This is a genomic window from Streptomyces sp. CNS606 (assembly GCF_000426325.1).
Map to the genome: position 1 here is coordinate 111,158 of NZ_AUFD01000011.1, position 56,846 is coordinate 168,003.

General features: G+C 72.9%; 49 protein-coding genes and 3 tRNA genes (2 of these 52 running past the window's edge). 15 read left to right on the plus strand and 37 right to left on the minus strand.

Annotation, left to right across the window (positions count from 1 at the left end; translation table 11 throughout):
- The 4 genes from lanKC to K304_RS0109260 all read right to left on the minus strand — a co-directional run.
- On the minus strand, positions 1-8 hold the 5' portion of the coding sequence (lanKC, locus tag K304_RS0109245; protein ID WP_027763514.1) for a class III lanthionine synthetase LanKC. The gene continues 2,689 nt to the left of window position 1, outside the view; only the first 8 of its 2,697 coding nucleotides appear in the window; the start codon lies at positions 6-8; the stop codon falls past the left edge of the window.
- 176 nt (positions 9-184) lie between these two features.
- Positions 185-418, minus strand: coding sequence for a hypothetical protein (locus tag K304_RS0109250; protein ID WP_027763515.1), 234 nt, complete (start codon positions 416-418; stop codon positions 185-187).
- Positions 405-680, minus strand: a complete 276-nt coding sequence (locus tag K304_RS0109255) for a DUF6400 family protein (RefSeq protein WP_051308170.1) — start codon at positions 678-680, stop codon at positions 405-407. The genes K304_RS0109250 and K304_RS0109255 overlap by 14 nt, the downstream gene beginning before the upstream one ends.
- A 133-nt stretch (positions 681-813) precedes the next feature.
- The gene (locus K304_RS0109260) at positions 814-1,239 is read right to left on the minus strand and encodes an ATP-binding protein (RefSeq protein ID WP_051308172.1); all 426 of its coding nucleotides are present in this window, start codon (positions 1,237-1,239) and stop codon (positions 814-816) included.
- An 82-nt stretch (positions 1,240-1,321) separates the two neighbouring features.
- Between K304_RS0109260 and K304_RS0109265 the strand changes: the two genes are divergently transcribed.
- The 4 genes from K304_RS0109265 (at position 1,322) to K304_RS0109280 (ending at position 4,987) form a co-directional block, all read left to right on the plus strand.
- Positions 1,322-2,146: a Scr1 family TA system antitoxin-like transcriptional regulator gene (locus K304_RS0109265; protein ID WP_027763518.1), complete on the plus strand. Its 825-nt coding sequence runs from the start codon at positions 1,322-1,324 to the stop codon at positions 2,144-2,146.
- Positions 2,130-2,399, plus strand: a complete 270-nt coding sequence (locus K304_RS0109270; protein ID WP_027763519.1) for a DUF397 domain-containing protein — start codon at positions 2,130-2,132, stop codon at positions 2,397-2,399. Before K304_RS0109265 ends, K304_RS0109270 begins: the two co-directional genes overlap by 17 nt.
- 315 nt (positions 2,400-2,714) lie before the next feature.
- Positions 2,715-3,551, plus strand: a complete 837-nt coding sequence (locus K304_RS0109275; RefSeq protein ID WP_027763520.1) for a hypothetical protein — start codon at positions 2,715-2,717, stop codon at positions 3,549-3,551.
- Positions 3,552-3,667: 116 nt separating this feature from the next.
- On the plus strand, positions 3,668-4,987 hold the full coding sequence (locus K304_RS0109280; RefSeq protein WP_027763521.1) for an ATP-binding protein: 1,320 nt from the start codon (positions 3,668-3,670) through the stop codon (positions 4,985-4,987).
- 137 nt (positions 4,988-5,124) lie between these two features.
- Here the strand turns inward: K304_RS0109280 and K304_RS28130 are convergent, their stop codons facing one another.
- Both K304_RS28130 and K304_RS28135 read right to left on the minus strand, forming a co-directional pair.
- Complete coding sequence (locus tag K304_RS28130; RefSeq protein ID WP_051308173.1) at positions 5,125-6,471, minus strand: VanZ family protein; 1,347 nt, start codon at positions 6,469-6,471, stop codon at positions 5,125-5,127.
- 107 nt (positions 6,472-6,578) lie between these two features.
- A complete protein-coding gene (locus K304_RS28135; RefSeq protein WP_037789713.1) occupies positions 6,579-6,890 on the minus strand; it encodes a hypothetical protein in 312 nt (103 codons plus the stop codon).
- A gap of 511 nt (positions 6,891-7,401) precedes the next feature.
- On the opposite strand from K304_RS28135, the gene K304_RS0109295 reads away from it, so the two are divergent.
- Entirely contained in the window at positions 7,402-8,409 is a 1,008-nt protein-coding gene (locus tag K304_RS0109295) for a helix-turn-helix domain-containing protein (RefSeq protein WP_027763522.1), read from the plus strand.
- A gap of 81 nt (positions 8,410-8,490) precedes the next feature.
- On the opposite strand, the gene K304_RS0109300 is transcribed toward K304_RS0109295, so the two are convergent.
- The 9 genes from K304_RS0109300 to ehuB form a co-directional block, all read right to left on the minus strand.
- Positions 8,491-9,867: an N-acetylmuramoyl-L-alanine amidase gene (locus K304_RS0109300; protein ID WP_027763523.1), complete on the minus strand. Its 1,377-nt coding sequence runs from the start codon at positions 9,865-9,867 to the stop codon at positions 8,491-8,493.
- 217 nt (positions 9,868-10,084) lie between these two features.
- Complete coding sequence (locus tag K304_RS28140; protein ID WP_106965558.1) at positions 10,085-10,543, minus strand: ANTAR domain-containing protein; 459 nt, start codon at positions 10,541-10,543, stop codon at positions 10,085-10,087.
- Between the two features lie 797 nt (positions 10,544-11,340).
- A complete protein-coding gene (locus K304_RS0109310) occupies positions 11,341-12,045 on the minus strand; it encodes a GAF and ANTAR domain-containing protein (RefSeq protein WP_027763524.1) in 705 nt (234 codons plus the stop codon).
- 220 nt (positions 12,046-12,265) lie between these two features.
- A tRNA-Lys gene (locus tag K304_RS0109315) sits at positions 12,266-12,339 on the minus strand.
- An 80-nt stretch (positions 12,340-12,419) separates the two neighbouring features.
- Entirely contained in the window at positions 12,420-13,178 is a 759-nt protein-coding gene (locus K304_RS0109320; protein WP_027763525.1) for an IclR family transcriptional regulator domain-containing protein, read from the minus strand.
- Positions 13,179-13,409: 231 nt separating this feature from the next.
- On the minus strand, positions 13,410-14,180 hold the full coding sequence (gene ehuA / locus K304_RS0109325) for an ectoine/hydroxyectoine ABC transporter ATP-binding protein EhuA (RefSeq protein ID WP_394813501.1): 771 nt from the start codon (positions 14,178-14,180) through the stop codon (positions 13,410-13,412).
- A gap of 34 nt (positions 14,181-14,214) precedes the next feature.
- Positions 14,215-14,868, minus strand: a complete 654-nt coding sequence (gene ehuD / locus K304_RS0109330; RefSeq protein WP_027763527.1) for an ectoine/hydroxyectoine ABC transporter permease subunit EhuD — start codon at positions 14,866-14,868, stop codon at positions 14,215-14,217.
- Positions 14,865-15,608 (minus strand): ectoine/hydroxyectoine ABC transporter permease subunit EhuC, encoded by a 744-nt coding sequence (gene ehuC, locus K304_RS0109335; protein WP_027763528.1) that lies wholly within the window; start codon positions 15,606-15,608, stop codon positions 14,865-14,867. The genes ehuD and ehuC overlap by 4 nt, the downstream gene beginning before the upstream one ends.
- A 2-nt stretch (positions 15,609-15,610) precedes the next feature.
- On the minus strand, positions 15,611-16,525 hold the full coding sequence (ehuB, locus tag K304_RS0109340) for an ectoine/hydroxyectoine ABC transporter substrate-binding protein EhuB (protein WP_027763529.1): 915 nt from the start codon (positions 16,523-16,525) through the stop codon (positions 15,611-15,613).
- Between the two features lie 209 nt (positions 16,526-16,734).
- On the opposite strand from ehuB, the gene K304_RS0109345 reads away from it, so the two are divergent.
- On the plus strand, positions 16,735-17,235 hold the full coding sequence (locus K304_RS0109345) for a DUF3830 family protein (RefSeq protein ID WP_027763530.1): 501 nt from the start codon (positions 16,735-16,737) through the stop codon (positions 17,233-17,235).
- 158 nt (positions 17,236-17,393) lie between these two features.
- Here the strand turns inward: K304_RS0109345 and K304_RS0109350 are convergent, their stop codons facing one another.
- Together K304_RS0109350 and K304_RS0109355 are read right to left on the minus strand one after the other, a co-directional pair.
- Positions 17,394-18,800 (minus strand): amidase, encoded by a 1,407-nt coding sequence (locus K304_RS0109350; RefSeq protein ID WP_027763531.1) that lies wholly within the window; start codon positions 18,798-18,800, stop codon positions 17,394-17,396.
- Positions 18,801-18,843: 43 nt separating this feature from the next.
- Complete coding sequence (locus K304_RS0109355) at positions 18,844-19,806, minus strand: D-2-hydroxyacid dehydrogenase (protein WP_027763532.1); 963 nt, start codon at positions 19,804-19,806, stop codon at positions 18,844-18,846.
- A 250-nt stretch (positions 19,807-20,056) separates the two neighbouring features.
- Here K304_RS0109355 and K304_RS0109360 point away from each other — a divergent pair, with 250 nt between their 5' ends.
- The 3 genes from K304_RS0109360 to K304_RS0109370 all read left to right on the plus strand — a co-directional run bounded on the left by K304_RS0109360 (position 20,057) and on the right by K304_RS0109370 (position 23,234).
- Positions 20,057-21,061: an aspartate racemase/maleate isomerase family protein gene (locus tag K304_RS0109360; RefSeq protein ID WP_027763533.1), complete on the plus strand. Its 1,005-nt coding sequence runs from the start codon at positions 20,057-20,059 to the stop codon at positions 21,059-21,061.
- A 185-nt stretch (positions 21,062-21,246) separates the two neighbouring features.
- Positions 21,247-21,972: an aspartate racemase/maleate isomerase family protein gene (locus K304_RS0109365; RefSeq protein WP_027763534.1), complete on the plus strand. Its 726-nt coding sequence runs from the start codon at positions 21,247-21,249 to the stop codon at positions 21,970-21,972.
- Positions 21,973-22,145: 173 nt separating this feature from the next.
- Positions 22,146-23,234 carry an LLM class flavin-dependent oxidoreductase gene (locus K304_RS0109370; RefSeq protein ID WP_027763535.1) on the plus strand — a complete coding sequence of 363 codons (1,089 nt, stop codon included), beginning with the start codon at positions 22,146-22,148 and terminating at the stop codon, positions 23,232-23,234.
- A 37-nt stretch (positions 23,235-23,271) separates the two neighbouring features.
- Here K304_RS0109370 and K304_RS0109375 read toward each other — a convergent pair whose 3' ends face one another.
- Complete coding sequence (locus K304_RS0109375; protein ID WP_027763536.1) at positions 23,272-24,132, minus strand: pentapeptide repeat-containing protein; 861 nt, start codon at positions 24,130-24,132, stop codon at positions 23,272-23,274.
- Positions 24,133-24,258: 126 nt separating this feature from the next.
- Entirely contained in the window at positions 24,259-26,145 is a 1,887-nt protein-coding gene (locus K304_RS0109380) for an EAL domain-containing protein (RefSeq protein ID WP_078528825.1), read from the minus strand.
- Positions 26,146-26,407: 262 nt separating this feature from the next.
- On the opposite strand from K304_RS0109380, the gene K304_RS0109385 reads away from it, so the two are divergent.
- The gene (locus K304_RS0109385) at positions 26,408-27,682 is read left to right on the plus strand and encodes a M6 family metalloprotease domain-containing protein (protein WP_027763538.1); all 1,275 of its coding nucleotides are present in this window, start codon (positions 26,408-26,410) and stop codon (positions 27,680-27,682) included.
- Between the two features lie 94 nt (positions 27,683-27,776).
- On the opposite strand, the gene K304_RS0109395 is transcribed toward K304_RS0109385, so the two are convergent.
- From K304_RS0109395 to K304_RS0109420, 6 genes are all read right to left on the minus strand, one after another.
- A tRNA-Lys gene (locus tag K304_RS0109395) sits at positions 27,777-27,850 on the minus strand.
- A complete protein-coding gene (locus K304_RS32040; RefSeq protein ID WP_027763539.1) occupies positions 27,841-28,497 on the minus strand; it encodes a bifunctional DNA primase/polymerase in 657 nt (218 codons plus the stop codon). Before K304_RS32040 ends, K304_RS0109395 begins: the two co-directional genes overlap by 10 nt.
- Positions 28,498-28,688: 191 nt before the next feature.
- Entirely contained in the window at positions 28,689-29,057 is a 369-nt protein-coding gene (locus K304_RS0109405) for a hypothetical protein (RefSeq protein ID WP_027763540.1), read from the minus strand.
- A 141-nt stretch (positions 29,058-29,198) separates the two neighbouring features.
- Complete coding sequence (locus K304_RS0109410; protein ID WP_027763541.1) at positions 29,199-30,542, minus strand: DEAD/DEAH box helicase; 1,344 nt, start codon at positions 30,540-30,542, stop codon at positions 29,199-29,201.
- Positions 30,543-30,583: 41 nt separating this feature from the next.
- Positions 30,584-32,197, minus strand: coding sequence for a hypothetical protein (locus K304_RS28145; protein WP_078528859.1), 1,614 nt, complete (start codon positions 32,195-32,197; stop codon positions 30,584-30,586).
- Positions 32,198-32,312: 115 nt separating this feature from the next.
- Positions 32,313-33,506, minus strand: coding sequence for a hypothetical protein (locus K304_RS0109420; protein ID WP_106965559.1), 1,194 nt, complete (start codon positions 33,504-33,506; stop codon positions 32,313-32,315).
- Positions 33,507-33,677: 171 nt separating this feature from the next.
- On the opposite strand from K304_RS0109420, the gene K304_RS0109425 reads away from it, so the two are divergent.
- Positions 33,678-34,277 (plus strand): histidine phosphatase family protein, encoded by a 600-nt coding sequence (locus K304_RS0109425; RefSeq protein WP_027763543.1) that lies wholly within the window; start codon positions 33,678-33,680, stop codon positions 34,275-34,277.
- A gap of 396 nt (positions 34,278-34,673) precedes the next feature.
- Here the strand turns inward: K304_RS0109425 and K304_RS0109435 are convergent, their stop codons facing one another.
- Positions 34,674-36,146, minus strand: a complete 1,473-nt coding sequence (locus K304_RS0109435; protein ID WP_027763545.1) for an NsdA family TPR-like regulatory protein — start codon at positions 36,144-36,146, stop codon at positions 34,674-34,676.
- 169 nt (positions 36,147-36,315) lie between these two features.
- On the opposite strand from K304_RS0109435, the gene K304_RS28150 reads away from it, so the two are divergent.
- Together K304_RS28150 and K304_RS0109445 are read left to right on the plus strand one after the other, a co-directional pair.
- Entirely contained in the window at positions 36,316-36,717 is a 402-nt protein-coding gene (locus K304_RS28150; RefSeq protein ID WP_078528829.1) for a hypothetical protein, read from the plus strand.
- 125 nt (positions 36,718-36,842) lie between these two features.
- The gene (locus K304_RS0109445; protein WP_027763546.1) at positions 36,843-37,721 is read left to right on the plus strand and encodes a fused MFS/spermidine synthase; all 879 of its coding nucleotides are present in this window, start codon (positions 36,843-36,845) and stop codon (positions 37,719-37,721) included.
- Here the strand turns inward: K304_RS0109445 and K304_RS0109450 are convergent.
- From K304_RS0109450 to K304_RS0109465, 4 genes are all read right to left on the minus strand, one after another.
- Positions 37,718-39,172: a GH1 family beta-glucosidase gene (locus tag K304_RS0109450; RefSeq protein ID WP_027763547.1), complete on the minus strand. Its 1,455-nt coding sequence runs from the start codon at positions 39,170-39,172 to the stop codon at positions 37,718-37,720. The genes K304_RS0109445 and K304_RS0109450 overlap by 4 nt on opposite strands.
- Before the next feature lie 92 nt (positions 39,173-39,264).
- On the minus strand, positions 39,265-40,137 hold the full coding sequence (locus tag K304_RS0109455; RefSeq protein ID WP_027763548.1) for a carbohydrate ABC transporter permease: 873 nt from the start codon (positions 40,135-40,137) through the stop codon (positions 39,265-39,267).
- A gap of 11 nt (positions 40,138-40,148) precedes the next feature.
- The gene (locus K304_RS0109460) at positions 40,149-41,210 is read right to left on the minus strand and encodes a carbohydrate ABC transporter permease (protein WP_027763549.1); all 1,062 of its coding nucleotides are present in this window, start codon (positions 41,208-41,210) and stop codon (positions 40,149-40,151) included.
- A 14-nt stretch (positions 41,211-41,224) separates the two neighbouring features.
- Positions 41,225-42,550 (minus strand): extracellular solute-binding protein, encoded by a 1,326-nt coding sequence (locus K304_RS0109465; protein WP_027763550.1) that lies wholly within the window; start codon positions 42,548-42,550, stop codon positions 41,225-41,227.
- 302 nt (positions 42,551-42,852) lie between these two features.
- On the opposite strand from K304_RS0109465, the gene K304_RS28155 reads away from it, so the two are divergent.
- The gene (locus K304_RS28155; RefSeq protein WP_486591611.1) at positions 42,853-43,488 is read left to right on the plus strand and encodes a M23 family metallopeptidase; all 636 of its coding nucleotides are present in this window, start codon (positions 42,853-42,855) and stop codon (positions 43,486-43,488) included.
- A gap of 163 nt (positions 43,489-43,651) precedes the next feature.
- Here K304_RS28155 and K304_RS0109475 read toward each other — a convergent pair whose 3' ends face one another.
- The 6 genes from K304_RS0109475 to K304_RS0109500 form a co-directional block, all read right to left on the minus strand.
- A complete protein-coding gene (locus K304_RS0109475; RefSeq protein WP_051308175.1) occupies positions 43,652-48,571 on the minus strand; it encodes a DNA repair ATPase in 4,920 nt (1,639 codons plus the stop codon).
- Positions 48,572-48,662: 91 nt separating this feature from the next.
- Positions 48,663-50,672 carry an SPFH domain-containing protein gene (locus K304_RS28160; protein ID WP_037789719.1) on the minus strand — a complete coding sequence of 670 codons (2,010 nt, stop codon included), beginning with the start codon at positions 50,670-50,672 and terminating at the stop codon, positions 48,663-48,665.
- A gap of 26 nt (positions 50,673-50,698) precedes the next feature.
- The gene (locus K304_RS0109485) at positions 50,699-51,310 is read right to left on the minus strand and encodes a hypothetical protein (RefSeq protein ID WP_027763552.1); all 612 of its coding nucleotides are present in this window, start codon (positions 51,308-51,310) and stop codon (positions 50,699-50,701) included.
- A 672-nt stretch (positions 51,311-51,982) separates the two neighbouring features.
- A tRNA-His gene (locus K304_RS0109490) sits at positions 51,983-52,058 on the minus strand.
- A 108-nt stretch (positions 52,059-52,166) separates the two neighbouring features.
- Positions 52,167-52,772, minus strand: coding sequence for an oligoribonuclease (orn, locus tag K304_RS0109495; RefSeq protein WP_027763553.1), 606 nt, complete (start codon positions 52,770-52,772; stop codon positions 52,167-52,169).
- A gap of 10 nt (positions 52,773-52,782) precedes the next feature.
- Positions 52,783-54,063, minus strand: coding sequence for a helix-turn-helix domain-containing protein (locus K304_RS0109500; RefSeq protein ID WP_027763554.1), 1,281 nt, complete (start codon positions 54,061-54,063; stop codon positions 52,783-52,785).
- Between the two features lie 612 nt (positions 54,064-54,675).
- On the opposite strand from K304_RS0109500, the gene K304_RS0109505 reads away from it, so the two are divergent.
- Positions 54,676-55,218, plus strand: a complete 543-nt coding sequence (locus K304_RS0109505) for a universal stress protein (RefSeq protein ID WP_027763555.1) — start codon at positions 54,676-54,678, stop codon at positions 55,216-55,218.
- A 345-nt stretch (positions 55,219-55,563) separates the two neighbouring features.
- Here the strand turns inward: K304_RS0109505 and glmS are convergent, their stop codons facing one another.
- Positions 55,564-56,846, minus strand: partial view of a glutamine--fructose-6-phosphate transaminase (isomerizing) gene (gene glmS, locus K304_RS0109510; protein ID WP_027763556.1) — the 3' portion only. 532 nt of this gene lie beyond the right edge of the window; 1,283 of the gene's 1,815 nt are visible here — the last part of the coding sequence; its start codon lies off the right edge, out of view; it ends in the stop codon at positions 55,564-55,566.

Genomic DNA, 56,846 nt, shown 5'->3' on the forward strand with positions numbered 1-56,846 from the left:
TTGCTCATCCCACCTCCCGTTGCGTTCGGGTGACGGGATGGAGACTGTCAGCGAGGGAAGGGCACGGAACAGTCGCAGGCGTCACGACTCACCCGTGCAGAATGCACATGCGCCGACGCGGAGAGTCAGCGCATGGGTGACTACGGAGCGTCAGAAGGGCTGTTCGGCGGGGGACGCCGGAGGATCAGCGCCGGTGGCGGCGCGGGGTGTAGCCGAAGCCGGTGTCGTGCTCCCACAGATGCGCACACGTGGGGCACTGGAGCTGCAGGCGCCGGCCCCGGTGCGCGAGCAGGTAGCGCCAGTGCTCGGTGCACGCGCGCGGCCCGGCGCAGTGCACGCAGCCGCGGTTGTCCGCACACTGCGGGCAGTCCACCCACGCGCGGCGGGACCTGTCGGCGTGCGGGTCAATCGGCAGCACGGCCCGGCTCCCGCGACGGCAGCACACCGGCCGCCACCAGCATGTCGTACGTGCGCTGCTGGTCCTCGTCCAGACCGGAGTAGAGGGCCGCGTACGCCTCTTCCTCGCCGCGCAGCGCCTCCACCGGGTCCCAGGTGTCACCGAGCGCCGCCATCACCTCGGCCCGGCGCTGCGCCTCGTGCGCGGTCAGGTCCAGCGCGAATATGTGGTGGTCGGCGTTCTCGGCTTTCTCGGCCTTCCGCGGGCCGTGGTCCTGGCTCATGGCGTGCTCCGGGGGTGGTTCGTGCCCACCGTGCATATCAGACGACCGCCCCGCCCCGGTATGTCCTGGCCCACACCCGTAGCGGGCTCAGAGGTCGTCGGGCAGTACGCGGAAGCAGCCGCGCTCGGGCCAGTCATGCGTTCAGGTCGAACCAGACGACCTTGGAGGCAGGGCCGGTCCGTTCCGCGTCCCAGGCGTCGGTCAGCAGGTCGAGCAGTTCCAGGCCGCGCCCGTCCTCGTCCAGTGCGCCCGCCTCCCGCCGTGTCGGCAGCGCCGGGTCCGCGTCGTGCACCTCCACCCGGACGCCGCCCGCGCGCCGTCGCAGCATGATGGTGCAGACCGTGTCCGGCACGTGCTTCACCACGTTCGCCAGCAGCTCGGTCACCCCCAGCTCGGCGACCTCGGCCGTCGGCGCCATCCCCCACGCCGTGAGGTAGGCGCGCACGATGCGCCGCACGTGCCGCGCGCTGTGAGCGCCGGGCGTCAACCGCATCCGGTAGTAGTGCGACGGCTCCAGCAGGTGCGGCTGGTGATCCAGCACGTGGATTTCGGTGTTCATGAGGTCAGCCTGCACGCCGGGAACTACCCTCGGCCATGGATCGTGACCCAACGTGCAAGCAGTCGGATGGAGGCGTAGCCGCGTGGTGGCTCCCCGCGAACTCGACCCCTCGGCCTCGGCCCTGGACTACTTCGGCAGCGAACTGCGCCGCCTCCGCCTCCAGGCCGGTCTGAGCCAGGAGCGCCTGGGCGAGATCGTCAACTACACCGGAGCGCTCGTCGGCCTGGTCGAGATGGCGAAGCGCCCGCCCAGCCGCGACTTCGCCGACCGCTGTGACGGCGCCCTCGGCGGCGCCGGCGCGCTGACGCGGCTGTGGCCGCTCGTCATCCGCAGCGGACTGCCGAGCTGGTTCCAGGACTACGCCGAACTGGAGGCCCGCGCGGTCGACATCCGCACCTACCAGGCCCAGGTCGTGCACGGTCTGCTCCAGACCGAGGAGTACGCCCGCGCCGTGCTGCGGCCCGCCCGCCCGGGGGACCTGGACGGTCTGACCGAAGCCCGCATGACGCGGCAGGAGATCCTGCGCGGCGCCAACCCGCCCCGCCTGTGGATGGTCCTCGACGAAGCCGCGCTCCGCCGCCCCGTCGGCGGCCCGGAAGTCATGCGGACCCAACTCCGCCGCCTGTTGGACCACCGCGAGTCACCCCGCGTCGTCGTCCAGGTCCTGCCGTACAGCGCGGGCGCGCACGCGGGGCTGAACGGGTCGCTCAATCTGCTGTCTTTCCTGGACAGTCCAGTCATCGCGTACTCGGAGGGCTACGGGGCGGGGCAGGTTCTGGCCGAACCGTGTGAGGTGGAAAAGGCCGAGCTGAAATACGATTTGCTCCGGGCCGCCGCGCTGTCTCCGGACGACTCGGCGGAGTTGATCGCCCAGCTCATGGAGGAGCTTGATGAGCACCGGAGTTGACCTCGGTCCCGTGTACTGGCGTACGTCGAGCTACAGCGGAAGCGACGGCGGCGAATGCGTGGAGGTGGCCGCGCAGTGGCGGAAGTCGTCCTACAGCGGCAGTGAGGGCGGTGATTGTGTGGAGGTCGCGCAGTTCGTCGGCGAGGTCGGGGTGCGTGACTCGAAGAACCCGGGCGGGCCCGTGCTCGCGTTCCCTGCCACCGCCTTCGAGGCGTTCACCTTCGCCGCCCGCGAGGGTATGTTCGACGCCTGAGACGAGACCCACCGCACCGAGCCCGGCGGCGCATGCTGCCGGGCTTTCGTGCGCTGAGCACCAGGTCGAGCAATCCGGGACCCGGGCAGCGAGGTCCCGGCGATGCCCGAACCCCAGGAAAAGACCCTCGGAGAGAACCCTTCCCCAACCAAACCCCGTTCGTGTCCCTCGTGCGGGTGACAATCGCTGACGGATGGTCACATGCGTCGCGGATCGGCATAGGCTCGCCGACGAGACAACCCACCCATAGGACGACCCCCGCCCGGGACTGCAATCCCAAACGAGGGTCTGACCACCTGGAAGTGAGCCCTTCCGATGGCTGAACAGCAGCTTAACGCGCCCGCGCGCGCCGGACACGGCGTTCCGCGAGCCGGTGTCGTCCACGTACGGCACCGCCACACCGAACGCTTCACCGTGGTCGGCAACCACCTCGCCCAGCACGACGACCTGTCGCTCGTCGCGATCGGGCTCGCCGTCCACATCCAGTCCAGGCCGGACGGCGCTCTCGTCTCCATCCGCGCGCTGACCGCCCGCTTCCGCGAAGGCGAGGTCACCATCGCCCGCGCGCTGCGCGAGCTGGAGGCCGCAGGCTACCTTCGCCGCACTGTCGAACGGCTCCCCAACGGTCGCCGCGTGACGCGTACCGTCTCCTTCGACCTGCCCGAACACCTCGCCGTCTCCCAGACCCCGCCGCCACGGCCGGCGAAGCCCGCGCCGCCGACGCCCAGGCCCCGGCCCGCCGCGAAGCCCGCCGCAGCCGAACCACCCGCGCACCCCGAGGCGTCGGACCTCCTGGCCCGGCTCCGTACGCACGACGCGCGCCTGTTGCTCAGCACTCGTGACGTCGCCCGCCTCGCGCCCGCCCTCTCCGCCTGGCTGGAGCGGGGGGTGGCTCCCGAGGCGGCCGTCCGCACTCTCAGCGCCGACCTTCCCGCCGACCCGATCCGCCGCCCGGCCGGACTCCTCGCCCACCGCCTGGCGGAGTGGCTGCCGCCCGCCCTTCCTGCCGAAGCCGCCCCACCCGCTCCGACGGCCGCGCCACGCCCGCACCCCTTCCAGGACTGCGACGGCTGCGACCGCGTCTTCCGCGCCCCCACCCCCGGCCTCTGCCGGGACTGCACCGAGGCCACGGTCACGATCACCGTCGCCTGACTGGGTGCGGCACAGGTGTTCGGGTGGGCTGTGCTCTCGCTGTGCCGGTTGCCAGAGGGGCATCTGCGCGATTCACTTGCGCGTAGACGGCTCTGATCGTGGAGAGGAGGCCATCAGTGCTGGTGAATTTCCGGGTGGCCAACCACCGGTCGATCCGCGATGAGCAGGCACTGCAGCTGAGGTGGGTGTACGAGGCGGACCGTCCCGCCGGATCGGACTGGCCGGCCGTCCCGGTGGCCGGCGTTTTCGGAGCGAACGCGGCCGGCAAGTCCAACATCGTCGACGCGCTGCAGTACATGGCCGGGATGGTGGTGGACTCCTACCGCGACGCCGAGCCCGACGGAGGCGTTCCTCGCTCGCCTTTCCGCCTCGACCGGGAGAGCGCGGGGGAACCCTCCTGGTACGTCGTCGATCTCCTGCTCGGCGGAGTCCGGCACACGTACGGGTTCAGCGTGGACGACGAGCGGGTGCAGGACGAGTGGCTGTACACGTATCCCCACGGCAAGCGCCGGATCATCTTCCAGCGCTCCGGGGAGGCCGTGGAGCCCGGACATTCGCAGCCCCGGTCGGCCCTGGAGCTGGTGGAGAGCATCACCGAGCCGAACGTCCTCTTCATCTCCCTCGCCGCCCGGTCGAAGCTGCCCGATGTGCGCCCGGTGTACGACTGGTTCCGGGACGGGCTGCGGTTCCGCACCGCCCGGTACGGTCTGCGGACGCCGCCCGTCAGTCGCATGTTCGAGACCCCCGACAGCTTTCCGCAGCTCCGCAACCTGTTGCGCGCCGCCGACCTGGGCATCGAGGACTGGGGTGTGGAGCAGGTCGTCATGGACGAGGACCAGCTGCGCAGCCAGTACCGGGGCCGCGTTCCGCGCTCTCTCCAGCGCCAGCTCGACGCGGAGGGCACGGTGGAGCAGCGACGCCCGTGGGTGGCGCATCGCGGCCGGGACGGCGTGGTCAGGCTGGACCTGCGGGACGAGTCCAGCGGGACGCGGGCACTCATCGAACAGGCACCCCAGTTCCTGTCCGTCCTCGCACGCGGCGGCACGTTCGTCGTGGACGAGATCGACTCCAGCCTGCACCCCCTCCTGACTGCGGCGCTGGTGCGCCTCTTCCAGCGCCCCGAAAGCAATCCGCGCGGCGCGCAACTCGTCTTCACCACCCATGACGCCAGCCTGCTCGGACGCGTCGACGGCGAAGAGGTCCTCAAGCGGGACCAGGTGTGGTTCGTGGAGAAGAACGAGCACGAGGCCTCGGAACTCGTCGCGCTCGCCGACTTCAAGCCCCGGCTGGACGAGAACCGGGAACGCCGCTACCTCGGCGGCAGTTACGGCGGCGTGCCGTTCATCGACGACAGCTTCGCCGACGCGTTGGCGAAGCGGGGAGACGACAGTGGCGAGAACTCCGAAGCCGAGCGGGACCAGGCGCCCCTCCTTTGAGACGAGGCTCGAGCGGCGCGCAGTGGAACCCCGCGTCCACCCGGCACGACAGCCGGGCCACCGGCCCGCCCGAACACCGAAACACCCGCTCGCCAAAGGTCCCGTCAGCTTGCTGACGGGACCTCACAACATCACGGTTAGCGCTGCAATTCCTGCGGCCCCTGCGTCTTGTGTGCCTTTCCCGTTACGGCGTCGACGTGGATGGGCGCGACCATGAAGTCGGGGTCGTTGGTCTGAAAGGGACAGACCCAGTCAGTACGCCAGTTTCCGTTACGCTTTGTCGCTCGCAACGCACACCTCTGCGCCGTGAGGACAATCTCTTTGGGAACGTGGACCGATTTCCGTGCGATCGACGATGCCTTCTTTTCGCTAAGAGTTGGAGCGGGCAGACTTTTTGGATCCTTGATGTCGTTCACCAGAAGTTGGGAAACGCGACCTTCGGTGTTGATCTGCACATCAAGACGCATGGGCAGGAGCACGCCGTCGCTGTTCAGACGCCGCCAGCTCACGATCCAGCCCAGTTCTCCCATGGGATTGACCTGTACCTTTGCGTCAGACGTTGCCCACGGATAGCGCCTCTCCGCGTAGCGACGGGCGATCTCTTCGGCATCCTGCTCGTTCCCCGGCTTACGTTTGGCACCCTCAATCGGGAAACTGCCGTTGGTGGTGCGGTTCGAAGCCTCAAGGGTCGCGGTGAATCGTGAGGTGTCGGGCCAACTCAGTCGTGCACTCCCTGATTCAAGAGCGATGAGTAGCGCCTCGGGCCCGCCAGCGACTCCGGGGCTGAACTGGATCTTCACGACTTCCTGGTGGTCGTCGAAAGCTCGGGACACGGCTTTCTCGGCAGCGGTGCGTTGTGCATCGTCGGGGCCTTGCAGGCTCGTGGCATCGACGTGTACGGGGGTAATCCACAGATTCCAGACGACAGCAGCCGGGAGCAGGACTGCGAGGCCACCCAGAGCGGTGGGCTTTGCTGCCGCACCGGCAGGTTTCACAGCGCGGCCAGAGGCCCGCAGGATGCCGTAGGTAGCCAGGGCGCCTGTGACGGCCCCCAAGGCGTTCATCTGCAAGTCGCTGCTGTCGCAACCCCGGCTGACGCCCGGGAGAAGAGTCTGGAGGAACTCCGTGGCCACTGTGAGTGCTATCCCGCCGGCCAGCACGGGCAGCAACCGGCGTGAGGCCAGGACGCCGAAGATCCCGATGGGGACGAACAGCGCAAGGTTGAGGATGCCCTGGGTGGTGGCAAAGGGTTCGGCGAAGTCGTGGTTGACCACGCACTTGCCCGTGCTCGAGTTCCCCCTTCCACCGGAGAGGAACAGAGTGAGAGCAACCTCCGCCGCCACCGCTGCCCCCAGGATGGCCCATGACCAGGCGCGCTCGGCGTGCCGGTCGGCGAGGAAGTAGCCAGCGGCTGCGACGAGCAGCACCGCTAGTGAGGCGACGACAATGAATGCCGTCTGTTCTTTGAAGATCGCAGAGAACACGAGGAGGAGAGCCTATCGAGGTATACGGGGCCAGGGCGGCAGGCAGACGGGACCGCTCCGGTCGACCCCTCAACCGGGGGTCGACCGGAGCGGTCACGGGGTGTTCCTCAGCAGTCGGCGAGCGGGGTCTGGAAGGTCTGCTGCCCGCTGACCTCCATCACTCCGATCGTGGCGTTGCAGTACTCCAGGCCCGTCCAGGTCTTGGCGTCCGTCTCACCGGAAGACTGGTAGCCCCAGCCACCCCAGCCGTTGCCGTTGCCCTGATAGCCCAGTCTGCGGTAGATGCGGCTGCCGCTGTCCTTTTCGTACTCGGTCCACGTCACGTCGTTGGTGTACTTCGCGTGAGTGAGCACACCACTGCTCAAGGTGGTGCAGGTCATGTAGCGGAAGATGTAGCCGCTGCTCGGGCAGCTGGCCATGAGGGATGCCTGGCCCTCGGAAGAACGCGACTCCGCCTGTGCCGTCGTAGCGGTACCAAGCGCTGCCACGGTCACGCCCGCCAGCGCTGCGGCGCGGGCAACGTTCTTGATTGAGAATCGCACTGCGTGTCCTCTCCAAAAGTGGTCACAGCTTGTGGCCGTGATGAAACTGGGAGACAGCAGAAGGAACATCACGTGATCAGCCGGCTGAAGCCCCCCTGCCTTCAACTCCGTTGAAACCGCAGCCATTTGGCCATCTGGGCAGTGATCAACAAGGCGTCACGCTATGCCCGGCACGGCATGTGCGCAACAAGTAATGAACTCGTGAGCGCCATACGCTGTGTGATGATCAACACACGATGAGCTTCCTTCTGGCAGCCGAACGCCAAGCCCCATAGCCAACGCGAGAAGCGCATCACGGGGATGGGACGGCTGTTGAGGCGGGTGGGCCGGGGGTGGGGTCGGTAGAATCCCGGCGACCGGGGACGTGACCCTGCGGGGGTGTCGTGTCGTGCTGCAAGTGGAATTCTCGCGCGGGGAGCTGGCGCGGCTGCGGGTCGCCGAGGGTGCGGACCCGATGTGGGAGGTCGTGCTCAGCCTGCATCTGCTGCAGAACCAGCAGGCGGCGCTGACGTTCGACCCGTGGCGCCGGGAGGTGCGGGCGGCGCTGGAGCGGGCCGGACTGACCGGTGTCGTCCAGGACCTGATGCGCGTCTGCCCGGCCGCACCGTACTTCCCGGACTTCCTCACGCCCGGACGCGGCGAGACCGGGGTCGACTTCGAGGCGGCCGTGGAGCGGGTGCTGTCCACCCCGAGGCGGCGGCTCGCCGCCGAACTGGAGCGGCTGCACACGTACTCCGGCGGGCCGGTGCCGTCCGGGCTGCGGTCGCTGGCCGCCGGTGAGCCGGAGGCGCTGCGCCGGCTGGGCACGGGGCTGCGCCGGTACTACGAGGTGGCGGTCGCGCCGTACGGGCCGGCGATACGGGCGCAGGCCGCCGCCGACCGGTCCCGGCGCGGCGAAGTGGCCCTCGCCGGCGGCGCGGAGGGGCTGCTCGCCAGCTATACCGAGCTGCCCGGCTGGCAGGCGCGCGGCGACACGCTGCTGGCGCCGTACCCGGTGCGGCGTGAACTGCACCTCGCCGGGCGCACGTTGACGCTGGTGCCGAGCTTCTTCTGCGTCCGCACCCCGCTCGCCCTCGTGGACGAGGAGCTGCCGCCGGTGCTGGTGCATCCGCTGTCGCCGACACCCGGCTGGCTGCTGCGCACCCGGCAGGGCCGGGCCACGCCCCCTGTTGCGCAGCTCATCGGCGCCTCGCGCGCGCGGATGCTGGAGCTGCTGGGCAGGCCGATGACGACGACGGCACTGGCCACCGCGATGGATCTGGCGCCGTCGACCGCCAGCCGGCACGCGTCGGTGCTGCGCGAGGCCGGGCTGCTCACGACCAGCCGGCACGGTACGCACGTGTTGCACCGCAGGACGCCGCTCGGACGGGCGCTGCTGGACGGCCCGCCGCCCTGACGGCGGCTCCCGCCCTCGTGCGGACGCCCGAGGGCCGCGGTCCCTGGCGGGAACCGCGGCCCTCGGCTGGGGAGAGGGACTTCAGCAGGTGGGGACGCCCGGCAACCAGGCGTCGGAGACGTCGATGAAGATGTTGGAGAGGTAGCCGCCGTAGGCGGGCACGTACGACCAGGCGTCGTTGCTGTAGCCGTCGTAGTTGACCATCTGGCCCCGCACCTGGCATTCGACGCGCACCGTCGTCGGGCCGCCGAGGGTGCCGACGACGGCGGAGTCCGTGGTGGCGGCCTCGCGGATGTTCACGCCGGAGCCCCAGGTCGGGAAGGGCGTCCCGGTGCCGCCGCCACCGCCGCCGACCAGCGACATGTAGTAGTTCCAGTCCCAGTGGGGGCCGGGGTCGGTGTGGTCGTTGCCGGGGACCTCGTGGTGGCCGACGATGTGCGCGCGGTCCTTGGGGATGCCGTAGCGGTCGGCGAGGTGCTTGGTCAGCGCGGCGGAGGAGCGGTACATGGCGTCGGTGAACCAGGACGGGTCGTCGACGTAGCCCTCGTGCTCGATGCCGACGGAGTACGGGTTGCCCGAGCGGGCGTGCCAGGCGGTGTCCCCGTCACGGACCATCTGCGTGACGTCGCCGTCGGAGGAGCGGACCACGTAGTGGGCGCTGACCTGGGCGGACGGGTTCTGGAACCAGCTGATGGTCCCGCCGTACGAGCCCTGCGTCACGTGCACCACGATGTGGGTGATCGCGGAGGACCGGCCGGACGAGTAGTTGCTCGAGCTCGCCGGGACCCAGTGGGCCGGCGGGTAGTCGGCGCTCTGGATGCCCGGGAGGCGGGACACCTCGGCGTACCGGCCGCGCTCGGGCGCCACGTCCTGCGGCGCGACCTGCACCATCTCGCCGCCGGCGACGAAGGTGCGGAGGCCGTCGGACAGGATGCCGTAGACCGCGTCCGCGTACAGGCGGGCGGCCTGGTCACTGTCCGCGGTGCCGTAGCGGGCGACCGCGCGGTACCACGCGTCGGTGTCGTCGCGTTCGGCCGCGTCCAGGCCGAGGTCGTCGGCGAGGCCGCGGAGGACGGCGGCGCCGCCGCGGATGTTGGCCGGGGTCTCGCCCCTGAGGTCGGCGACGGACTCGCCGGTGAGCTTCGCGGCGCGCTCCAGGCTGTGCCGCTCCGGGTTGCTCACCAGGTGCATCACGCCGTAGCCGTTCGCGTGGCTGGGCTCGCCGTCGTGGCCGTCCAGGTGGGTCTCGCCGTAGCCGACGGCCACCAGCAGGTCGCGGGGGACGTCGAACTCGGCGGCGGCGTCGGCGAACGCGGTGTTCACCGCGTTCCCGGCCGGCCCGCGGGGGCCGTCGGGTGCGGGGGCGGCGGTCGCGGCCTGCACGCCCGTGGTCAGCGACAGCGCGACGGCCATGCCGAGGATCGTGCCTCGGGAGCGTCTGAACACCTTCCAGGTCATCGACTCGTCTCCGCTCTCGGCGCGAGTGGGGGGATACGGCGCAGCCGCGTGCGCCGGGAGACGCGGACCGCCGGACCACTGGCACGCCGGCAGACGGGTCGGCGTGGCCCCGGGAGGCGGTGGTCCCCGCCATGGTGCGGGGTGACTCTGTCAGGTACAAGACATTGCGTCTCGAACGAAAGGCCGCGCCGGGGCGTTGTACGGCCCGGAGCGGCCCTCATCGCTGCCGGTGGGTCCGGTGGCCGCGGCGTCTGCGCAGCGCCTCGGCCAGCGCGGTGCTCAACTCCCGCGGCATCCGCGTCGATCCGTCCGTGGTGGCCACCAGGGAACCGGCCACCGTGCGCAGCTTGGTGTTGGTGTGCTGGGAGACCTCCACCAGTACGTCCCACGCCGAGTGCGGCGTGCAGCGGCACATCACCATCACCATGCCGCGCGCCTGGTCGATCACGGCGCGGCTCTCGATCGCCTGCTGGAGCTGCCCGACCTCGTCGCGCAGCCGTTCGACCTCGGCCTCCAGGGCGACCCGGCGTGCCGCGCCCAGGAGGTCGTCCCGGCCCTCGCCGTCGCCGTGGCCGTCGCCGTCCACGGACGCCGGCCCTCCGGCCGGACCCGCGCCGTCCGGCACGACGGCCCTCCGGCCCTCGGCATCACGGTCTGCGTCGTCGAAGGTGCTCATTCCTCGTCCTCGGTAACGGTGGCCCCGGCGTGCGCCGACAGGGCGCGGTCGCCGGAAGGCCGGTGGGCAAGGGGTACGTCGCGGTGCGGGACGGCAGGCGGGGAGGCACCTCGGGACGGCAGGCGAGGAGAGGAGTCGCTCGACGAGAAAGCGGCGCCGGAGGCTGTGAGGTCCCAACCTCCGGCGCCTTCGCACTGGCAACCGGTTGCTCGCGCGTATGCCGTCCCGGTAGCCGTGACACGGCGCCTTGAAACCGCCCCGGTCCGGTCAGAATCGCTTCGCCGGACGGACGCGCGGCCGGGCGGAGGGCCCGACCTGGGCGGAGGATCCGGGTGCGGGAACCGCGCAGCCGGGGGAGGGCGGGCCGCCCCGGGCGTCGTACCCGGCCGGAGAGCGGCGCGCGCCCGACGCCGGGGGGTGCGCGGCGGTGGCGCCGGAAGGCGCCTGCGCGGAGGTTCGGGTGGGCGCAAGGGTCACGGCGGGGTCCTCTCCCATCGACTGCCCGGACAGGGGACAGCGCGGGAGAGGACACACAGACCCGGACCCGGCGCCTTCGGCGCCGCGCCTGGTCACACGGAAGCGGAGAACTCCCGCGCTGTGTGCCTCCCGATCTGAAGCACTGATCACACCGCTGCCCCGCCCCGAACAGCCCAAACACCCGCCCGGCCCGGGCGGCGGCGACGGAGGTGTGGCGTCGGCCACCGGCCGGCGCCCAGGTAGGCCGGCGGGGAGACCACGAGGACGACCGGGAGACGGCCGGTGCGCCCGGACCCCGCACGAAGGGGCCGGGACGGAGGTCAGCGTGCGCCGGGGATCTCGCCGGTCTCGGTCACCCGGCGTGCGATGTCCCGGAGCTTGACGTTCTGGTCCTGCGAACTCTTGCGCAGCACCGCGAAGGCTTCGGCCTCGGAGACCTTGTACCGCTCCATGAGGATGCCCAGGGCCTCGCCGATCTCGCTGCGCGACTCCAGCGCCGTGGCGAGCTGGGCGTGACTCCGGGCGCTGGAGAGGGCGACCGCCGCGTGCGAGGCGAGCAGCCAGCCCGCCTGCTCGGACTCCTGGCTGAAGGTGCGCGGCTCGGCCGCGTACATGTCGAGCGCGCCGAGGTTGTCGTCCTCGGTGTAGAGCAGGATGCCCATCATGGAGCCGATGCCGAGCTGCCGGGCCCGTGGCGCGTAGCGGGGCCACCGCTCCACGTTGGTCGTCATGTCCTTGATGCGGTAGATCTCGTTGCGCTTGCGGGCCGCGTCGAAGCACGGCCCCTGGGCGTACTCCTCCTGGGCCGCGTCCGACTCCCGCACGAGCTGGTCGGTCGACGCCAGGGTGCGGACCTTCCTGCCGCCCTCGACGGTGAGGATGCCGGCGTAGTCGCAGCCGTCCACGAGCCGCACGGCGTTGTCCACGATCAGGTCGAGGGTGTCCTGCACGGACTCCTGGGCCAGCAGGCTCCGGGCCAGTTCCGCCAGGTGGGAGGCGAAGTCCTTCCACGAGCTGTCGTCCACTGCCGCCCTCTCCGTCGGTGGTTCTCCCGGGCTCTGCCTCTTCCTCGGGCGAGGAGCCGTACCGTCTCGACGCCCCTCACCGTCCATTTAACCCCCGGGCCGCGTTCGCGGCTCTGCCGCACCGGCGGACGGCGTGCGGCGGCCGTGAGCGGGCGTGCGGCGGCCCGTCCGGCCGGAAACGGCGAAGGCCCCTCGCTCGGCGAGGGGCCTTCGGTGTCTGTGCGCCGTCAGGGACTCGAACCCCGGACCCGCTGATTAAGAGTCAGCTGCTCTAACCAACTGAGCTAACGGCGCGTGTCGACGGAGGAAATACTACCTGGTCCCGTGCGGTGCTCGTGACCACGGGCTCCCGCCCCCTTTGTGTCGTTGCGTCCTCAGATGGCCAGGGAGAGCATCACGGGGGCGGCGCGTTCGTTGAGGGTTTCGGCGGCGGTGCGCAGGCGGTGTGCGTGTTCGACGGGGAGCGAGAGGGCGAGGCAGCCCACGGCGGTGCCGGCGGTGACGGGCACGGCGGCGCAGACGGTGCCCACCGCGTACTCCTGGAGGTCGAGCACGGGGACGGTGGGCGGCTGTCTGTCCAGGGTGTTCAGCAGGAACTGCTCGTCGGTGATCGTCCGCGAGGTGAGGCGGGCGGTGCGGTGCCGGGCGAGGTGGTCGCGGCGCCCGTCGTGGTCGAGCTGGCCCAGCAGGCACTTGCCGATCGCGGTCGCGTGCCCGGCCGAGCGGAAGTCGACCCACTCGTTGGCAGCCGGGGTCTCCGGGCTGTCGGCGCAGCGCATGATCTCCACCTCGCCGTCCGTGTAGCGGCTCAGGTAGACCGCCGCGCCGAGGGTGTCGCGCAGCTCGGAGAGCGTCCGGTCGATGCGGTCGCGCAGCGCCCGCTCCCGGTCGCCGCCGGAGGACAGCAGCACCAGCGACTCGCCGACGACGTACGCGTCGTCCTCGACCTGTTCGAGGTAGCCCTCGCGACGCAGCATCAGCAGCAGATGGGAGAGGTGGCCGGGCGGCAGGCCGGTGTCCCGGAGGAGTCGCTCCTCGTCGATGCCGCCCGGATGCCGGGCGACCGTCTCCAGCACGCGCAGGGCGTACTGGACCGAGTGCGTGCGCGCCGTCGGATCGGGCCGGAGTGTCACGGAAGACCCCCTGGAAGGTAGTGACCATCCGCTGCGTTGCCGAAGCGGGGGGTGACGGGCATGCGTACACGATAACCGTCAACACCCTTCCGTGCGCGGGGTGTTGCCACCTTCGTCATATGCCGACAGCACGGAAGCGGAATATGGGGGGCCGGTGAAGGCCGGAAAGAACGGACGGCCGCGGCGCCGCGCCCCGAGGGGCACGGCACCGCGGCCGTCCGGCGCGGCGGTTCAGAGCACCGCGCTGAGGAACTCGCGGGTGCGCTCGTGCTCCGGGTCGGTGAAGATCTTCTCCGGCGCGCCGGACTCGATCACCCGGCCGGAGTCGAACATCAGCACGTCGTCGGAGATGTCCCGCGCGAAGTTCATCTCGTGGGTGACGACGAGCATCGTGATGTCCGTGGTGTGCGCGATGTCGCGCAGCACGTCCAGGACGCCGGCCACCAGCTCCGGGTCGAGCGCCGAGGTGACCTCGTCCAGCAGCAGCACCTGCGGGCGCATCGCCAGCGCGCGGGCGATGGCCACGCGCTGCTGCTGACCGCCGGAGAGCTGCGTGGGGTACTTGTCGATGTGCTCGGTGAGCCCGACCAGTTCCAGCAGCTCGCGGGCGCGCTGCTCCGCCTCGTCCTTGGACATGCCCAGGACGTGCACCGGCGCCTCGGTGATGTTGCGGAGCACCTTCATGTTGGGGAACAGGTTGAACTGCTGGAAGACCATGCCGATCTTCTTGCGCACCTCGCGGACGTGCTTCTCGCCCGCCGGGACGAGCTGGCCGCCCTTCTGCTCGTGCGTGAGGTAGTCGCCGGCGACCTTGATGGTGCCGTCGTCCGGCTTGAGCAGGGTCATCAGCAGTCTCAGGATCGTGGTCTTGCCCGATCCGGAGGGGCCGATCAGCGTGACGTGCTTGCCGGAGGAGACGGTGAAGTCCAGGTTGTCCAGGACGACGTTGCTCCCGAAGCGCTTGGTCACGCCGTCGAAGCGGATGAGCTCGCTTCCGTCCACGGACGGGTTCGCGGTGGCTTTCGAAGGGGTGTGGTCACTGGACAAGACGACGCTCCAGAGCTCGAAGAAGAACGGATGCCGGGTACGCGATGACGATGAACGCGATACCGACGACGGTGATGGCCTCCGTGGTGAAGGTCTCGTTGCTGAAGGCCGACGCCTCTCCGAACATCTCGAAGGCGCCGATGACCGCGATCTGCGGCGAGTCCTTCAGCATGGACACCACGTAGTTGCCCAGTGCGGGCACGACCCGGCGGATGGCCTGCGGCAGGATCACCGAGGTCCAGGTGCGGACCTTCGGCAGACTCAGCGCGGTGGCTGCCTCCCACTGGCCGACCGGCACACCGTTGATGCCGGCGCGGTACACCTCGGCGGTGTACGTCGAGTAGTGCAGGCCGAGGCCGATCACACCGGTGGTGAGCGGCGACATCGCAGGACCCCACTCGGGCACCACGTAGAACAGGAAGAACAGCTGCACCAGCAGCGGCGTGTTCCGGATGAACTCCGTGAACGCCGTCACCGGCCAGCTGATCCAGACCTTCTCGGAGCGCTGTGCGATGGCCCAGACCAGGCCGAGCGTGAACGCGATGAGCGAGCCCAGCAGCAGCGCCTGGAAGGTGACGATCACACCGTCCCAGAAGCGAGGCATGAACTCCTCGACGACACTCCAGTCCCATGCCTCGTTCATGCCGCGCCTCCCGCGCCGTGACTACGGGCTTCCGTGCTCATGCCGGTGGGGTTCAGCCGCCGGCTCAGCAGGCCGCCCTTCTTCTCCGGCTTCTGGCCGATGCCCGCCTTGGCCTGCCGCTCCAGGGCGCGCATGCCGCGGGTGAGCGCGAAGGCGATGACGAAGTACAGGACCAGGATCAGGGTGTAGATCGGCGCGCTCTCCACGTCGACGATCCTGATCAGGTTCGCCGCGAACAGCATGTCGGCGACGGTGATGGTGGAGACCAGCGCCGTGCCCTTGAGCAGTTCGATCAGCAGGTTGTTGAACGGCGGCACCATCTCGGGCCAGGCCTGCGGGATCTCGACCCGCCGCAGCCGCTGCATCTTGGTGAAGCTCAGTGCGATCCCCGCCTCGCGCTGAGCAGGTGCCACCGCGGCGAGGGCGCCGCGCACGATCTCCGAGCCGTAGGCCCCGTAGGTGAGGCCCAGCGCGAGCACGCCCGCGAACATCGGCACGAACTGGAGGTTCAGCAGCGTGGGCACCGCGAAGACCATCCAGAACATCATCACCAGCGCCGAGGTCCCGCGGAAGATCTCGAAGTAGGCGCCGGAGAGGAAGCGGACGATCCACACGTCCGAGGTGCGCAGGATGCCGACGACGAACGACACCACGGCGGCCAGCGCCGCGCTGTACAGGAGTACCTGGATGGTGATCCAGATGCCTGGCAGGAACCAGGTCGTGAACATGCCTGAGGTCATCATCAGGAGCACAGCTCCTTCGCCGTCAGATCGGTCATCTCGTCCTTCGTGAAGCCGAAGGGCTCCATCAGCTTGAGCAGACCGGCGTAGTCGTTCTCCTTGAGCTTGAGCAGCTCCTCGTTGAAGGCGTCACGCAGGTTCTTCTCCGACAGGCGGAACGCGAAGCCGCCCGCGCCGTACATCGGATCGCCGTCGACGTACGGCTGGAAGGCGTCAGTCGCCTCGACGCGGTCGGAGCCCTTCACCGCCCGCGTCACCGTGATGTTGGTGCCGGCGAACGCGGCGACCCGGCCGGAGCTGACCGCGCTCACGCCGGCCACCTGGTCGGGAAGGATGAGCAGGTCGCTCTCCTTCACGCCGTTGCCCAGCGCGTAGTCGATCTCGGCGTACGCCTCGCCGGTGGCGAGCTTCAGCCCCTGCTCGGCGATCTCCTTGTAGGTCTTGATGCCCTTCGGATTGCCCTTCGGCACGATGAAGGAGTCGAGCATGATGTAGTCCGGATCCGCGAAGAGCACCTGCTCACAGCGGACCGGGTTGATGTACATGCCCGCCGCGACCGTGTCGAACTGCTGGGCCTTCAGCCCGGGGATGAGCGCGCTGAACTCGACCGGGACGGCCTGGGTCTCCGGCACGCCCAGCTTCTCGAAGATGTACTTGGCGATGGCGGGAGCCTCACCCGTGGCCTCGCCCTCCTTGTTGACGAAGCCGTACGGCGGCTCGCTGGCGATGCCGAGCCGGACCACGCCCTTGTCCTGCAGGCGCTTGAGCAGGTCGCCCCCTTCGACCTTTCCCTGCGGCGGTGCGATGGTGCACCCCGCCGCGCCGAACGCACCGAACGCCGCCGCTCCTGCAAGGAGTGAGCGACGGCCGATACCTTTTCCTTCGAATGGCGTTCTCGCCCTGAGTGGTGGAGCCATGGGCGCGCGGCTACCCAAGCTGAGGAAAAGCATGCAGATCGTTTCCAGCCCTTGATGACACCGTTGTGGGCTTGACGACGGCGCCGGTATTGACAGGTCGCGCCAGTATTGACGGGCGGGGAGAAGATCCCCGCCCGACACGACGGCGGGGTCACCCGTCGGCACCGCTCCGGGCACCGCGCCGGGCCAGAACGTGAGAGGGAGGCAGCATGCCGGACCGCTTCATCGAAGTGTCCCTGGACAAGCGAGGGGTGAGCTGCACGGCCAGGCTCCTCGACGAGCGCGCGCCGATCACCTGTGACGCGGTGTGGAACGCGCTGCCTCTCGGCGGCGACGTGTACCACGCCAAGTACGCGCGCAACGAGATCTACGCCCTCATCCCGCCGTTCGCCCCGGAGGAACCCCCGCTGGAGAATCCCACCATCACGCCCATCCCCGGCGACCTGTGCTACTTCACCTTCACCGACACACAGTTGGGCACGAAGTCCTACGGCTACGAGACCGAGGCCAAGCACCAGGGACGCACCACCGTGGTGGACCTCGCGCTCTTCTACGAACGCAACAACCTGCTGATCAACGGTGACGCGGGGTGGGTGCCCGGCATCGTGTGGGGGGCGGTCGTGGACGGCCTCGACCGGATGGCCGACGCCTGCCAGGACCTGTGGCGGGCCGGCGCGCTCGGCGAGACGCTCAACTTCCGCCGCGCCTGACCCACACCCGGCCCACGCCCCGCACAGGCGCGTACGGCCCCCGCCCGAGGCGGGCGGGGGCCGTACGTGTACCCGAGAGCGTGCCGTCCGAGTCCGAGTCCGAGTCCGAGGCCGCAGGCGGCCCGCGGCCGGGAAGGGCCAGCCCCGGGTGTGCGGCGTCAGGCCGCGGGAGGCCGTACGCCGGAGGCCACGCCCGCGCCGTACAGCGCGTGCGCCGCCCGCAGCACCAGCGCGTCCCCGTGCCGGGGTCCCACGATCTGGAGGCCGATCGGCATCCCGTCGCCGTCCACTCCGCAGGGCAGCGAGCACGCCGCCTGCTGGGTGAGGTTGAACGGGTAGGTGAAGGGCGTCCAGCTCGTCCAGCGCGGGTTCTCCGACCCGGCCGGCACCTCCACCCCGTTGCCGAACGCCGTGATCGGCATGGTCGGCGTCACCAGCAGGTCGTACTCCTCGTGGAAGCGGCCCATGTGCCGGCCCAGCGCCATCCGCTCGTCCACGGCGGCGAGGTAGTCCAGCGCGCTCATCCGCGCCCCCAGCTCGCTGACCTCCCGCAGGCCCGGGTCCATCCGCTCCCGTTCCGCGTCGGTGAAGAACTGCGTGGTGCGCGCCGCGCCGGAGAACCACAGCACGTGGAAGGACTCCACCGGGTCCGTGAAGCCCGGGTCCGCCTCCACCACGTGCGCGCCCAGGTCCGTCAGCAGGTCCACGCCGCGCCGCACGGCTGCGGCCACCTCCGGGTCCACGTCCACCTGCCCGCCGAAGCTGGGGGAGTAGGCGATCCGCAGGCCCGCCACTCCGCCCGCCAGGCCGTCGCGGAAGGTGCCCGCGACCGGGCCGAGCTGTGACCAGTCCCGCGCGTCCGGGCCGCTGATCACGTCCATCAGCAGGGCCGCGTCCTCCGCGTCCCGCGTCATGGGGCCGACGTGCGCCAGCGTGCCGAACGCGCTCGCCGGGTACATCGGCACCCGGCCGTACGTCGGCTTCAGCGCGAAGGTGCCGGTGAACGACGCCGGGATGCGCACCGAGCCGCCCGCGTCCGTGCCCAGGCTCAGCGGCCCGGCACCGACCGCCACCGCGGCCGCACTGCCCCCGCTGGACCCGCCCGCCGTGCGCTCCGGGTCGTACGGGTTGCCGGTCGCGCCGTGCCGCGGGCTGTCCGTCACACCCTTCCAGCCGAACTCCGGCGTGGTGGTGCGGGCCAGGAAGACGGCGCCGTTCTCCCGCAGCCGCGCCACCGAGGGGGCGTCCTCGTCCCACGGCCGGGAGTCCTCACCCACGGACCACGAGCCCTTGAAGGTGGGGACGCCGCGCTGCAGCAGGATGTCCTTGACCGTCACCGGCACCCCGTCGACCAGCCCGGCCGGTTCGCCGCGGCGCCACCGGTCCTCGCTGGCCCGCGCCTCCTCCAGCGCGGTCTCGCCCAGAAGGCGGACGAACGCGTTGAGCCGCGGCTGCGCGGCCTCGGCGTGCTCCAGCGCGGCACGCGTGACCTCGACGGGCGAGAAGTCGCCGGCGGCGTACCCGGCGACGAGCCGGGACGCGGTCAGGGCGGTGAGATCGGACAACGCGGCCTCCTGAGTGCCGTGAGGGACGGAACGGTGGGACGGGTCAGGTCGCGGGGACATAGCCGAGGCCCTTGTCCACGACGTTGTGCAGCGGCTCGCCGGCGTACCAGCGGTCGAAGTTGTCCAGGAACTGCACGGCCAGGTCGTTCCGCCAGCCGACGGTGTCGCCGCTCATGTGCGGGGAGATCCACAGGCCGGGCGCCTCCCACAGCGGGCTGTCCTCCGGCAGCGGCTCGGTGTGGAACACGTCGAGCGCCGCCCCGGCGATGCGGCCGCCGTGCAGCGCCTCCAGCAGGTCCGCCTCCACCACGTGCTGACCGCGGCCCACGTTGATGAAGTGCGCCCCCGGCTTCATCCGGGAGAACGCCGCCGCGTCGAACATGCCGCGCGAGGACTCGGTCAGCGGAGCGACGCACACCACCCAGTCGGCCCCGGCCAGAAGGGTGTGCATACCGTCGATGGCGTGGACGCGTCCGAAGTCCGGATCTCCTTCCCGCTCCGTGCGCCCCACGAGATCCACCGTGACACCGAGTGCCATAAGCGTGCGGCCGATTTTCCGGCCGATCGGGCCCGAACCGACCACCACCGCCCGGGTGCCGCCGACGCGGAATGTCTCACGGTGCCGCCAGCGCCGCTCGCGCTGCAATTCCCAGCTCCCGCGGAAATCCTTGGCCATGGCCACGACGAGGCCGGTCACGTATTCGGCAATGGGCTGGTCGAATACGCCGCGTGCGTTGGTGAGGACGGTGTCCGAATCCGCCAGCTCGGGCAGCAACCGGTCCACCCCGGCGGACGGCGTGTGGACCCAGCGCGGGCGGGGTCCACCACCCGGCCACGCCTCCCGCACGGCGTCCGACAGGAAATCCCACACGAGCAGCACATCCGCCTCCGGCAGCCGTTCTGCCAGGGATTTCTCGTCCGCGTGCACCACCCTCGCGCGGCCCGAGAGGCGGTCGAGGTCGGGCAGCGGATCGGTGTCCAGGACCAGTACGCAGGTGTCGGACATACAGGCGTCAACCAATCGGAGGAGGGTGGCCGGAGAGTGTCGTGCGGTGCACCGGGCAGGGGTGGAAGGGGAGTGTGACGAAGAGCCGCGAGGCGGCCCACCGGGAAGGATTGACCACGGTAGGTAGCGGGCTCTACCTTCGTCAATGAAGGCATCTGTCCCGGCGTCCCGGCCCGGCCGGTTTCCCTTTTTCTTTCCCCCATCCTCTTGGCATGTCCGCCACCCCTTCGTCTGTTTGGGGCTCGTGTAAATGGATGTCTCCTTCCTCGGTGGACCGCAGCCGCAGCGCGGCGTCGGAATCGTGGCACCCTTCGACTTCGCGCTGGACCGCGAGTTGTGGCGCTGGGTGCCGGACGACGTGTCGCTGCACCTGACGCGGACCCCGTTCGTCCCCGTCGAGGTCAGCCTCGACCTGGCCCGGCTCGTCAGCGAGCACGAGACGCTGCGCGAGGCCGTCAACGCGCTCGGCGCCGTGGCCCCCGAAGTGCTGGCCTACGCCTGCACGTCCGGCAGCTTCGTCGGCGGCACGGCAGGAGAACGCGCGATGAGCGTCGCGATGGAGAGCGCGGGCGAGGCGCCCGCCCTCACCACCTCCGGCGCGCTGCTGGAAGCGCTGGAGGAGCTCGGCGTGCGCCGCGTCGCCGTCGTCACCCCGTACACCAAGTCGGTCACCGACTCGCTGGAGGACTTCCTCGGCGAAGCCGGCATCGCGGTCACCGGCCGCAGCTACCTCGGCCTCACCCGCGAGATCTGGCGCGTCCCCTACCGGGACGTGGTCGGCATGGCACGCGAGGCGGTCGCCGACGACCAGCCCGACGCACTCTTCATCAGCTGCACCAACCTGCCCACCTACGACGTCATCCCGCAGCTCGAAGCGGAGCTGCGGATGCCGGTGGTCTCCGCGAACCAGGTGACCGTCTGGGCCGCGCTGCGCCGCATCGGCAAGGACGCCGTGGGCGCCTACCAGGCGCTGCTGGACCCGGTGGCCCGACGCGGCCCGGCGGCGATGACGCCGACCACGGCCGAGCCCGCGGTCGCGGAGGGCGAGCCCGTCCTCCGGGAGACCGCGTTCGAGCCGGTCGCCGAAGAGCTGCCGGGGGCGGCCGTGACGGAGGAGGAACCGGCCGAGCCGGTACTGCCCCCGCCCGCGACCGCCGCCGCGCCCTCCCCGGCCGACCCGGTGCTCGACGGCCACGAGGCCGAGGCACAGCCCTGGTACGACGAGTGGGGCAGAGGCCCGCAGCCTCCCGTGTAGGGCCTGGTCCGTCGGAGCGCGACGAAGACGGCGACGGACGGGGTGCCGGGCCCTGCGAGGGCCCGGCACCTCCATGAAGGTACGGACACGGCGGCAGGCCGGCGTGTCCCCGGCGCAGGGCCGGCGGGCCTCCGGCCGAACTCCGGCAGAGCAACGAACGAACGAAAGAGACGAAGGAGGCGTAGATGGCGAACGCTGTGGGGTTCCTCTACCCCGGCCACTCGGCGGAGGACGACTACCCGCGACTGGAGGGCATCCTGAACGAGGCGGGCGCCGACGTGCGCCTGCCCCTCGTGCACACCGACATCGGCGAGGACGCCCACCGGGCCGACGCGCTGCTGGAGATGGGCTCCGCCCACCGGCTCGCCGACCGCGTGGCGGAGGTCAAGCGGCACGACGTCGAGGCCGTCGTCTGGTCCTGCACCAGCGCCAGCTTCGTCTTCGGCTGGGAGGGCGCGCACGACCAGGTGCGCGAGCTGTCCGCCACGGCCGGCCTGCCCGCCTCCAGCACCTCGTTCGCCTTCGCCCGCGCCGTCCAGGCGCTCCGCGCCGAGCGCGTCGCGATCGCGGCGACCTACCCGGAGGACGTCGCGGAACTCTTCACCGCGTTCCTCAAGTCCGCCGGCGCGGAGGTGGTCTCGATGTGCGGCAGCGGCATCATCACCGCGGCCGAGGTCGGCACCTGGGGCAAGGAGGAGGTGCTCGCCCTCGCCCGCGGCGGTGACCACCCCGACGCGCAGGCCGTCCTGCTGCCGGACACGGCGCTGCACACGGCGGCGTGGATTCCGGAGATCGAGGCCGTCCTCGGCAAGCCGGTCCTCACCGCCAACCAGGTCACCGTCTGGGAAGGGCTCCGCCTCCTCGACCGCACGGTCACCTGCCCGCCGCTGGGCCGCCTCTTCGGGGCGTAGCCCCGCCGCCCCGGGTGTGGGAGGGCTCCTCCGGGAGCCCTCCCACACCCGGGGGAAGCAGGTCCGGCGCCCGCCGCCGACGCCTCACCCGCACCGGCGCGGGAATGACGCGGCCCGGTGCACGGTTGCCGCCTCACGAAGGCGCTACCGAACGAGAAGGCGAGTCCCACCCCGTGAGTGACCCGGCGGCGAACAGCGAAGCGATACGCGGCGAGGCGAGGGGCACCGCGCCCGTCCCCCTCTCCGTCCTCGACCTGGCCACCGTCGGCGCCGGACACACCCCGACCGACGCCTTCCGCACCTCCGTCCGCCTCGCCCGCCTCGCGGAGTCCCGCGGCTTCACCCGCCACTGGGTGGCCGAGCACCACTCCATGCCGGGCGTCGCCAGCACCGCGCCGGCCGTGATCCTGGCGCATCTCGCCGCCCACACCGACCGCATCCGCCTCGGCTCCGGCGGCGTGATGCTCCCCAACCACGCCCCGCTCTCCGTCGCCGAACAGTTCGGCACGCTGGAGGCCCTCGCGCCCGGCCGCGTGGACCTGGGCCTGGGCCGCGCTCCCGGAACCGACGGGCTCACCGCCTCCGCACTGCGCCGCACCGACCAGCCGCGCCCGGACGCCGACGAGTTCCCGCAGCAACTGCTGGAACTGACCCGGTTCCTCGACGACGACTTCCCGCCCGCGCACCGCTACCACGGCCGCGTGCACGCCGTGCCGGGGCCGGTCCAGGGCGGCGACGGGTCGCGTCCGCCGATCTGGCTGCTCGGCTCCTCCGGCTTCAGCGCCCGTCTCGCCGGGGAGCTGGGCCTGCCGTTCGCCTTCGCCCACCACTTCTCCGCCGCCCAGACGCAGCCCGCCCTCGCCCTGTACCGGGAGACCTTCCGCCCCTCGGAGGCGCTGTCCGAGCCCTACGCGCTGATCGGCGTCTCCGCGCTCGCGGCGGACGACGAGGAGGCGGCACGGCGCCAGGTCATGACCGGCGCACTGGCGATGCTGCGGCTGCGCACCGGACGGCCCGGACTCGTCCCCACGCCCGAGGAGGCCGCGGCGTACCCGTTCGGACCGGCGGAGCAGGACTTCGTCGACGGGTGGCTGGCCAACGTGGTGCACGGCACACCGGACGCCGTACGGGACGGGCTCGACGCGCTGGCCGAGCGCACCGGCGCGGACGAACTGATGCTGACGGCCAACGCGCACACGCCCGACGCCCGCGTCCGCAGCTACGCCCTGATCGCCGACGCGTACGACCTGCCGTTCCTCTGACGTCCGCGACCGCACCGCCGCGCGGCGAACCCTCTGCTCAGCCGGGCCAGTGCGCCGGCCGGGGGAGCCCGTCCGGGAGCCGGGTCGCCGCGTCGCCGCGCGCGGCGTCCAGCTGCGACGGAAGCAGGAACAGCACGCCGGTGAGGTCCGCGCCCCGCAGGTCCGCGTCGCGCAGGTCCGCGTCGCGCAGGTCGGCGCCGGTGACGTCGGCCGTGTGCAGGTCGGCCCGGCGCAGGTCCGCGGCGACCAGGCAGGCGCCCCGCAGGTTCGCCGCCCGCAGGTCCGCGCCCCGGAGGCGCGCCCCGAACAGGTCGGCTCCCCGGTGGTCCGCGCCGCCCCGGCTCCCGGGCACGGCGGCCGCGCGCACCTGCGCGCCGGTCGCCGCCAGCAGCGGGTTGACCTCGGCGCGCACGCCGCCCACGTCGAGGGCCAGCAGCTCGTCCGGGCGCCCACGGCTCAGCCGGTCGACGCGGGCCAGCGCCTCGCCCAGCGCGTCCCGAAGGTCGCCCTTCCGGGCCAGCCCGACCGCCTCGGTGAGGTACCGCAGCAGCTCGTGCAGCTGCCGCACCACCGGGAACACGGCGAACATCTCGCGCGCCAGGCCGTGGTTCCGCCGCCAGTCGCGGCCCCCGTACGTGGTCTGTGACACCTTCTGTCCGGCGCCGAGGCAGTCGTAGACGGCGCAGCCGGCCCAGCCGCGTTCGCGGAGGCGGGAGTGGATGCCGCAGCCGAAGCCGTCGCGGAGGTTGGCGCAGGGCGTCCCGGCCGGCTTGTCGACGGGGAAGTCGGACGAGGCGGCGAAGGGCAGCGCCACGCAGCACAGGGCGAAGCAGCGCGCGCAGTCCGCGCGCAGCGCCGCGGGTGCGGGCTCGTGTGCGGGTGCGGCGTCGGGTGTCACGGTGGGGCATCCTCGCACCGGCACCGGCACCGGCACCGGTTCCTGTTCACCCCGTTTTCCCGCGCGGCGGCGGACCCGTCGAGCGGGAGCCGGAACGGGCCGGGGCGTCGTCGGCCGGGCCCGGCGTCAGGTGGAGGCGCGGGAGAGCCAGGCGGTGAGGGAGGGCGCGGGCATGGGCCGGGCGTAGTAGTAGCCCTGCCCCGTGTCGCAGCCGATGCCGCGCAGCCGCTCCGCCTGCTCACGCCCCTCGACGCACTCCGCGGTGACCGTCAGCCCCAGCTCGTGCGCGAGCTGGACGAGCGCGGCCACGATGGTCTCGTCCGCGGGGTTCTCGTGCCGGGCGGTGCGGAAGCCGCGGACGAACGTGCCGTCCAGCTTCAGCGCGCGTACCGGGAGGCGGCTGAGGTAGGCGAGGTTGGAGTAGCCGGTGCCGAAGTCGTCGATGGCGATGCGCACGCCCATCTCGCTCAGCGCCTGCAACGCCTGGAGGGGGCGGCCGGCCGACCCCATCACCGCCGACTCGGTGAGTTCCAGCTGCAGCAGCCCCGGGGGAAGTCCCGTGTCGTCGAGGATGCGTTCGACATCGGCGACCAGGTCGGAGTCCCACACCTGCCGCACGGCCACGTTGACGCTGACGTAGACCGGGTCGTGCGGGCGGTCGTCGAGCCAGCGCCGCGCCTGCCGGCAGGAGGCGTCCAGCACCCACCGGCCGAGCGGCACGATGGCGCCGTTCTCCTCCGCGAGCCCGATGAAGCGGTCCGGCCCGAGGGTGCCGAACCGCGGGTGCCGCCACCGTACGAGGGCTTCGGCGCCGTGCAGCCTCTCGTCGTCCAGTCCCACGATCGGCTGGTACTCCAGCGCGAACTCGCCCCGCTCCAGGGCGGGTCTCAGCGTGCTCGACAGCGCCTGGCGGGTGACGCGGTGGGCGTTGCGCTCCGGGTCGAAGAGCGTCCAGCGGCCCTTTCCGTCGGCCTTCGCCCAGTAGAGGGTCGTGTCGGCGGCCTGCATCAGGCAGGTGGCGGTCGTGCCGGCGGCCGCGCGCTCCACCACGCCGATGCTGGCGGACACCGCGAGCCGCTGCCCGGCCAGGTCGATCGGCTGCTGGAGCGCCCGCAGCACCGACTGCGCGAGGCCGGTCACCTGCGCGGTGTCGGCGGTGCTCTCCACCAGTACGGCGAACTCGTCGCCGCCGAGCCGGGCCACCAGATGCCCCTCGTTCTCCACGCAGCTCGCCAGCCGTCGGGCCACCGCCTCGAGCAGCCGGTCGCCGACGCGGTGGCCGAGAGTGTCGTTGACCGCCTTGAAGCCGTCCAGGTCCAGGTAGCAGAGGCCCACACGGCCGGTGGCGGTCTCGCGCAGCGCGGCGGAGAGGCGTTCGAAGAACAGGGCGCGGTTGGGCAGCCGGGTCACGGGGTCGTGCATCTGGAGGTGCCGCAGGCGCTTCTGGAGCGCCCGGCGCTCGCTGATGTCCACCACCGACAGCAGCGCCCGGCCCTCCTCCGCGTCGGAGACGGGCGTGGTGGGAGTGACGGTGATCTCGGCCCAGAGAGAGTGGCCGTCGGCGTGCTTGAGCCGCCGGGTGCACGACATCCGGTCGGTCCGGCCGCGCAGCGCCTCGTGGTAGGCGCTGCGGGTGCGGCGGTCGGTGCCGATACCGGTCAGGTCGGCGATCGGGGCCGCGACGAGGGCGTCCGGGTCGGTGCCGAGCAGGGCGCCGAGCGCGCGGTTGGCGCTGCGCACCCGGCCCTCGTGGTCGACGACCGCCATCGCGAACTGCGCGGCGTTGAAGGCGGCGCGGAAGTCGCTGTCGCACGGGGCGGCGGGCAGCTGATCGTGGTCACCGTGCGTGAGGTTCTGCGGGGGAGTCGTCGAGGCGGTCGCGGCGTCATCGTCCGGTCCGCCGGAGGGTCCGTTCACCGATCGCTCCCCACGGGACTCGTCGCGTGCGGCGCCGGTCGGGTGACTGCCCTGGTCCACCTGGCGGCCGGTCCGCGCTGGAAATGTGCCGATCATAGAGGCTGTCCGAGCGGCCGGGCCAGCAGCGGCGCGGGGGCGCACGAGGCACGGCGTGCGCCTCGCGGGCGTACGCCCGCGCGGACGAGCGGTCCCCGAACGGCGTACCTGCGGCGCTTCGCCCGGGAGGGCGAGGGCTGGGCAGAACATCACGCACGGTGTCCGACACGGGGATAACCCGATCGGACTAACGGTAGGCGACGTACGGGGCGAAGCGGGACATGCTGGACGGGACCGAAATGGCTCGTCCAGGAGGTCATACGTGGCGGTTCCGTGGAGACGCGAGCGGGTGGAGGGCCGGCCGGTGCTGCGCCGCACCTCATCCGTGCTCACGTCCCTGGCCGCGATCATCGGCACCGCGCTGGTCGCCGGCCCGGCCACGGCCGTCGCTCCGCCCGGGGAGTGCGTCCTCCCGCGCACCGAGGCCCACCACACGGAGGGCGTCGACGGCTGGGACTCCGCCTATCCCCGTCCGGACCGCCGGGCGGACGCCCTGATGCTCTTCCTGTCCTTCCCGGACTGGGAGCCGATGATGAACCCCGGCGCGCTGGTGCGCGACCACTTCCCGACGACCTCGGACTTCTTCGCCCGCGCCTCCTACGACACCTTCTCCCTCGAGGTGCACCCGCGGAAGCGCTGGATCGAGATGCCCGCCACCTCCACTTCCTACGGCATACAGCGCGACTGGGACCCGGTGCTGCGCGGCGCCTACCTGCACGACGCCCTGAGCGCGGCCGACCCGCACGTCGACTTCTCCGACTACGACGTGGTCTATCTCGTCGCCGACCCGGACGCGCCCGGCGTGAACTCCGACGCGACCAAGGTCGTCAACTTCGAGGAGCCGGCCGTCCTGGACGGCCACGAGGTGGAGCGCGTCGTCACCGTCTTCGAACGCCACCCGCCCGACCGGTACGTCCTCGCCCACGAGACCGGCCACCTCTTCGACCTGCCCGACCTCTACCACCGGCCGGTCGACGGCGGCGCGGACTGGGACACGTTCGTCGGCGACTGGGACGTCATGGGCAGCCAGTTCGGACTCGCTCCGGACCTCCTCGGCTGGCACAAGTGGAAGCTCGGCTGGCTGGGGAAGCGGAACGTCGCCTGCGTGGCGGACGACACCGGCACCACCCGGCACACGCTGCGCGCGCTCGGGGCGCCGCTCGACCCGGGCTTCCTGCTGCGCCGCGACACCCGTCTCCTGGTGGTGCGCACCGGACCGCACGAGGTGCTGGCCGTCGAGGCGCGGGCCCCCGTCGGCAACGACATCGGGGTGTGCACCAGCGGGGTGCTGCTCTACCGGGTGCGTTCCGACGCCGACTCGGCGGAGGGGCCGGTGGAGGTGATCGACGGCCACCCGAAGAGTTCGGCGTGCCGGCGCAGCTCGGTCTACCCGCCGCTGGCGGACGCGCCGCTCGGCCTCGGCGAGCAGATCGTGTTGAAGGAGGCGGGCGGCATCCGCGTCCGCGTCGCGGACCGGGGCGCCGCGGACGGCGGCTGGTCCGTGCAGATCACCCGGGGTCCCGCGGCGACCCGGTGACCCCGGCCGACCCGGCGGATGCCCGCCGACCCGACCGCTCCCCGTGGGACACGTCGAAGGCCCCCCGCCGGAGCGGAGGGCCTTCGACCGTCTGTGCGCCGCCAGGGACTCGAACCCCGGACCCGCTGATTAAGAGTCAGCTGCTCTAACCAACTGAGCTAGCGGCGCCTGCTGACGTCGTAGACCTTAGCACCACGGTCCTGCGGAAAGAAAATCGATACCCGGCCCGTCCCGGACGGCCCGCCCGGACCCCCGGGACGCGGGCGGCGCACCTCCCGACCAGGCCGTACGTACGCGCGCACGTACGCCCACAGCAGCATCTCCGGCCCGGGCAGCCACGGGTGCCGCACGTCCGGCGCCACCAGCCAGCGCGAGGGGGACGCGGAACCGGCCGCAGGCGACAGCGGCGGGACCGTCACCGTGTCCCCGGCGCCGTGACAGAGCAGGCGGCGGCCGCCGGTCTCCCGGCGCGGGTCCGCGCGACGGCTGCCCCACTCCTCCCAGTCGAGCAGGGCCGGCAGCCGGCCGGCCGTACCGGGCGCGCAGAACAGCAGCATCCTGCCCTGGTGGACGGCGACCGGTCCGCTGCCCGGCCCCGTCGACCACAGCCGGTCCAGCAGTCGCCGCCCGTCCACCTGCGAGGCGGACACCACGTCGAACGCCGTGCCGCAGGGCAGCACACTGGGCGCGGTGGGGCGCAGCGCCCACAGGGCGTGCACGCTGCGCGGGAAGCAGCTCGCGGAGGCGAGCCAGTCGGCGCCGGCGAGGGTGACGTGGGCGGCGGGACAGTCGGCCGGATCGGCGGGGTTGCTCATGGCATATACATCTAGCGACCTCGCGGGGACGGAGTGTGGAATTGCCGGAAACCCGCACGGGAGAGACGGATGTCCGGTACCTTCCGTCCCTCGCGCTCCGGTGCGGCGCACGCTGCCGTGCCATGCGCCGGGGGCGTACCACGGGGTGGGGTGCGCCCGGCTGTTGCACCGGGGGACCGGTCGGCGTGACGTCAGTCGTGCGTGCGTTCGGAAAGCAGCTCGCGGCCGAACTCGATCATCTTGTGCGCGTAGTCCTCGGTCCAGTCCGCCCGTTCCGCGATCACGGCCGCGGGCAACCGGTCGAAGCGCTTGGGATCGGCGAGCTGAGCCGCCGCGACGGCCTGGAACTCCATGGCCCGGTCGGCGGCCGACCGGAACGCGAGCGTCAGCTCCGTCGCCCGTGACAGCAGCTCGCGCGGGTCCTCCAACGCGTCGAGGTCGAAGAAGTGCTCGTCCTCGCCGGAGGCCGCCGCGGGCTCGAAGAGCAGAGCGGCGGGACGCCGAAAACGCGGTGCGCCGCCGTTGCCGGCGGGGTCGGGAGCCGGGTGCGGCTCGGGCATGCGAGTACCTCCAGGTCGACTGCCACCCCCATTCTCCCCCCGAAGCGCGATCCGACTCCTCCTGGCGTGTCACGTCCGCAGCGGCCGGCCCGGCCCGTCTCGCACCGGGGCCGGCCGACCGGTGCCGCCCGCGGACGGCCGTCAGAGCGCCACGCGGTGCTCCGCGAGGAGGGCCAGCACCGCGTGGTTCGCCTCCCAGCCGTCGGGGAACTTCACGGTCACCCCGAGCTGCACCGGCTCCGTCGAGGGGTGATCGTCCAGCAGCTCCGGGACGCCCGCCCGGCACACCACGATGCAGGCGTGCCGGTGGCGCGAGGCGAGCACGCACAGGCGGCCCGTCTCCAGGTGGAACGCGGTGGCGTCCGGACGCCCGGACAGCGGATGCAGCACCACCGTGACGTCGAACTCCCGTCCCTGGAGCCGGTTCGCCGTGTCCACGACCACGTCCGTCACGTCACGGGCGGCGAGCGCGGCCCGCACCGCGGCGGCCTGGTCACGGTGCGCGGTGCCCACCGCGACCCGGTCCGCCGTCAACGGCACACCGTCGTGCGACCGTTCACTCCGCGTCTCGCCGTCCCGCGCCAGCAGCCGCCGCACCACGTCCGCCACCGCGGCGACCGCCTGCGGGTCCGTGCGCGGCGTGTGCCGGGCCGGCAGCTCCAGCAGGCCCCAGCCCGACGCCGCCGCCTCGTCGATCACCCGGTCCACGGGCGACGCGTCCGACGCCCCGGCGAACGCCAGCGTGCGGTCGCCCGGCCCCGTGCCGCTCGTGAACGGCGTGAACGGATAGAACGCACGGGAGACCAGCGGCGCCGCCGAGGCGGGCAGCCGCCAGGACACCGGCAGCCGGTGCTGCGGAAGGTCCGGATTGTGCGCGAGCAGTGTGCTCACCGCGCTCGCCGACGGGTCGTACGTCAGGCCCGCCCACTGCTCCACGCCGACCTGGCTGAACGGGTCGAGCTGACCCGGGTCGCCCACGAAGAGCGCCCGCTCGAACAGTCCGGCCACCGCCAGCAGGGCGTCCGACCGCATCTGGTACGCCTCGTCGACGATGGCGTGCTCCCACGGCGTGTCCGTCTTCACCCAGGCCCACTTGGCGGCCGTCGAGACCACCACGGGCAGCTCCGCGAGGTCGGCCGCCTTCGCCGACGGACGCACCGACGGATGCGCGTCCAGCACCCGGTCGTACGGCTCCGGGTCGCTGCTGTGCAGCCGCCCCACCAGAAGCTCGGGGTCCTCCCGCGCGAGACGGTCCACCAGGTCGTCCACCTGCGCGTTCGTCTGCGCCACGATCATCAGCCGCCGCCCGGCCGCGGCCAGTTCCCGTGCCGCGCGCACCACGAGCGTCGACTTGCCCGCCCCCGGCGGCGAGTCCACGACCACGCCGGGCCGGTCGCCGTGCAGCGTGTCCCGCAGGATGGCCGCCGTCGCCCGCGCCGCCGCCTCGCCGGGCGGCAGGCTCTCCCGCGCCCGCGCGAGGCTCACCACACCCGCCGCCGCGTCCGCGCGGGCGTCGCCGGTCACCGTCACAGGAAGTCCTCCGCGGTCTCGGGGTCGGGGGGATCGGCGGGCCGCAGCACCCGCACGGCGGCCTCCGCGCCGGCGTCGGGTGCGCCCTCACCACTGGTGGCGCCCTCGGCGGCGTCGACGAGGGCGGCGGGTGCGGCGCAACCGTCGGGCGGGCCTCCGTGCGTCCAGGGGGTGTCCTCCGGCTCCGGCAGGCCCGGTCCGCCCCGCGGACTGTGCTCGAAGAGCGTCCACACCAGACGGTCACCGGGTTCCGGGACGGAACCGGGCGCCGGCTCCTTGCCGCGTCCCATGCCGTTGGTCAGCCGCAGGGTGAGCAGACCCTCGCCCGGCACGCCGGCCGGCTCGGCACTCTGCTTGGTGACGCCGTCACCGAGCCTCCGGTGCACCGTGCCGCGCTCGGCCAGATGCGGCCTGTCGTCCGTGCGGACGGTCACCAGGGGGCGCGGTCGCGGCCGCTTCCCCTCCGACCACGCCTCCTCCACGCCGACCACGACCCCGGCGAACGCCTCCCCGGCCAGCCGGCGGGCGGCGGCCATGACCAGCGGGTCGTCCAGCGCCTCCTGCGCGTCCAGGCGGGCCTGCGCCTGCTCGCGCGAGGCCAGCTTGTTCGCCGCGGTCACCGCGTCGTCCCGCTTGGGCTGCGGCGGCTCGCCCGCGCGCACCCGGTCACGGTGGTGGGTGTAGGAGAAGCGGTCACGGCGCCACCGGTCGGCGACGCTCTCCCCCTCCGGCAGCGCACGCAGCAGGTCCACGCCGTGCCACACCGACCGCCATGTCGGCAGCAGCTGACTCTCGATCAGGTCGTGGATCTCCTGCTCCGCCCCCGTCAGCCCGGCGTCGAAGCGCTGGACGGCCGGTGCGAGCCGGTGGTTGTCGAACGCCGGGTCCGTCGCCGGACCGGCCGGCGGGGTGAGCAGCAGGCCCTTCGCGTCCCGGGCGGTCTCCGCCCGCAGCGCGGCTGCGGCGCCGTCGTCGCGGCCGTCCTCCGCGGCCTCGATCCAGGCCAGCAGCGCGCCCAGGTGCTGGTCCTCCAAGTGGCTCTGGCCGGTGGCCCAGTGCCGGGTGAGCAGCTCGGTCATCGCCACCAGCAGCGCGGAGCCGGGCACCCGGGCGCGCTCGCCGTAGTGCGTGAGCCAGCGGCCCAGCAGCGGCACGTGCGCCGGGGCGGGGTGCGGGGTCTCCGGGTCCTGCTCCGCGGTGCGCCGGAGGCGCGTCGACCGGCCCAGCAGGCGCACGAAGTCGACGCCGGGACCGTTCGGGACGATCAACTGCGGTGCGTCCGCACACAGTTCCGTCTCCTCGCTGCCCCGCTCCTCGTGCTCGACCTCGTCCTGGGCGGACTCCAGGTGCGGCAGCACGACCTCCGCGAGCGCGGCGAGGAACGCGAACCGCAGGTCGCGGTCGCGTGGCTGCGGCACCACCAGCAGCCGCGGCGCGTCCCGGTCGGTGCCGACGAGCGCGCCGAGCGGCGCCCCCGCCTCGCCCGCCGTGGTCAACGGCACCAGCACCATGGGCCGTTCGGCCAGATGACGGTGCCGCACGGTCGCGGCCGGCTGCGCACGTCCGGCCGCGACGGCCTCCATGCGCGCCAGCGCACCGATCAGCGACATGCCTCCTCCTTCCGCCTGGTCGACGCCTGCGGACCGCGGGTGCGCACCGCTCCGTGCGCCGCGCGTCCGCCGGGCCGGGTACGGAACGGCGTCGCGGAGCGCGGCAGAACGGCGGTCACAGAGCGCCGCCCCCGGCCGCACGGGAGGCGGCCAGCGCCTCGGCACGAAGGCGCGCGGCGCGGCGCAGCGCGGCGGCCGCCGGTTCGGCCCCACCCCCGGAGCCGTCGCCGTCGCTGCTGCCGTCGCCGGCCGCGGCCGCCGACAGCACCGCCTCCACCGAGGTCAGGCCCCCGAGTTCACCGCGCACCGAACGGCCCAGCGTGGTCACCGCGCCCGCCCTGCGGGCGGCGTCCCGGCAGTGGAACGCCAGCTCGCACCCGGCCAGGCACTCCGGGGCGTACTGCGCGGGCACCTCGGCCACGGCCGACGCCAGCCGCTCCGCCGGGAGCGTCGGCGCGAAGCTGGTGCCCTCGGGCACGTGGGCCGCGATCTCGTCCAGCCGGGTCAGCCGCGCGATCTGCCGACGGGTGCTCGCCACCTGCTTGCGCAGGTCCACGAGCGCCGCGGCGGGCAGGTTGGTGAAGTCCTTCGGGCACACCAGCAGCGCATGCGGCCGAACGGCCGGCTCGGTGTCCGCAGCGGAGCCGGAGAGGGGCACGGCCTCCAGCGCGAGCGCGTACACCGCCGCCTGCCGGGCCGCCGCGCCCACCTTCGCCGGATCGGCCGAACCGTCCAGCACCGGGAAGGACTTGATCTCCACGACCGTCCGGCTGCCGTCGGGGTGCACGGCCACGGCGTCCGGCTCCAGATACACCGGCGAGCCCGCGACCCGCAGCGTCAGCATCGGGTGGTCCAGCAGCGCCCAGCCGCCCGCCGCCGTCGCCTCCGCGAGCGCGAGCCGGGTGCGCTCCGCCCGCCCCGCCGGGCCGGCCGCCGCCAGGTCCGGCACCGCCACCTCGCCCGGCTCCGACGGCGCGGCCTCCCCGGTACGCCCGCACAGCAGCCGTATCAGCTCGGCGCCGCCGTCCCCCTTGACCCGGGCCTCGAACGCGTTGCCGCGGACGAAGGCGAACTGCGACTGGCCGAACGCGGCCGGCGCCCCCAACGCCTCGGCCAGCGCGGCCTTGTCGACCCCGGCGCCGTCGAGCAGCGCACGGCGGCGGCAGCCGGGGTTGGCCGCGAGGGCGGCCAGCGCCCGCGCGTCCAGCGGGCGGGGCGGCACGTCCGGGCCTCCTCGCAGTTCGGCGAGCCGCCGGTGCAGGGCGGAGTGCGGGGCCGGCACGGCGGAGGTGCCGGGGGAAGTCGTCATAGGCTCACGCCTCGGGCGTCGTCGGTCTTTCCGTATCGAGCCGCAGTGTCGCATCCGGCACCGACAACGCCCGCCGACCGGGTCCGCGGAACGGGCCCGCCGCCGGGTGATGATGGGGCGCGCACGCAGCGCACGCACCCCGGACACTCGGCGAGAGGCGGCTTCCCGGTCATGGCAGCACCCCGCATCCTGCTGGTACGGCACGGCGAGACGGAATGGTCCCGCAGCGGCCGGCACACCGGACGTACCGACGTACCGCTCCTCGACGAGGGGCGGCGGATGGCCGAACGGCTCGGCGCGCGCCTGCACCGCGCGCCCTGGAACGGCCTGCCCGACGTGGAGGTCCGCACCAGCCCGCTCGCCCGCGCCCGCGACACCTGCGAGCTGGCCGGATTCGGTGACCGCGCCACCGAGTGGGACGCCCTGCGCGAATGGGACTACGGCGCCTACGAGGGGATGACCTCGACGGAGATCCGCGCGCAGGTCGGCGGCGACTGGCAGGTCTGGCGCGACGGGGTGCGGGACGGCGAGTCGCCGGCCGACCTGTCGCGGCGCGCCGACGAGATCGTGGCCTGGGCGCGGTCGGCGGACCGCGACGTGCTGGTCTTCGCGCACGGTCACCTGCTCCGAGCGCTCGGCGCCCGCTGGCTCGGCGAACCCGTCGGCCACGGCGCCCGGCTGGTCCTGGACCCGGTCGGCCTGTCCGTCCTCGGCTGGGCCTACGACGCCCCCGCCCTCTCCCGCTGGAACGACACCGGCCACCTCGGTTAGGGCCCCGGCCGCGCAGACGTCCGGGACCTGGCGGCCGGGGGAACGCCGCCCGGGCGGAGGTCTGCACGGCGAGGCCGTCGTCGATATCCTGCGGCCATGACCGCGCCGGAGACGACCTGCCCCGTGTGCGGGTCCGCAGAGTACGAGGAAGGCTACGTCGACGGCCTGGGCCCGGGTTCGTCACTGGTCGGGTGGTCGCCTGGCGCGAGGTCCGCCGCCTCCTTCCGGGGCTTCCGGCAGAAGCGGCGGGGCCGCGCCCTGGTGGCGTGGCGCTGTGTCGGGTGCGACCGGCTCGAATTCTTCGCCCGCGGGCAGCTGTAGTTCCGGCCCGCCGCTCCCCGGGGCTGCCCGGCCGTCTGCACGGCGGACCGCTCCGCCTCCCGCGCGCGGCACGCGTTACGCCCGCTCGGCGCGGGGGACGGGGAGGCGGGGCAGCAGGGCGGAGACGGCCGGTTCGCGGCGGTGGGGGGCGAGGCGGGACGCGGTGACGGCCAGCATGCCGCGGATGCGCGTCGACTTGACCGGCCTCAGCAGTTCGAGCACGTGCGACGCGGCGGCCGCGGCCTCGTCGGGTCGGCCCGCGGCGGCCAGGTCACCGGCCAACTCGGCGGTGAAGAGCGCCCGGTTGCGTACGAAATGCGGCTCCTGGAGGGCGACCGCGCGCCGGGCGTGCACCACGGCGGGTCCCCAGGCCCCCAGCGCCGACCAGCACTGCGACTCCAGGCCCGCCATCTCCGCCTCGCCGAAGAACGTCATCCACGGCGGGTCGTCGTCACACGGTCCGCGTGCGAAGAGGCGGTGCGCCCGTACGAGGGCGTCCTCGCAGGCGGAACGGTCGTCGAGCCCCGCCCACCCGCCGGCCTCGCGCAGGGTCAGCAGCGACAGCAGGCGGGAGGAGCCGAGGTGCCGGGCGGCCTGGTGTCCCGCCTGTGCCGCGCGTACGGCCTCCCGGGGGCGGCCGGCGTCCCGCGCGAGGAAGGCGGTGTTGCAGAAGGCGTGTGCCTCCAGAGCCGGGTCCCCGGAGACGCGCGCGGTGGCGAGGGCCTCCGCGTAGTGGGAGCGGGCGTCGGCGAAGCGGCCGGAGTCGTGCGCCAGCCAGCCCACGGAGATGGCCAGTTCACCGGCCCCGGAGTGCAGCCGGTCCGCGACCGCGCGGCGTGTGGTCCCCGCGTCGAGGTAGGCGTAGGCGGACTGCAGGGCCGTGCCCGCGCGGCGGTAGAGGCCGTCGGCGCCGTGCCGGTCGTCCAGCAGGCGGATGCGGTGGACGGCGTCCTCCACCGCTGCGGCCTCCGTCCCGCCGGCGCGGCGGACGGTCGTCGTGGCGCCGCCCGGGCCGGTGTTCCGTCCGTCGCCGGTCAGGGAGACGGCGACCAGGGCGGCCGGGCCGCCGGTCATGAAAGCGCGACGTAGCACGTCGCTCTCCTCGTCGTTCTCGTTCGTGATCGCGTACTCGGCGTCGTGCTCTGCACCGGGGTGGTGCGCGGGCCGGTCGTGGTCGACGACGGTCCCGGCGGCGTCCGCCCGGCGCGTCAGGGCGGACGGAGGCGTGGTCTCACCTCCGCGCGCCCCTCGCACACGTGCGGCGCGCCCGCGGACCGACTCCCGTGGTGCGAAGCCGAGGTCGGCGAGCGTGCGGCCGGGGAACATGTGCAGGAACACCCGCTCGTAGGCGTAGTTGGGGCACCGGATCTCTCCGGCCTCCACCCGGCCCACGTAACGGGCGTCGCACGCTACCTGTTCACCGATCTCACGCGCCGACCTGCGTACCGCTGCTGCGAATTCCCCTGGTGATAGCGGACCCCGCAGTCCTCGGAAGGCCGTGTTGGGTCCGCGTCTCGGCCCCGGTGACGTGGAGGGTGACGACGCCATGGCCGGACCGTACCGGCTGTGACGGGAGCACCACACACGGTTTGGCCACAAAACGGAATTCCCCACCGTGATCTGCCATGAACTGCCATCCTTTGCAGCGTTCCGCCGCCGTGGCCGTTGACGCCGCCGCGCGTTGGACTCGGCACAGCGACGAGTCGAGGAGGCGCACGTGCGGGACAGCGGAGTGAGGGCGAGCAGTTCGGTTGCCGGCGCGATCCGCCTGCCCGAGGAGCCGTGCGACCTGGTGACCGTGCCGGCCCGGCAGGGGATGGAGGCCGTCGACATCCTGCGGCTCCGGGAGGGCGTCGGCCAGGTGCTGCACGACGGGCCCTGCGACACCCTGGGCTTCCTGGTGCCGCCGGGCACTGCGGCGGCCTGGGACCTGCCGGGCAGTGCCTGTACCCAGACCTTCCAGACCGGTCCGCGGCCCCTCGCCGAGCCTCCGGTCAGCGGCACCGGATGGCTGGTGCCGCCGGAGGGCGCGCAGCTGCGCACCACCGAGCCGGCCCGGCTGCGCGCCGCGCTCGGTGAGGCGGCCCGCACCATCGAGGCCGTCGACCGCTGCCGCTGAGCCCGGCCGACGCTCGCCCGGCCACGCGTCACCACCGGCCGCCGGCACCCCGTCCTCGCCGGCCGCCGGCCCCGGCCGGCGACCGGCCGTCCTCCCCGGCCGCGCCGCCCGCGATACTGGAGGGTGTGGCGAGGAGACGACGGGACGACGCGGGCCGGCGTCGCACGCGGCAGCACCGCGAGGAGCCGGCCGAACCGGTCGGCGGCGGACTCGCCCGGCTGGAGCCGGACCCGGACCGTCCGCGCGCCTGGACGCTCACCGTGGACGACGCCCCGCAGTCGCACGTCGACCTGGACGATCCGGCGTACCTGGACTTCGCCTATCAGCGCCGCCTCGGCCACGTGCTCGACCTGGCCGCGCCGCCGGGCCGCCCGCTGCGCGTGCTGCACCTCGGCGGCGGCGCCCTGACCCTCGCGCGGTACGTCGCCGTGACCCGCCCCCGCTCCACGCAGCAGGCCGCCGAGACCGACACCGCGCTGACCGCCTTCGTACGCCGTGCACTGCCGCTGGACGCCGGGTGGCGGATACGGGTGCGGTCCGGCGACGCCCGCGCGGTGCTGGCCCGCGTACCGGACGGCTGGGCCGACGTGGTGCTGAGCGACGTCTTCCACGGAGCACGCACGCCCGCCCATCTGACCAGCGTGGAGTTCGTCGCCGACGGGCGGCGCGTGCTGCGCCCCGGCGGGGTGTGGGCGGCCAACCTCGCCGACGGCGGCGGGCTGACGCACCTGCGCGGGCAGGTGGCGACGGTGCGCGAGGTCTTCCGCGAGGTGTGCGCCGCGGCCGACCCGGCGGTGCTGCGCGGGCGGCGGTTCGGCAACGTCGTGCTCGCGGCGTCCGACGCGGGCCTCGACGTGGCCGAGCTGACCCGGCGGGTCGCCGGAGACCCGCACCCCGGCCGGGTCGAACACGGCGCTGCGCTGGCGGCGTTCGCCGCCGGGGCGAAGCCGGTGACGGACGCGACCGCCGCGCCCTCACCGGCCCCGCCGGCCGGTTCGTTCTAGCCCGCGGCCCCCGGATCGCCCGGCAGCAGGCCGGTCCGGCACACCTCGGCGTACCAGGCGGCGCTGGACTTCGGCGTGCGGCGCTGCGTGGCGTAGTCGACGTGCACGGCGCCGAAGCGCTTGGTGTACCCGTAGGCCCACTCGAAGTTGTCGAGCAGCGACCACAGGAAGTAGCCCCGCACGTCCGCGCCCTCGGCCATCGCCCGGTGCACCGCGGCGAGGTGGCCGTGCAGGTAGGCGATGCGCTCCGGGTCGTCCACCCGGCCGGCGGCGTCCGGCTCGTCCGCGCAGGCCGCGCCGTTCTCCGTGATGTACAGCGGCAGCCCGGGAACTTCCCGGGTGAACCCCAGCAGCAGGTCCGACAGGCCGGTCGGGTCGATGCTCCAGCCCATGTCGGTGCGCGCGCCCGGGGGTTGGTGGAAGGCGACCCGACCGGCCCCCGGCCAGGGGGAGTGGGTGCTGGCGCCGTGGCCGTCGCTGCGCTCCACGTCGCCGCTGTCGACCGCCGACACCAGGGACGGGGTGTAGTAGTTGACGCACAGCGCGTCCAGCGGCTGGTGGATCAGTTCCAGGTCGCCGTCCCGCACGCAGGACCAGTCGGTGATCCGGGCGGTGTCCGCGAACAGGTCCTCGTCGTAGCGGCCGTGCAGCATCGGGCCGGTGAAGACGCGGTTGGCGAGCGCGTCGATGCGCCGCGCCGCGTCCCGGTCCGCCTCGGAGTCCGAACGGGGGCGCACCGCAGCGGGGTTGAGGCTGACCATCGCCTGCGCCCGGGACGGCAGCACCGTGCGCAGCGCGGAGACGCCCAGCCCGTGGGCGAGGTTGAGGTGGTGGGCGGCGTGCAGCGCGGCGGCCGGGTCGGTGCGGCCCGGCGCGTGCACCCCGGAGCCGTAGCCGAGGAAGGCGCTGCACCAGGGCTCGTTGAGGGTGGTCCACATCTCCACCCGGTCGCCCAGCGCCTCCCCGACCAGCGCCGCGTAGTCGGCGAAGCGGTAGGCCGTCTCACGGGCCGGCCAGCCGCCCGCGTCCTCCAGCTCCTGCGGGAGGTCCCAGTGGTAGAGGGTCAGCACCGGCGTGATGCCCGCGTCGAGCAGTTCGTCGGTCAGGGCGCGGTAGAAGTCCAGTCCCTGCTGGACGGCCGGGCCGCGCCCGGTGGGCTGCACCCGGGACCAGGAGACGGAGAAGCGGTAGGCGCCGAGGCCGAGCCGCGACATCAGCGCCACGTCGTCCCGGTAGCGGTGGTAGTGGTCGCACGCGACGTCGCCGGTGTCGCCGTTCAGCGTCCGGCCGGGGGTGTGGGAGAAGGTGTCCCAGATGGACGGCGTGCGTCCGTCCTCCCGCGCCGCCCCCTCCACCTGGTAGGCGGCGGTGGACGCACCCCACACGAAGCCGGGCGGAAACCGGCGGGTCGCGGATTCCGTCGTCGAGGGGGCCGGAGTTGCTGCAGTCATGGAAGCGCTCCCAATTCAGGTCTGGGCCGTCCGCCCGGAACAGTCACGTCAAGAGGGTCCGGCGGGCCGGCGTCGTCACGAGTGGTTGCGGGTCAGCCCTTCACGGCGCCCTGCATGATGCCGCCGACGATCTGTCTGCCGAACAGGGCGAAGACCAGCAGCAGCGGCAGTGTGCCCAGCAGCGATCCCGCCATGATCACCGACTGGTCGGGGATGTAGCCGCGGTCGAGGCCGGTGAGGGCGACCTGGACGGTCGGGTTCTCCTGCGTCAGCGCGATGATCGGCCAGAAGAACTCGTTCCAGGCGAGCACGAAGGTCAGCATGCCGAGGACCGCCATCGCGGGCCGGGCCACCGGGAAGACCACGTGCCACACGACGCGAAGGCTGTGCGCGCCGTCCACCCGGGCGGCCTCGATCAGCTCCGTCGGCAGCGCGCTGACCAGGTACTGCCGCATGAAGAACACGCCGAACGCGCTCACCATCATCGGCAGGATCACCGCCTGGAGCTGGTTGGTCCACTCCAGTTCGGCGATCGCCATGTACAGCGGCACCACGCTGAGCTGCGGCGGGACCATCATCGTCCCGATCACCAGCAGCATCAGCAGGTTCTTCGCGCGGAACCGCAGTTTGGCGAAGGCGAAGCCGGCCAGCGTGCCGAAAAGCACCGTGGCGACCGTGACGGAGCCGGCGACCACGACGGTGTTGAACAGCGCCAGCCCCATGTTGGCGTCGAACCACGCCGTCCAGAGGTTGGTGAACAGGTTCTGGCCGAACCAGAACGGCGGCGGCGTCTCGGCGAGCCGTTCGTTGTCGCGCGAGGCGGCGATCGCCGTCCACACCAGCGGGAACAGCGAACCGACGGTGAAGACGGTCAGCACCGTGTACGTGATCCAGCCGCCGTGCAGGTGCCTGCCGGCCCGTCGCGCCCCGGGCCGTGCCGGGCGGCGGGCCGTCGGGTGTGCCATGGCGTGCCTCCTCACTGGCTCTTGCCGAGCCGACGGGCGAACAGCCAGTTGACCAGGCCGATCACCACCAGGATCAGGAACATCGTCCAGGCGATGGCGGAGGCCCGGCCGAGATGGAAGTTCACCCAGCCCTGCTCGTACAGGTAGAGGCCGAGCGTCTGGTACTGCCCCGAGGCGCCGCCCGACGCGGTGGTCCCGAAGAGCAGCGGTTCGCCGAAGAGCTGCGTCGCGCCGATCGTGGAGACGACGACGGTGAACAGGATCGTCGGCCGCAGCGACGGCACCGTGACGTGCCGGAACTGCTGCCACCGGGACGCGCCGTCCAGGGCTGCGGACTCGTACAGGTCGTGCGGCACGGCCTGCATCGCCGCCAGGTAGATCAGTGCGTTGTAGCCCGTCCAGCGCCAGATGACGATGGTGGACACGGCGATCTTCGAGGTCCAGTCACCGGACTCCCAGGCGATGCCGTCCACGCCGAAGAAGCCCAGCACCCAGTTGATCATTCCGTAGTCGCGGCCGTAGAGCATGGCGAAGACCAGCGTGGCGGCGGCCACCGAGGTCGCGTACGGGGTGAGCAGGGCGACCCGGTAGAACGTCGAGCCGCGCAGCCTGTAGTTCAGCAGGTGTGCCAGGCCGAGGGCCATGAGCAGCTGCGGAACGGTCGAGAGGACGCCGATGACGAACGTGTTGCCCAGGGCGTTCCAGAAGAAGTCGTTCCGGATCAGCTGGGCGAAGTTCTCCAGGCCCGCCCACTCCATGTCCGTCGGCGCGTGCAGCGAGACGCGGTGCAGCGACGCCCACCCGGTGTAGAGCAGGGGGAAGAGGCCGAAGGCGGCGAAGGCGAGGAAGAACGGTGCGATGAGCGCGTACGGGCTCCAGCGGGCGTCGCGCTGGTAGCGCCGGCTGCGCCGGGCGGCCCGCCGCGCGGCGGACGCCCGGTCGGCGTCGCCGGACGGCGCCCCGCGGCGACGCTTCGGGCCGCCCTCGCCGCTGCCGCTCGGGGGGCGCGACCGGGCCGGGGCCGCGCCCCCCGGAGGAGCGGGGGGCGCGGCGTCGAGACGTTCGGAGGTCATGCGCACAGCTCCGGTCAGCCGAGGGCGTTGTCGATGGACTTGACCGCGGAGTCCCAGCCTTCTTCGGGCGACTTGCCCTGCTGCTCCACCTGCCGGATGCCTTCGGCGAGGGTCTCGGCGACGATCTGGTCCTTCGGGCCGAGGATCTGGACCGGGACGCCCTTCGCGGCCTCGGTGAAGATCTTCCCGGTCGGGGCGTCGCCGTAGTACGCGTGCGTGGCCTCCTCGACCTCGGGCAGCGCGAACGCGGCCTGCGAGCTGGGGAAGCTGCCCCGCTTCTGGAAGAGCTTCGCCTGCTGCTCCGGCGCGGTCAGCCAGGCGGCGAGCTTGACGGCCTCCTCACGGTTCTTCGCGTTCTCCGGCACGCCGAGGAAGGAGCCGCCCCAGTTGCCGGGGCGAGGGGCGTCGGCGACGTCCCAGGTGTCGGCGTTCTTCTTGCCCGCCTTGCTCTCGATGTAGCCGAGCATCCAGGCCGGGCACACCACGGTCGCGAAGTCGCCGTTGGCGTACGCCTGGTCCCACGCGGGGGTGAACTGCTGGAGCTTCGCGCTCAGCTTGCCCTCGGCCGCCCGCATGGACAGGTCCCAGGACGTCTCCACGGCCTCGCTGTCCTGGTAGACCAGCTCGCCGCTCTCGTCGTAGTAGCGCTCGGCGTAGCTGGAGACCGCGCCGTTGTAGAGCCCGGCGGCGCTGTCCATGAAGCTGGTGCCGGACGGGGCGTTCTCCGCGTACGTCTCGCCCGCGTCCACGTACTTGGCCCAGTCGTCCGCCCACAGGTCGGAGACCTTCTCCCGGTCGGTGGGCAGCCCGGCCTTCTCGAAGAGGTCCTTGCGGTAGCAGACCGCCATCGGTCCGGTGTCCGTGCCGAGGCCGATGACCTTGCCGTCCTCGGTGGTGGCCTGCTCCCACTTCCAGTCCAGCCAGTTCTCCTTCTTCACGCCCGCGGCGTCGGAGAGGTCGACGAACTTGTCGGCCTGGAGGGTGGCGACCTCCTTGATGTTGCCGACTTCGACCGCCTGGATGTCCTGGAGGCCGGCCCCGGCCGTCAGGTGGTTGAGCAGCGCGGGGTAGTAGTCGGCGTTCTGCGCGGTGACGTTCTCCTTGATGACGACGTCCGGGTGGAGGCGCTCGTACTCGTCGTAGAGCCCGGCCTCCTTGAACCCGAAGGTGCCGAAGAGGCCGACGGTGACCTCGGTCTTGCCGTTCGCGGCCGTGCTGCCGCCGTCCCCGGCGCAGCCGGAGAGCAGCCCGGCGCCCAGGGCCGCGGCGATCCCGAGCGACGTCAGCCGCCGGGCCGATCTGCGTGTGGTGCGGGTCGTGCGTCGGTACTGGCTGTGCATCGCATCCTCCCGAACGTGTACGGAACCTGAAGGCGATCAGGTCCTTGGGAGCGCTCCCAGATGTGATGAGTTGAAGGGTTGCCCAGTGCGTCCGGGGTGTCAAGAGACGGGGAGAGACCATGTCGACACCGTGATGAAGCGGGTGTGCGGGCTCCTCCGCGCCGGTGCGGTGTCACCGCCCGCGAACCTTTGGCCCGGTACCCGGCGTCACCTGCACGGACCCCCGGGCCGGCTGGCGATGCGTCACCCCTGTGGACACGCCCCGGATGCGACGCACCGTCGGCTCCCGTTTGCTCGCAGCTATGAATGCAGCAACGCGACGCCCGATAGCAGCTCTACGCCGCGCCGCCTGCGGCTCGCTGACGGCGGCTCTGCTCGTCGGCGGCAGCTGGGGACTCGCCTCCCCGGTCGCGGCGACCCAGCCGGCCCACACGCACGACGACCCGCTGGGGGCGGGTCCCCACACCCTCGGCGGGCCCTGGTTGTCGGACCTCCCCGCGCTCTACGGAGGCTGGCGGTCCGGGCCGCCGGAGTCCTGGGCCAGCCCCGTCACCGGGTCGACCGTCTCCGCGCCGTACGGCATCCGCGGCGACTGGGCGGCGGGTCACCACACCGGCGTGGACTTCGCCGTCCCCGTCGGCACCCCGGTGCACTCCGTCGGGTCCGGCAAGGTCGTGTTCGCCGGCTGGTCCGGCGCCTACGGCAAGGCCGTGACCGTCCGGATGGACGACGGCAAGTACACCCTCTTCGCCCACCTGTCGAGGATCGACGTCGAGGAGGGCGACCGGGTGAAGGCCGGCACCGTGCTCGGCGAGTCCGGCAACACCGGCCGCAGCACCGGGCCCCACCTGCACTTCGAGGTGCGCGAGGGGCGTGACTACGGCACGGACGTCAACCCCGTCGCCTACTTGGAGGAGCGCGGCGTCGAGGTCGTCTGACGAGCCGTCCGGCCGCGTCGGTCTCCCCGCCCGCCCGGCACCGTCCGCCACCCGCGCCGTCCGCGGCCCGTCCCGCACAGAGCGGGACGGGCCGCGGCACGCCGGTCGGTCGCCTGCTCCACACCTGGTCCGCCGGTCCCGGGCCCCGGCCCGGGCGCCGCTCTCAGACCGTGGCGCGCTTGAGGTGCTCCCAGCGCTCGCGCTGCTCGGGGGACAGGCGTCCCCGCAGCTCGGCGAGCTTGAGCAGCGCGGCCTCCGCACCGGAGGCCAGCGCCTGCGCCTCGGCCGCGTAGTGGTCGTCGAGCAGCCGTTCCAGCTCCTCGTCGTTCATCACCCCGGCGAGCCGTCCCGCGAGTCGGTTGGTGTCCCGGTAGGACCCCTGGAGAAGGAACGGGGGTTCGGTCCGGGCCGTCTCCGCCTGGCCGGCGGACGCGATGTAGGCGGCGTTGACGCGCAGCACCGTGTCCCGGACCGTGAGCAGGTTGCGCAGTACGGCGACGATCCGCTCCCGCTCGTCCGCCGGATACGGGTGGACCAGCAGGTCCGGCCGCACGGCGGGGTCGCCCTCCGCCATCCGCAGCAGCAGGTCGAGGTCGGAGCGTTCCCGCGCGGCGAGCGGCGCGAGCTCCGGGTGCGAGGTCAGGGCGTTCTCGACGTGACTGAGCGCGAACAGGTCCGCCCGGCCGTCGACCACGTCGCCCAGATTCCACACGTCCGCGCGGTTGGCCAGCATGTCGGGCACCCGGAACCGGGTGCCCGACTCGGTGAACGGGTTGCCCGCCATGCACACCGCGAAGCGCTTGCCGCGCAGGTCGTGACGCCGGTCGGCGCCGTCGATCCGGCGCTGCGCATCGCACAGCGGGATGAACTTCTGCAGCAGCTCGGGCGAGGTGTGCTGGATGTCGTCGAGGTGCAGCAGCACGTTGTCACCGAGCCGCAGCGCCAGATCGATCTTCTCCAGTTCGCGCCGGGCGGCACCGTCCGGCGCGGCCGCCGGATCCAGAGACGTGGTGTGCCGCCCCAGCGCCGGCCCGTCCACCGCCACGAACAGCATGCCGAGCCGGGAGGCCACGTACTCCATCAGCGTGGTCTTGCCGTAGCCCGGCGGGGACAGCAGCAGCAACAGCCCCTGTCCGGCCGGGCTCTCCACACCGGCGGACCCGATCTGCCGGGCGAGCGCCTCCCCGACCAGCGGCAGGTAGACCTCGTCGATGAGCCGGTTGCGCACGAAACCGGACTGCACCCGGGGCTGGAACCGCTCCAGCGCCAGCCGCTCCCGCGCCTGGGCCAGCAGGCCGTCCCGCCGCCTGCGGTAGGCGCGGTGGGCGGGCACCCGGACGGTGCGGAACTTCTCGGCGCGGGCGAGGAACTCGTCGATACGGACCGGCAGCAGGCCCTGCCGCACCCGCGGGTGGACGCCGAGCAGGCCCGTCGCCGGGTCCTCCTGCGGCGAGGCGGCGTCCCGGCGGGGCAGCGCGGTGCCGCACACCTCCAGCGCGACGGCCTCGGCCAGCGCGGACCGTTCGGCCCCGTGCGCCGACGCGTAGGCGTGCAGCCAGCTGCCGGCCAGCTGGTAGCCGGCCCGCAGGTCGTCCCCCACGGCGCGCAGTTCCTCCGTGTACTCCTTGACCGCCGGGGAGTCCTCCCCGCCGAGGGCGTCACGGAACCCGGCCGCGAGATCCCGTGCGGCACCGCCCGTGACGAACCGGGGGCCGGGGACGTCGCCGCCGGAGGCGGCGAGCTCCTCGAACAGGTAGACGCCCGCGCCGAGGCGTGCACCCCCGGCGGCCTCCCAGCGCGCTGCTCCCGGACCGGTGGAGGGCAGCCGGTCGGTGAGGAAGCCGGTCACGGCGGCGGTCAGCTCCCCGGACAGTTCGGCCCCGGCCGAAGGGTCGCCGAACCGGGCGCGCGCACGTCCCAGCGACCGGGCACGGACCGTCCACGCCTCGCGTGCCTCCTGCTCCGCCCCGCGGGCCCAGAACAGCTGCGCCGCGGCCCGGACCTCGGGGGAGAAGCGGAGCAGTCCGGCCGAGCGGCGCTGCTCGAGGAGCACGGCCAGGATGCGGGCCGCGTCGTGGTCGTGGACGCCCCGGTCGTAGCCCTCGTCGTGCGCGGCGACGGCGGTCTCCCGCACGGCGGCGAGCAGCCTGTCGTGGCCCTCGTCGCCGTCGGTCGCCGCCTCCAGGGCGGCCGACGTCTCCGGGTCGCCGCCGAGACGCTCCAGGACCGTCGCCGCCAGGTACTCGGCGCGGTAGACGTCGGGGGACTCGGAGACGAGCGGCTGGTCCCAGAACTCCTCCGTCCCGGCGAGCGCCTCCGCCGGAAGGTCCTCCCGGTAGCCGGTGCCGGTGACCGCCAGGCACATCGCCCCGTCGCGCGGCGACAGGGTGAGCGCGACCGGCGCCTCGTTCACCGCGAACCGGTGACGGCCCAGCCGCACCGTACCGGCGCCGTCCCGCAGTTCGGCCCGGTCGCGCTGCCCCCGCAGCGCCTCCTGCCGGGCCGCCTTGAGCCGTCCGTCGAACCCGGCGGCGCGCAGCGCGTCACCCGCCGCGCGCAGTTCCTCCACGGTGGCACGGACCCGGGACACCATCGGGTCGGCGGCGAAGTAGGCGCGGACGTCCTCGGCGTCTTCCAGGGCCGCCGCGCGGCGGACCACGGTCTCCAGGCCGCGTTCGACGGAGGCGGCGAGCCGTTCGACCCTCCGGGCCCGCTCGTCGAGCAGCGTCTGCCGTCGTGCGGCGAAGGCGTCCTCGATCTCCGTCCGGCGGTCGTCGAGCAGCGACGCCCGCTCCTCCAGCCCGCCGAAGCGACCGGACAGGCCCTCCACCCGCACGAGCAGTGCGCCGAGCTGCTCGTCGCACGCCTCGGGCGTCGCGGCGCCGGTCAGAGCGCCGCTCAACGCCTGTCCGAGCAGGGCGAGTTCGGCCTCGAACTCCTCCCGGTCCTCCTGCTCCACGAGGTCCCGGCGCCGCCCGTCGGCCACCGCCCGCGCCCGGTTGAGAGCGGCGTTGACCTCGGAGAAGCGGCCGAGCAGCGCCGTCCGCACGGTGGCGTCGCCCACCTCGAGCGCCTCGAACACGTCGGTCAGCGTGCGCAGCCGCTCGACGTGGGCGGCGAGCGCGTCGGCCGGCGCCGCGACCGCGGCGGCCGTGGCCGCCTCGGCGGCCTCCGCCTCGAGCCCGGCGACCTCCGCCAGCGTGTCGGCGAACGCCTCCGGCCGCGCCAGACGGCTCACGGCCCGTCGGCCGGCCTCGTGCAGCGCCTCGTCGAGGCTCTCCTCCAGAGCCGCCACGCGGGCGGGGTCGGTGTGGCGGAGTTCGCGCAGCGCCTCGGCCTCACCGCGGGCGCGGCGCAGCCCGGTCAGCAGCGCCACCCACTGCCCGGAGTTCGCGGGCGTCTCTCCGCGGGCACGCCGCGTCAGGCCCAGGGCGTCCTCCTCGGCGGAGTCGAGGGCCGCCTCGGCGCGCGCCCGCGCCTCCTCCTCCCGTGCCTGCTCGGACACGATCAGGTCCGCCGCCTCGCGCAGTTCGGCGAGCGGCTCGTGCAGACCGCCGAGGCCCTCGTCCGGGAGCCACGGAAAGCGGTCCGCGGCCTGTCGGCAGGCGGCGGCGACGTCGGTGAACACGTCGGTGCCCGGGGGCAGATGCGCGGCCGTCCGCGCGACGTCGAGGCATTCGGCCACGCAGCGGACCAGCTCGGCGTTGCCGACCCGGGCCAGCGGCCCCGTCACGGGACGCGCGCCGTCGTCGTGTCCCTCCGCGGCGAACGGCGTACGCCAGACCTGCGCCGGGTGCTGCCGCACGCCTTCGGCCGCCGCGTCCGCGTCGGCCCTGAGCACGGCCAGGCCGCCGTCGTCGAAGAGCGTCCAGGCGCGTACGGCCAGCGGCGGACCGGCCTCCTGCCGCACCCGGTTGTACGGCACCAGCAGGGCGCCGCCGGCGTCCGGACCGCCGTCGGCGTCGCTCCCGGCGTCGCGGAACACGTACAGCGTGTCCTCGCCGTTCGGCGCGGCGACGCTGCGCTCGACCTGCCAGTCGCCGTCCGGCACCGGGAACTCGCGCACCGCCTCGCCCGCGGGGGCCGAGGCCAGGTAGCACCCGCCGGGGAACAGCACGCCCTGGTCGTCGGGCAGCCGCAGCGCCGTCCGCGCGGTCCCGTCGAGACGGACGACCTCGCCGTTCCGCCGGTTCACGACCAGATGCCGGTACGCGGACTCGTTGTAGGGGCGGACCCGCAGCAGCACGAGCGGACCGACCCGGGCCCACCGCACGTCGGCGTCGGCCAGCGACTGCAGCGGCTCCTCGACCGGCTCCGACCAGACGCCGGCGGCGGTCTCGGTGTCGTTCTCCGTCTTCAGGGTCAGCCGCCCGCCCTCGGTGCTGACGAAGACCACCCCGTCCACCGAGACGTGCGGGTGCCGTCCGGGCACGTGCGCGTCGCGCCCGGCGACCGTCCAGGCCAGGCCGGACGGGACGGCGGCCGGAGCGACGTCCGCCCGGTCGCCGCGTGCGTCCACGTACCGCGGAGCGCCGCCGTCCGCGGGGAGCCGCCAGTGCAGAACGCGCACGTCCCCGGCGCCCTCGCCCGTCCGGAAGACCGCCAGCAGCCGGGAGCCGGTGCGGCGCAGCCGCAGCAGGCGCGCGCCCCGGAAGAAGCGCTGGAGCTCGGCGAAGTCCTGCCGGAAGGCGGGGTCGTCCAGCAGACCGGGCAGGGCCGACGCGGGCAGCGCCTCGAACCCGTCGGCGGTGCGGCGGTGGAGGGCGAGGACGTCCTCCACGCCCGCCTCGCCGCCGCCTGCCGCGGGGTCCCCGCCCGTCAGCAGCAGTCCGCCGACCTGCGCCACGTCGCGCAGGACGCAGGGCACCGCGGTCCCGATCCGGTGGGTCGCCCCGAGCACGATCCGGCCCGCGCCGAAGCTCTCGGTACGGCGGTCGTTGAGCGCCGTCGTACGCCGGGACAACTCCGCGGCGGCCACGGCGATGCGGCGCCGCAGCACCTCGTACGTCGTGTCGTCGCGGTCCGTCTCCGGCCCGGTTCCGGCGGTGCCGGAGCCCTGCCCGGCCTGCAGCCGACCGTCCATCCGTCTGCTTCCCTTCCCGTTCCGCCCCGTCGTTCCGCCCGGCACCGCGGCGCCGGGCGGTCTCCGCCGCTGTGTCTCTGCCGGCGCGGCGTCAGGCGGCGAGTGCCGAGACCGGCACCTCGCCCGCGTCCGTGCCCCGCACCGCTTCCAGCAGCGCGGTCAGCTGCGCCGTGTGCGGCCCCTCCGCCGAGACGAGCTTGCTGAGCAGGCCCGCCATGGTCAGGTCGCGCATGCCCCCGGCACCCAGGCCGGCGACCATGCGGGTCACGTCCCGGGTGAAGGTCGAGCCGTCTCCGTCCGCGTCCAGCCACGGACCGGCCATGGCCTGCACCGACGTGCTGCCGTCGACGAAGGCGTCGACGCTGCGGCCCGCGGAGATGGCGCCGACCAGCTTGTCGAAGAAGACCGAGTCGCCCCCGACGATGTCGATCTTCGCCTTCTCCAGGCCCGCGCCGACCAGCGTGGCCTGCGCCTCGGCGATCTGCCGGTGCACGTCGATGCCGGCGATGCGGATCTCCTTCTCCGCGTCGAGACGCAGCCGGTACTCCTCGTGCTCCCGGCTCGCCTCGTCGAGCGCCGCCATGGCCGCCGCCTTCTCGTTGATGCCCTCGGCCTCGGCCTTGAGCAGCTCGCGCCTGGCCTCCGCCTCCGCGAGCCCCATGTCCTTCGCGGCCTGCGCCTCCACCTGTCGGCTGCGGGCGAGCGCGTCGGCCATCCGCTCCTGGACCTCGGCCTCGGCCAGCCCCGACGCAGCGGCCTCCGCACGCCGGCCCTCGGCGAGCCGCACGGCCGACTGCGCGTCCAGGTCGGCCGCCTTGCGCCGGGCCTCCGCCATGGTCAGCTCCTCCGCCGCGCGGTGCCCGGCCGCCTGCTCGGCGGCCTCCGCGGCCTTGATGTCCTTCACCAGGCGCTCCTGCGCCTGCGCCTCCGCGGCGATGATCAGGGCCTGCCGCTCGCGCTCGGCCTCCTCGACCGTGCGCAGCTTCTTGATCTCCTCCTCCTGCTGGGCGACGGTCTTCTCCACCGCGATGCGCTCCCGGACCACGTCGGCGATGTCGCGCTTCTCCGCCTCGACCTCCTTGTCGGCGGCGATGCGGCGCAGCTCGGTCTCCCGGTCCCGGGCGATGACCTCCAGCAGGCGGTCCTTCTCGATCCGCTCGTTCTCGATCGCGACGACCCGGTCGCGGTTGAGCTTCGCGACGGCGATCTCCCGCTCGCGGTTCTCGTTCTGGATGCCGAGGGCCTCCTCGGTCTTGAGGTGCGCGGTGTGCGAGCGGAGCCGCTCCTCGGCCTGCACCCGGGCGGTCTCGGCCTCCTCCCGCGCCCGTACCGTCTCGACCTCGCGCTGCTGGCGGATCTCCGCGTCGGCCTGCCGGCGTTCCAGCTCCAGCACGGCCTCGCGGGCGTCGACGTTCTGGCGGGTGATCTCCTTCTCCTCGTTCCGCTGCCACTCGTTGGTGCGGATGTGCTCGGCCGCGGTGAGTTCGGTGATCTTGCGGATGCCCTGGGCGTCCAGAATGTTGTTCCCGTCGAGCTGCGCCAGCGGGGTCTGCTCCAGGTAGTCGATGGCGGCGTCCTCGAGGCTGTAGCCGTTGAGGTCGGTGCCGATGACCGCGACGATGCGGTCGCGGAACTCGTCGCGCTTGGTGTAGAGGTCGGCGAAGTCCAGCTGTTTGCCGACGGTCTTGAGCGCCTCGGAGAACTTGGCGTTGAACAGGTCCTGCAGCGTCGCCCGGTCGCTCGCGCGCTCGGTGCCGATGGCCTGGGCGACCTTCACCACGTCCTCGACGGTCTTGTTGACGCGCACGAAGAACGAGATGCGGATGTCGGCGCGGATGTTGTCCCGGCAGATCAGGCCCTCGCGCCCGGTGCGGCCGATCTCGATGGTCTTCACGGAGATGTCCATGACCTCCGCCCGGTGCAGCACGGGCAGCACGACCGCGCCGGTGAAGGTGACGTCCACCTTGCGCATCCGGGAGACGATCAGCGCCTTGCCTTGCGGCACCTTGCGGAACAAGCGGCCCAGCACGAAGAGCAGGGCGACCGTGACGAGCAGGGCGGCGGCGATCAGCACGCCGAGTCCGGTGGAGATGACGTCCATTGGGGATGTCCTTCGTTGAGAAAGCTTCAGGAAGCGTCGTAGGGCGCGACGTGGAAGTGACCGCCTTCCGCGTCGTACGCGTAGATCAGGGCCGTGTCGCCGGCGGTGAGTTCCGGGGCGAGGGCGTCGTCCGTGCGCACCTGGACGAGGGCCGTCGCCCCGTCCGGCGCGGCGACCTCGGCCTGGCCGAAGAGTGCGTTCACCCGTCCCGTACGGATCACGCACACCCGGCCGACGAACTCCGCGTGCGAGATGCCCTCTTCGGGCCGCGCGAAGCGGCGCAGCGGCCGCAGCGTCAGCCCGGTGAGGGCCCATGCGGCCCAGAGCACCGCGGGCAGCGCGGCGAGCCGGAGCGGTGTGCCGGGAACGAGCACGGTGACGGCCAGCGACAAGAACCAGGCAATCGCGGCGAGCAGCGAGACCACCACGGCCGGCGGCGCCCCGTGGAACGCCGGCCGGGCCGAACGACCGGCAGCGGCCGCTGCCGTGGGGCTCTCCCGGCCGCCTCCGCCCTCCGCGAAGGTGCCCAGCGGCACGCCTCCGAACAGCACGAAGAGCCAGTAGCCGAGCACCGCCGGCAGCGCGGAAGTGAAGAGAACGGCCGGGAATTCCAGCGTCGCCCGCAGGAAATCCCCCATCGCCGCACCCCCGTGCCCGTTGTCGTGTGGCCTCACCGTGCCACAGGGCGCACACACGCGGCATTGCCGGAACCCGGCAGTCTTCACGCCTCGTTCACGGCCGAGTCCGCGTCGTGCCGCGCCTCAACCGCAGCGAAGTCCGGCGCGGACTCCGGGAGTTCAGAGGAGCCGGCCGAGGAGGTGGAAGAACCGGTGCGCGGCCAGGAAGAAGAGCACGATCACGCCGGTCATCACCGCGGCGCCCCACGACCGGCGGCCCCCGGACCAGTGGCTCCGGTCCCGCTCGCCCGTGTCCCCGTCGAACCAGTCCGTGCGGCCCCCTCGTTCACGCCGACGGCCCGGGAGCCCCGGCCGCCGGCGTGAACGCTTCGGTCTCCCGGCCGGTTCCCACCGGTCGGGAGCCTCGCCGGGGTGCGGGCGGTACAGCGGTCGGCGGCGGGTGCCGACGGTGTGCGCGACGGCGACGAATGCGGTCGTGCGCCTCTCGGACGCGGTCGCCGGGCGGGTGGCGGTGTGGCGGTGCGGTGTGGCGGGAGAGCGCCCGACGCGGCCACGGCGGGCCGGGTGGCCTCGGTCGCCGGCGGGAGCGATTCCGCGCGGGGCGACCCGGAGGGGCGTCGTCGGAAAACGATCAAGGGCTGACCCGATTCCGCAGGTCAGCCCTTGATCATCTGGGGTGAACGACGGGACTTGAACCCGCGACTTCCTGGACCACAACCAGGTGCTCTACCAACTGAGCTACGCCCACCATGACCGGCTGTGTTCCGCACCGGCCGAGAAAGAGTGTACAGGGTCCGCAGGGGTGCTCGCGCGCGGCTTTCCCGCCGCCCCTCCCCGGGCTCCCCGGCTGCTCGGGCTACTCCGGCCCGGACAGCACGTGGCGGGAGGCGATCTCCTTCGCCGTGTCGGAGTCCGGGCCGGGCTGCGGCACGAAGACCGCCTCGCGGTAGTAGCGCAGCTCCGCGATCGACTCCCGGATGTCGGCCAGCGCCCGGTGGTTGCCGTTCTTCTCCGGGCTGTTGAAGTACGCCCGGGGATACCAGCGGCGGGCCAGCTCCTTCACCGAGGACACGTCCACGATCCGGTAGTGCAGGTGGGACTCCAGCTTCGGCATGTCCCGGGCGAGGAACCCCCGGTCGGTGCCGACGGAATTCCCGCACAGCGGCGCCCGCCCCGCCTCCGGCACGTGCTCCCGGATGTAGGCGAGGACGCGCTCCTCGGCGTCCGCGAGCGTGGTGCCGCCGTCCAGCTCGTCGAGCAGACCGGAGGACGTGTGCATGCTCCGCACGATCTCGGGCATCTGCGCCAGCGCCTCGGCCGGCGGACGGATCACCACGTCCACGCCCTCGCCGAGGACGTTCAGCTCCGAGTCGGTGACCAGCGCCGCCACCTCGACCAGCGCGTCGCCGGTCAGCGAGAGGCCGGTCATCTCGCAGTCGATCCACACCATGCGATCATTCATGCGCTTTACCCTACGTCGCCCGCCCGTGGCCGCGTCCCCGCTGCCGGGGCAGCCGGTGCGACCAGGCGTCCGACTGCGGCTTTCCCGGCTCGGCTGCGCCGTCGGCGCGGGCCTCGACGCGGCCCTCCGCGCCGCCCGGGGCGGTCGCGTGGCTCCGGGAGCCGTCGGGGTCGCGGCCGCCCTCGTGCGGCGCCGGGACCTTGCGGGCGTGCGGCACCCGCGGGTCGTCCGCGCCGCCGCCGTCCGGGCGGCGCGCCCGGTAGGCCGCGCGGTACGAGGCCGGCGAGGCGCCGAGCTGGCGCCGGAAGTGGCCGCGCAGCGCCACCGGCGAGCGGAAGCCGCAGCGGGCCGCGACCTCGTCCACCGAGTAGTCGGAGGTCTCCAGGAGCCGCTGCGCCTGGAGCACCCGCTGGGTGATCAGCCACTGGAGCGGGGCGCTGCCGGTCAGCGTGCGGAACCGCCGGTCGAAGGTGCGGCGGCTCATGTACGCGCGCGCGGCGAGGGCCTCCACGTCGAACTGCTCGTGGAGGTGCTCCAGCGCCCAGGCGACGACCTCGGCCAGCGGGTCGGCGCCGATCTCCTCCGGTAAAGACCTGTCCAGGTGGCGCGGGTGCGCGCCTTCCGCCCCGGCGGCCCGGCGCGGCGGCACGACCAGGCGGCGGGCGAGCGCGCCGGCGGCCTCGGCGCCGTGGTCGGTGCGGACCACGTGCAGGCACAGGTCGATTCCGGCCGCGGTGCCGGCGGAGGTGAGGATGTCGCCGTCGTCGACGAACAGCTCCCGCGGGTCGACGTGGACCGCCGGGTAGCGTTTGGCCAATGTAGGCGCATACATCCAGTGCGTGGTCGCGGGGCGCCCGTCCAGCAGGCCCGCGGCCGCGAGGACGAACGCGCCGGTGCACAGGCCCAGCACCCGGGCGCCCTCGTCGTGCGCCTGACGGAGGGCCTCCAGCGCGGGGGCGGGTGGCGGCTGGCTTATCGAACGCCAGGCGGGGACGACGACGGTGCCGGCCCGGGACAGTGCCTCCAGGCCGTGCGGGGCGGTCAGCTGGAGCCCGCCGGTGGTGCGCAGCGGGCCGTCCTCACCGGCGCAGGCCAGCAGCCGGTAGCGGGGGACACCGGCGTCCTGACGGTCGATGCCGAACACCGACAGCGGGATGGAACTCTCGAATATCGGTCCGCCGCTGAACAGCAGCACGGCGACGACTTCTCGCCGCCGGCGCGCGGCCAGCTTGCGTGCGGTGGCCGACGCCGGACCTTCCCTGGAGTCCTCCTGGCTCGTGGGAACGCTCATCGGACTGTAAGCCCCCCTCATCGTCGCGTCCTCAAGATCCTGCACTTCTCTCCCCCGCGGCGATAGCCAAGATCGAATCTACTGTGTCGCGTGACCTCGGCGAACCAACTTCAGCACGCGGTGCTATGTCGACATGGCCACGTGGCGTGAAGCATTCGATCACGAAGCGTTGCACTGACCGGGCTCGTTGGGTAGTACGCATAACCTCACTGCCCTTCAGGGGGGCCGTCCACACACCCGGAGTACCCGTTTCTGCCCTGGTGGGAGCCGTATTGACGGGTGGGGGCGGCGGCCGGTGAGGCCGGCGGAGAAGTTGGCTGAAAAGCGCGGGGGTGACGACGGGCCCTCCGGCCGGCTCACGGGCAGGTGCCGGGGGGTGTAAGGGGCGCGGAGGCACGTTGCGCAAAGCGGCGGTGCTGGTGCATGCTCCGGGGTCAGCGCGCGCCCCCGCACCGCTTCCTCCCGTTGCGGACACGGGGGAGTGCCGCCGTATCCTCGGGGTAAAGGAAGGGGAAAGAGGGTTCCCGCGCGTGACGGCCGCCTTCGCCCCTTCCGGGCTCCGGCTCCTTCCACAACCGCTCCCCGCAGAGGACTCACAGCTCCGAGACATCCATGGCTGGACACGAGATCCCCGAACCCGCGGACCGCAGACAGGTCGCCGACCCCCGGGCGGCACCGGATGCGGTGCCCGCGGTGCCCGAGGCGGAGGAGCACGCGCGCCACTCCTGCGACCCGGCCTTCCGGCACGGCGTGGTCGTCGGCTTCGACGGTTCCACCTCCAGTGAGCGCGCCCTCGCGTACGCGATCGGCATGGCCCGGCGGTCGGGCTCGGGCCTGATCATCGTGCACGTCGCCAACCGCTTGCCCACCACCGTGTGGGCGGGCTGCGAGCCCCCCGTCTTCGTGGACGTCCCCGACCACCGCACCGAAGTCCTCGGCCTCGAACTGGCCTGCGCCGACCATCTCGCCGAGGTCCCCTGGGTCCTGGTCGAGCGCGGCGGCGACATCTGCCACGAGCTGGAGGAGGTCGGGCAGGAGTACGAGGCGGACGCGATCGTGGTCGGCTCCACGCACGGACTGGTCGGCCGCCTCTTCGGCTCCGTCGCCGGGCGCCTCGCCCGCCGCGCCCGACGCCCCGTCGTCACCATCCCCTGACGGGGCCTCAGCCCTGCCCTCGGGTCCGCCCGCGTGCTGAGCCGACGTCACCCCTCCGCCCCGGCCGTCCCGGTCTCCTCCGCGCCGCTCGTCCCGGTCCCCGGAAATCCGTCGGGACCGGGAGGTGCATCGTGCGCTTGTGAGGGGCATACAGAGAACAACGACATGCTGCCCGCCGGGAGGTGACGGTCCCGGGAGCGGCAGCACCAGCCGGCGTAATGGGCGACGCCGGCTACCTCGGGAGCGGACTCCCGCGCGGTGGTGGCCCGCGCGGAAGTCCGCCCCCGTCTGTCCGGCCCCTTTTCGGCTCCGCCGCCCTGCTCCCGCCGCGAGGGCCGGCGACGGCTACTCGACGGTGACCGACTTGGCCAGGTTCCGCGGCTTGTCGATGTCCCGGTCCAGGCACAGTGCCGTGTGGTAGGCGAGGAGTTGGAGCGGCAGGCCCATCAGGATCGGGTCGAGCTCGACCTCGTTGCGCGGCACGACGATGGTGTGGTCGGCCTTCTCCTGCTCGGCGTGGGCGACCGCCAGAATCCGGCCGTGTCGCGCCTTGATCTCCTCCAGCGTCGCCCGGTTCTTCTCCAGCAGCTCGTCGTCCGGCAGGATCGCCACCGTCGGCACGGCGGGCTCGATCAGCGCGAGCGGGCCGTGCTTGAGCTCGGACGCCGGGTACGCCTCGGCGTGGATGTAGGAGACCTCCTTCAGCTTCAACGACGCCTCACGCGCGACCGGGTAGCCGCGCACCCGGCCCACGAACATCATGCTGCGCGCCTGGGCGTACTCCGCGGCCAGCCGTCGGATCGCCTCTTCGCCGTCCAGGATCTCGGCGATCTGCTCCGGGAGCCTCCGCAGTCCCGCGATGAGTCGCCTGCCGTCCGCGACGGACAGGTCGCGGATGCGGCCGAGGTGGAGGGCCAGCAGCGCGAACGCCACCGCGGTGTTGGTGAAGCACTTGGTGGAGACGACGCACACCTCGGGCCCGGCGTGCACGTACACGCCGCCGTCCGTCTCGCGGGCGATCGCCGAGCCCACGACGTTCACCACGCCCAGCACCCGGGCGCCCTTGCGCTTCAGCTCCTGCACGGCCGCGAGGGTGTCGTAGGTCTCGCCGGACTGGCTGACGGCGATGTAGAGGCAGTCCGGGTCCACCACCGCGTTCCGGTAGCGGAACTCGCTGGCGGGCTCCGCGTCGGCGGGGATGCGGGCCACCTCCTCGATGAGCTGCGCGCCGATCATGCCGGCGTGGTAAGCGGACCCGCAGCCGAGGATCTTCACCCGCCGCACCCCGCGCGCCTCGCGGGCGTCCATGTTGAGGCCGCCCAGGTGGACGGTGGCGAACCGGTCGTCGATGCGGCCGCGCAGCACCCGGTCCACGGAGTCCGCCTGCTCGGAGATCTCCTTGTGCATGTAGGTGTCGTGGCCGCCCATGTCGTAGGACTCGGCGGCCCATTCCACGGTCTCCGGGGAGGTGGAGGTGCGGGAGCCCTCGGTGGTGTAGGTGCGGTAGTCGTCGGCCTTGATGGTGGCCATCTCGCCGTCGTTCAGGGTCACGACCTGGCGGGTGTGCGAGACGAGCGCGGCGACGTCGGACGCGACCAGCATCTCGTGTTCGCCGATGCCCAGGACGA

Excerpts from the sequence above, each read along its gene's own strand:
- K304_RS0109450 (WP_027763547.1), bottom strand. The coding sequence starts at position 39,172 with ATGACTGCAGCAACTCCGGCCCCCTCGACGACGGAATCCGCGACCCGC.
- K304_RS0109500 (WP_027763554.1), bottom strand. The coding sequence starts at position 54,063 with ATGAGCGTTCCCACGAGCCAGGAGGACTCCAGGGAAGGTCCGGCGTCG.
- K304_RS0109255 (WP_051308170.1), bottom strand. The coding sequence starts at position 680 with ATGAGCCAGGACCACGGCCCGCGGAAGGCCGAGAAAGCCGAGAACGCC.
- K304_RS0109475 (WP_051308175.1), bottom strand. The coding sequence starts at position 48,571 with ATGGACGGTCGGCTGCAGGCCGGGCAGGGCTCCGGCACCGCCGGAACC.
- K304_RS28135 (WP_037789713.1), bottom strand. The coding sequence starts at position 6,890 with ATGGCCAGCTGCCCGAGCAGCGGCTACATCTTCCGCTACATGACCTGC.
- K304_RS28155 (WP_486591611.1), top strand. The coding sequence starts at position 42,853 with ATGAATGCAGCAACGCGACGCCCGATAGCAGCTCTACGCCGCGCCGCC.
- ehuB (WP_027763529.1), bottom strand. The coding sequence starts at position 16,525 with ATGGCTCCACCACTCAGGGCGAGAACGCCATTCGAAGGAAAAGGTATC.
- ehuC (WP_027763528.1), bottom strand. The coding sequence starts at position 15,608 with ATGACCTCAGGCATGTTCACGACCTGGTTCCTGCCAGGCATCTGGATC.
- K304_RS0109405 (WP_027763540.1), bottom strand. The coding sequence starts at position 29,057 with ATGCCCGAGCCGCACCCGGCTCCCGACCCCGCCGGCAACGGCGGCGCA.
- K304_RS0109275 (WP_027763520.1), top strand. The coding sequence starts at position 2,715 with ATGGCTGAACAGCAGCTTAACGCGCCCGCGCGCGCCGGACACGGCGTT.
- K304_RS28160 (WP_037789719.1), bottom strand. The coding sequence starts at position 50,672 with ATGGACGTCATCTCCACCGGACTCGGCGTGCTGATCGCCGCCGCCCTG.
- K304_RS0109460 (WP_027763549.1), bottom strand. The coding sequence starts at position 41,210 with ATGACCTCCGAACGTCTCGACGCCGCGCCCCCCGCTCCTCCGGGGGGC.
- K304_RS0109455 (WP_027763548.1), bottom strand. The coding sequence starts at position 40,137 with ATGGCACACCCGACGGCCCGCCGCCCGGCACGGCCCGGGGCGCGACGG.
- K304_RS0109355 (WP_027763532.1), bottom strand. The coding sequence starts at position 19,806 with ATGTCCGACACCTGCGTACTGGTCCTGGACACCGATCCGCTGCCCGAC.
- K304_RS28145 (WP_078528859.1), bottom strand. The coding sequence starts at position 32,197 with ATGTCGCTGATCGGTGCGCTGGCGCGCATGGAGGCCGTCGCGGCCGGA.
- K304_RS0109270 (WP_027763519.1), top strand. The coding sequence starts at position 2,130 with ATGAGCACCGGAGTTGACCTCGGTCCCGTGTACTGGCGTACGTCGAGC.
- K304_RS0109380 (WP_078528825.1), bottom strand. The coding sequence starts at position 26,145 with ATGATCGGCACATTTCCAGCGCGGACCGGCCGCCAGGTGGACCAGGGC.
- K304_RS0109300 (WP_027763523.1), bottom strand. The coding sequence starts at position 9,867 with ATGACCTGGAAGGTGTTCAGACGCTCCCGAGGCACGATCCTCGGCATG.
- orn (WP_027763553.1), bottom strand. The coding sequence starts at position 52,772 with ATGAATGATCGCATGGTGTGGATCGACTGCGAGATGACCGGCCTCTCG.
- K304_RS0109260 (WP_051308172.1), bottom strand. The coding sequence starts at position 1,239 with ATGAACACCGAAATCCACGTGCTGGATCACCAGCCGCACCTGCTGGAG.
- K304_RS0109485 (WP_027763552.1), bottom strand. The coding sequence starts at position 51,310 with ATGGGGGATTTCCTGCGGGCGACGCTGGAATTCCCGGCCGTTCTCTTC.
- K304_RS0109425 (WP_027763543.1), top strand. The coding sequence starts at position 33,678 with ATGGCAGCACCCCGCATCCTGCTGGTACGGCACGGCGAGACGGAATGG.
- K304_RS0109360 (WP_027763533.1), top strand. The coding sequence starts at position 20,057 with ATGGATGTCTCCTTCCTCGGTGGACCGCAGCCGCAGCGCGGCGTCGGA.
- K304_RS0109365 (WP_027763534.1), top strand. The coding sequence starts at position 21,247 with ATGGCGAACGCTGTGGGGTTCCTCTACCCCGGCCACTCGGCGGAGGAC.
- K304_RS0109505 (WP_027763555.1), top strand. The coding sequence starts at position 54,676 with ATGGCTGGACACGAGATCCCCGAACCCGCGGACCGCAGACAGGTCGCC.
- K304_RS32040 (WP_027763539.1), bottom strand. The coding sequence starts at position 28,497 with ATGAGCAACCCCGCCGATCCGGCCGACTGTCCCGCCGCCCACGTCACC.
- K304_RS0109345 (WP_027763530.1), top strand. The coding sequence starts at position 16,735 with ATGCCGGACCGCTTCATCGAAGTGTCCCTGGACAAGCGAGGGGTGAGC.
- ehuD (WP_027763527.1), bottom strand. The coding sequence starts at position 14,868 with ATGAACGAGGCATGGGACTGGAGTGTCGTCGAGGAGTTCATGCCTCGC.
- K304_RS28140 (WP_106965558.1), bottom strand. The coding sequence starts at position 10,543 with ATGAGCACCTTCGACGACGCAGACCGTGATGCCGAGGGCCGGAGGGCC.
- K304_RS0109435 (WP_027763545.1), bottom strand. The coding sequence starts at position 36,146 with ATGGCGTCGTCACCCTCCACGTCACCGGGGCCGAGACGCGGACCCAAC.
- K304_RS0109465 (WP_027763550.1), bottom strand. The coding sequence starts at position 42,550 with ATGCACAGCCAGTACCGACGCACGACCCGCACCACACGCAGATCGGCC.
- K304_RS0109420 (WP_106965559.1), bottom strand. The coding sequence starts at position 33,506 with ATGACGACTTCCCCCGGCACCTCCGCCGTGCCGGCCCCGCACTCCGCC.